The organism is Desulfovibrio litoralis DSM 11393 (assembly GCF_900143255.1).
In the GTDB taxonomy this organism is placed as follows: domain Bacteria; phylum Desulfobacterota; class Desulfovibrionia; order Desulfovibrionales; family Desulfovibrionaceae; genus Frigididesulfovibrio_A; species Frigididesulfovibrio_A litoralis.
Genome location: NZ_FRDI01000009.1, coordinates 1 through 57,671, shown reverse-complemented (window position 1 = coordinate 57,671; position 57,671 = coordinate 1). Strand labels below are relative to the sequence as shown.

Genomic DNA, 57,671 nt, shown 5'->3' with positions numbered 1-57,671 from the left:
TCGGCGATAAAAGAAAGATGAAGTTGTGTTTTTTGAGTTTCAAGAATCTGATTTATGAGTTCGGCTCTATTGTCTGTACTTGTTTCGTTTGAATTAGTTGCTTCTGTGGTTGTAAGAGGTAGTTGAACATCTATAAGCTGAGCTGATTTTTCCAGACGCTCGTCAAGTTTTTGAAAGATAATTTGCCCTACTTCAAGGGCTGAGTTAATCGATTGTTCCACCTGTTCCTGAAACCAAAAATCAACGGAAATTTGTACAAACTTTGTACTGATTAAAAACATTAAGGCACAAGGAATAATCGTCAGCCCCATAAAGGTTCCGACAAGCTTTGTCTTTAGATTACTGCCTAAAACTTTATTGCGTTTTTCCAACAACAGTTTAATTCCGTTTCGTATAACAACAAAAAGGATTAATAAAACAATAACCAGATTTACGTTAAACAAAGCAAGAAAAATAAAAGAGTCTATTCCAAAATATTGGACTTGAAGCATAGCAACAACGGGAATCATCAAAAAAATCAAGAGCGATGCCGCTATAGTTCGCATGATCCGTTTCTTTTTTAAAGCTTCTTCGCTCTGTTTATTAAGCTCTTGTGTCATAAGTAATTCCTTTAAGGCTTAATAAACGAAGTCTATACTTTGTTTGTCTGTTGAGGTAATTATATCCGGAACAAACAATAAAGTTTTTGAAAGCCAAGGCGGTTGTTCTTTATGTCGCAAGGTTAAAGTCAAATCAAGCTTATAGGTTTCGTTTTCCGTGCTTTGATTTAAAACCGAAGTATTAAAGTTTATGCTTATTTGTTTCCAATTTTCCTCAATCAGACGATTAAGTTTTTTGTCTCTTTTTGGGGTTTCGTTGTTTGGAAGATAGATTAAAAACTCTCGGCTGAGTTGATCGTAAAGCAGGGTGCTTGCATAAACATATTTTGTTAATTGTTCGTTAAACCAAAGTGTGCGTTTTTTATTTAAGCTATAATCAAGCTCAAGGCTTAAAACCGCCCCATCTTTTAACATGGCTCTTATTTGTGCAAGCCCCTCAAGTTTAAGGTCTGTACTAATTTTTAATTGATCGCCGATGATGTTGACCTGTGTATTTGTGCTTACTAATTCGATATTTTCCGCTTTGCTTTTTGGATAAGAGCTGAAAAAAAAGATAATAAGGGCAAAAATGCCAAAAATGATACGCGGTTTATACATCGGTTTTTACTTTTTAGAATACTCGAAAACAATATAGGTTATATATGTGATATGTTTCTTGTTGAAAAATATTTTAAGAGATAATTGTTAGCAAATTTTAGTATTTGGTCAACCAGAAAACACTCTTTTACTCTTTTGTCGATTACTATATAAAAAATCAGAAACGGAATAAAGAAATATTTTAAGCCAAAACTTTTCCGCTAAAATTATTCTATTTGAGCGGTTAACGTGTTTTGTTCCCTTAAACCCGCTAGTTCGATTTGTGTATACAAAAGGTCATACCATTTTAATCTTGCTTGAAGGTGTATGCGTAAAAGCGGCGAACTATCATAAGAAAACATCATTTCTTCGGTCGCTTTTTTTAGAGCTTGGTAATATTGTCTTTGACGATAAGGTCTTATCGGGCTACCTGTTTTTACCATATAAGCGTAATGAATAAGCCAACCCGCTAGTTCGCGGTTACAATACCAAATCGCTTGTTTTAGTGCCGGGCTTAAAATGCGTTGAATTCTTTCCGGCGGGTGGTGTTCGGCTATTGTATTAACAGAAATAAAAAGAGCCTCGAGTAAAAGCATATCTGCCCTTGAGCTTCCGGGTTTTCTTGAATGCATACTCCTTGGTTCTAAGGTTACAAAAGGCAAATAACCACGAATTGTATTCATATTACGCTCAAATCTTGATCTTAGTTCCGGCAAGGCTTTGTTGGTTTCGCTATATTCCTGTTTATTTTCCAATAAAAGCATTTTTCTTAAAATATCAAAGTTTTTGGCAATAGCAGTTCTCATGGGTTTTGTTGCCGAACTTGGAGTAAGCACAAAAAAGACTATACTCATAATAATGTTACCAATCATGATACCCGTTATACTGTCTCTAATCAGCAACAGGTTAAAGCTAGGGCCAAAAGATTGTAAGATACATAAGAAAAAGGCTAAAGACATTTGTAGCCCAAAGAACGAGATTCGCTCACTTCCCGTACTTGCCCATGCACAAAAAAATCCGCCATAAGCAAGCAGTAAAATTAATCCGACTATAGAATCAAGGTAAGGTATAATAAAAACAATCGCCAATACCCCAAAAAAACTTCCAACCATAGCACCAAGCAAACGCATGGTCAGGCGGTGAATAGTTTCGCCGTAACTGCTTCGGGCAACAATAATACAGGTAACAACACTGATGCGAAGTCCGTGCCAGTCTGTTCCCATATAAAAAAGATAAGCAAGCATAGCGGCTAAGGTCGTTTTCAAACTAAAATACAAATATTCCGGATTAGTAAAGGCATCAGGCACAAAGACACCGGTAAATTCTTGTATGGTCGAGCGAGTTTTTGTTTGCAAATTTGGATTTAAAAGCGGAATCGTTATTTCACGGCGTTGGCTAACCGCCAATAAAAGCGTATTTATACGTTCCAAAAGATTCAAAAAAAGCGGAACGCTTGAAGGCGGAAGGGCGGTTATTTCTTCATCGGAAAAAGTCGCTTTAATTAATGTTGATTTAAAATCTTTTTTCTTGCGTAAAGCATCTTTAATTTTTAAACACCAAATTCCGCATTTGTGCATTAATACTTGACTTTGTTCGTTTTGTTCCGGGGCATTTTCAAGGGCATAAATAGACGCCATCAACCTATCTATCATCGAAATAAGAGCTAAATCTTCGTTTCTTCTCTTTTTATATTTTTTTGAACTTAAACACGCCATGTGTTGTAGCTCTCTTAAATGGATCATACCTTTATGATAAAGCAAAGAAAATTCGTTAAATTCCTTTGACTTTGGTCCTTTATTTAAAGCAAGAGCCGAAGTCCTAATACGTGTTCTGAGCTCTTCTTCAAAAAGTCTTGCCGGATTTTTTGAAAAAATCAAATTGGTTATAACCAACAATAAAATAGGACCGGCATAAGCAAGCCAGATCCAAAGTAAGCTTCTGGTCAACTCTTCGGGCGTATTAACCGAGTCGACAACACCAAACATAATCGCCAACATACTAGCAATAGACAAGGCGAGTCTTCCCGCCTCCAAAATAGAGGTAGCATACATACCAATAAAGATAAAAATACTCATTAAAGGAATGCGTAATGCCGGTTCCGAAGCTGTCAAAGAAAGCATTAAAAGACAAAGGATCAAAGCGATACTACAACCCAAAAGCGTCGCCATTCCCGCCATTGCCGTAGACATTGCGTCTCTTCTCGAAGTAAGAAAAATTACATAAACCGAAAGCCAAATATCGGGAAGCTCCAAAGACATAGCAAAAATAACCCAAATAATTGACAAAACAAGAATTTGAGTAACAAGCTCGATTCTTCCGGGAAAAGGTTTTAATTCCTCAATTAAAAAATTTTTTAAATTAATTAAGTGAAACTTAAAACCATATTCCAAGCGTGGTGCGGCATTCAGTGAAATTTGATGTTGTTCGGTATTTGTAACAAATTTTTTTAAAGTATGTATATTCATGTCGTTTATTCGTGATGTATTGTGTATATTTTTTATATAATACTTTTAAACCCAAAAACACAACAATATTTATTGTTATGTTTTTTAGATATTGATAGAATAAGAAAAAAAGAATCGGCATATTTAATGCGAGAAAATAATTTATTGGAATTAAACCGTGATGTTATCCAAGCTGTTTTCTCTTTTTACAACGCCTTTAACTTTAGCCTTATCTCTTTAAATTTATGTTCTTTATTTCTACAAAAAAATTTACAACGGGTAACATTATCGAAAAAAGTATTTCAAGATATTTTTTGTTTCGTATTTTCGTTTTGTTTTGTCTTTTTTTTAACCTGTTGACACAAACATCTTTAGCACAAGAAAATATTTTTCCAAGTTGGGAAAACATAGAAAAAGGACTAGACCTCTCTTTCCTTCCTTTAAACGGCGAAACCACAAACGATTTAAACAGCGAAATTATCTTGTTGCGTATTAACCCTGAGTATAATGAGCTGGTTTTATTGATGGAAAGCCAAGACGGTGTAAAGCGTTCTCTTAGCCGTTGGCTCAAAGATTATCGACTTTTTGGCGTTATGAATGCCAGTATGTATCAGGCAGACGGAGTCAGCAGTATAGGTTTGATGCGAAATAAAGAGCATATCAACAATGCTAAAATTTCTCCTCGCTTAGGTGCTTTTTTTGTCAGCACGCCTAGAAACAGCTCAGATACTTTAAATAAAACTATTCCATTTGTGGATATTTTAGATAAAAACAACCCCAAGCTTGTTGAGTTATTGGAAAAATATGAAACTGTTTTCCAAAATTTCCGAATTTTAGATGCCAATGGCAATATTTTATGGAAAGATCGAGGAGTTGAACACAGCATGACTTTATTGGGTAAAGACAGACATGGAAATATCTATTTTATTTTTTGTCAAACCCCTTTAAACCCTGCAAAAATAGCTGAAATTCTTAAGTTACGCTTAACGGAATCAGACGGAGAAAAAACCAAAACTTTATTAACCGCCCTTATGTATGTGGAAGGCGGACAAGAAGCGGGCTTATTGTTAAAAACATCTGATGGAATAAAAAAATGGGTTGGTTTACCAAAAACAAAAATCTTTGGACAAGCCGCTTTAAGCCTCAGCCTTGGTTTTTTAGGAGACCGAAGTGTGCCTAATGTGCTTGGAATTAAACCTCGCTTAAAGTAAAAACAAGCTATAAAAAAAATTTGCGAATCAAGACACTTCATGTAAAATAATGCAAAGAATGAAACGCTAACCTTACAATGATCTTAATTTCTTTATTAATAGCTTTTTTATTTATAAATTTTATGCTAGCGTTCATTTTGTGCCGAAAATAATTTTTATCTTGCTAACCTGATCAACAGAGAATTATGTGTTAATGTTTGTAAATATACGAATTTTTTATTTATTGTGCGTGATTTCTTGCCTTACTTTTTTGCCTCTTGTTAGCGTGGCGGAAGAGACCATCGGCTTAAGCTTTAAAGACAGCGAACTTATTACAAGGCAAAAAGAAATATATTCCGAAGAAGACTTTCGCCTTCAGGCAAGTCTTAGTGTTTTGTCTGATGTACTCGGAAATTTAATACAAGGGCTTGATCCAAAAGAACAACAAGCACTCGTCAAAAAGTCGCTTGATGGGATTTTTATTCAAAAAGAAGCCGAAGCCGATATTTCTCTCTGGGAAGGCGGCGTTGTGATTTATTCTCCTTTAATTCCCGATAGTGTTGGAGTTAATTTCATTAATGTTTATGATTTAACCGGGTCTTATTTCGTGCAAGATATGTTAAAAAAAGCAAGCAAAGGCGGCGGTTTTGTAGAATATGCAATGCACAACCAAGGCTCAACGGAATGGACCTTGCGACGTGCTTATGTTGCTCCGCTAAAAAACAGTAATTATTGGATTATGTCTTGGCGAATTTTAACAAGCGGAAAATATGCACAACAACCCAAAGATGACTTTTTAGCCTTGTTGCAACAAAAATTGCCCGCACAATCAGTTTTGATTGAAAACAAGGTCGCCACAACAGCTTTGACAGAAATTTCTACAATAGATGTCAGGGTCAATACTTTACAAAAAACAGTCTTTAAATGGTTTTTATTTTTTTCATTGTTGTGCTTTTGTAGTCTGTTGATTTTTTTGGTATATTGCAAATTGTTTAAAGACTCTCCGCTAACCAAGAAAAAGCGTTAAGGAAACGCATTGATGGTGTTTTCTTATTATATTTTTTACATAGTGCATAAAATGAATTAGAAGAGAACAGCACTTATTTTGATATATCGAATATATTTTTTATAGCTTTACTTCCAAAGGCATAAGGGATTTCTTTTTATAATTTTACTCTCCTGAAATAAATTTTTTTGTTCGTCTCCGACTATTCCATATAAATAATTATACTTAATAATACTTAATTATTATAATTTGTTTAAAACCAACTCTCCCACGGAATCAACCTCTCTGGGGCGTCTCCGACTATTCATATAATAAATTCATTTTATTATTATATTATATTTAAACTTCATACTCCCACGAAAGCAACCTCTTTCGGTCGCCTCCAATACCTATAATAAAATTACATTTTTATTATAACTTTATTATTTAAACTCCATACTTCCACGAAATTCACTCCCTTAGGTCGCCTCATATACCCATAATAAAATTTATTTTTATTATAACTTTATTATTTAAACTTCATACTCCCACGAAATTAATTTTGTTGGTCGTCTCCGACGGGGGAAAGGGTTTTATGTGAAACCCTTTCCAAACCCCACAACAGGGCTGCCGCCCTGTACCCGCAAACGCACCACGCATTAGTTGATGCCTAACGGCATCAAAAGTTTGAACGCACCTTGGTTTCTTTCATTGGCAAATTAAAACTATGCTGTTGGAAAAAATTAATAATGTTTGAAGCATTTTGTAATAATTAAGTGTATTAAATAGAAATGAAGGCGACCAATAAAATTAATTTCGTGAGAGCATTGGTTTTTCAATGGATTGCAAATAAATTAAGCTTACTCATGTCATTTTTTGGGGCTGTAAAATACCCAAACGAAATCCTCGTTAGATAAGCTTACTCGGATCTTTTTTGGGGTGCTAAGATGTTAAAACGAAGTCGCCGTTAAAAGAGACCATGGTGCGTACCCACTTTTGATGCCGACAGGCATCAACTAATGCGTGATGCGTTTGCGGGTACAGGGCGGCAGCCCTGTTGTGGGGTTTGGAAAGGGTTTCACATAAAACCCTTTCCCCCGTCGGAGACGACCAATAAAATTTATTTCGTGAGTGCATAAGGTTTAAATAATAAAGTTATAATAAAAACAAGTTTATTATATGAAGGCATAATCATGAAAAAACTTAAGTATAATAATTAAATACGATCTATAATTCCATAATATTTCTTTTTTCAAAAAGGCTTTTTACTCTGGCTTTAAGCTCTTGCGATAAAAAAGTTTAAAGTGTATATTTATATTTTAAATCTAAATATTACTTTAAAACTAACATAATATCCGGGATATTCCATTAATATGAAATACAACACTCAAGTTATCGAAACAAAATGGCAGGCTCGTTGGGAACAAGAAGAACAATTTAAAGCCGTCGTTGATGAAACAAAACCAAAATATTATTGCCTCGAAATGTTTCCTTACCCTTCCGGAAATATTCATATGGGCCATGTGCGTAATTACTGTATCGGTGATGTTATTGCCCGTTTTAAACGCATGAAAGGCTTTAACGTATTTCACCCAATGGGTTGGGACGCTTTTGGTCTGCCTGCGGAAAACGCCGCTATTCAAAACGCAACCCACCCTGCTAAGTGGACTTTTTCCAATATTGAAACGATGAAGACTCAGCTCAAACGTCTTGGTTATTCTTATGATTGGAGCAAAGAACTCGCAACTTGTACCCCCGAATATTACCGTTGGGAACAACTCTTTTTCTTAAAATTTTGGGAAAAAGGTCTTTTATATCGCAAAAAAGCACCCCAAAACTGGTGTGAAAAATGTCATACGGTTTTAGCTAACGAACAAGTTATTGACGGCAAGTGTTGGCGTTGTGATGATATTGTTGTTCAAAAAGAATTAACGCAATGGTTTGTTCGTATTACCGATTATGCCGAAGAATTGTTGCAAGATTTGGATAAAATCGAAAAAGGTTGGCCCGATCGAGTTATTCATATGCAAAGGAACTGGCTCGGAAAGTCTATTGGAGCAGAGTTAGTCTTTGAACTTGAAACACCTGTTGAAGGGTTTAAAGATATTTCCGTATTTAGTACTCGTCCCGATACTATTTATGGGGCTACTTTTATGAGTATAGCCCCCGAACACCCTCTCGTTCAACTTTTAATAAAAGATAAACCCGAAGCCGCTGCCGTTAACGCCTTTATTGAAAAAAGCAAAAAAATATCCAGTGCTGACCGTAACTCACCGACTTTTGAAAAAGAAGGCGTGTTTAGCGGAGCTTATTGCATAAACCCAGTTAATGGCGCTAAAATGCCAATTTGGGTCGCTAATTTTGTACTTTATGGTTATGGAACCGGTGCGGTTATGGCTGTTCCTGCTCACGACCAAAGAGACTTTGAGTTTGCGAAAAAATTTAATTTACCGATTAAAGTGGTTGTAAATCCACAAGATAAAAGCTTAAAGTTAGAAGAAATGACCGAAGCTTATGCTGATACCGGCGTTCTTGTTAATTCCGCTGAATTTGACGGAGTAGACAACGAAGAGGCAAAACTTAAAATTATTGCTAAACTTGAAAAAGAAAATAAAGCTAAGAGCCAAGTACAGTGGCGGATCAGAGATTGGAACATTTCTCGCCAGCGTTACTGGGGTGCTCCTATCCCTGCTGTTTATTGTGATAAATGCGGTGTTGTCCCTGAAAAAGAAGAGAACTTACCGATAATTTTACCATTAGAAGTTAAAAATCGTGAAGACGGGCGTTCTCCCTTACCCGAAACACCGGCTTTTTATGAATGTCTCTGTCCTGTGTGTGGTCAAAAAGCCAGACGTGAAACAGATACACTTGATACCTTTGTTGAATCTTCATGGTATTTTGCTCGTTATACAAGCAGTCAACTTACCACAGAACCTTTTGATCAAAAAGCCGCTTCTTATTGGTTGCCCGTTGATCAATATATTGGCGGAGTCGAACACGCTATTTTGCACCTTTTATACTCTCGCTTTTTTACTAAAGCCTTAAGAGATACGGGTTATTTAAAGGGAATTGATGAACCGTTTACCAACTTGCTTACTCAAGGCATGGTTTTGATGAACGGTTTAAAGATGTCAAAATCAAAGGGTAACGTTGTTTCTCCTGTTGAAATGATTGAACAATATGGGGCAGATACCGTACGTTTATTTTGTCTTTTTGCCGCACCGCCCGAAAGAGATTTTGACTGGACAGATAGCGGAATAGAAGGGGCGTTTCGTTTTGTACAAAGAGTTTGGCGTTTGGTCGAAGAACTCTTGCCAGAGTTAACTACTTGCGTGGCGTGTGCTTCAACCGAGGCTGATGTTACAAGCCCCGAAGCCAAAGAAGTACGTTATAAAGAACACTTTACCGTGCAAAAGGTTGAACAAGACATTAATACAAAGTTTCAGTTTAATACGGCGATTGCTGCGGTTATGGAACTTGTCAACGTTGTTTACCAAAATAAAGACAGTTTAAAACAAAGCGAACAAGGGCGTAAAGTTTTGTCTTCAGCCATTGCGACAATATTAACTTTATTACAACCGATTGTTCCGCATTTTACCGAAGAACTTTGGGAAAATTTAGGACACAAAGAGCCTTTGGCTACTCAAACGTATCCGACTTATGATCCAAAAGCTTTGGAAAAAGACCTGATGACTATTGTTATTCAGATCAACGGTAAATTGCGTAGCAAGATAGAAGTCGCAAGCTCAATGCCGGAAACTGAGGTTAAAGCCCTTGCCCTTGCCGAACCTAATATTGTTAAACATATTGAAGGTAAAAGCATTAAAAAAGAGCTTTATGTTCCGGGTAAACTTATAAATATCGTGGTTGCTTAAATGAAAATAACGTCGCTCACAACCCCTTTTCGCCACAATGGCTTTTTACGCTTTTTTTGGTGTTTGTGTTTTGCTTTTATATTGATTTTAAGCGGTTGCGGTTATCAAAGGGCAACTAAGTTTCCTAGCGTAATTGGCGACGGAACAAAAACAGTCAGAATAAAAAGCGTTGATAACCCCACAATGAATACAACTATCGGATATTTGCTTCGTTCTCAATTAAGAGAAGAAATAAGTGCAAGACATATGGCAAAATGGGTTGATTCCGGCGTTTCCGATTATACCTTGGAACTTAAAATAAAACAATTTACCGACCGAGGCGAAACCTTTGACGATACTTTCAACACTCAACTTTATAATATAAATTTAACTTTAAATTTAATTGTTTATGACGGAGTAAGTAATAAAAAAGTCTGGGAAAGCGGTTATATTTCGGAAACGGATTTTTCTGAAAGATTAATAGACCGAGACAACAGCGAAGAGCTTGCTACCTTGCTTATGAGACGTATTGTTGACCAAATGAAAAATAATTTTTAACGTTTTATTGTATTTAATTAAATAAAACATTTTTAACCTCTAAAAAAATAAAGCAACGACTTATTTTTTCAGGTAAAACATGCAAAGACCGGGTTTTAACTTTTTAGTGTGTCCTGACAACAAACTGGCACAGCTCGAATTAGAGCGTCTCACAACACAGTTTCCGCCACAAGGAACGCCTGTTGAAGCTGTTGAATCCGATAATCTGAATAATTGGGAAAAGCGAGTTTATTGGGGCGACGAAGAACTTCCGCAAGTCTTTTGGGAAGACCTTACGCTTAAAGGGCTATTTAATACGCCAAAACTTATAATTGTCAGACAAGCACAAATGTTAACGGCTGAGAGTTGGAAAAAAGTTTCTTTGGCATTAAGTGGCTTTAACAGTGATACTTGGGTAATTTTTATGCTTGAAGTCGCCTTTGATAAAGGGCGTCCAAAAATTCCTATGTTTTTGCAAAAAATAAAGTGTTGGAGTTTTGCGGAAAGCAAAAAATGGATTTGGACTTTTGCTGGTTTGGAAGCCAAAAATCTCGTTCCTTTTGTGCGTTCCGAAGCTCAAAAAAGAAATTTGGTCTTTGCTCCCGGTGCGTTCGAAGCTATCTTGCCGAGGCTTTCTTATGACGTTGGTTCTATTTTGCTTGAACTTGATAAACTTTGTTTAGTCGCTCGGTTAAATGAAAAGGGACAAAGCGTTATTTTAAAAGAATATGCCTCTTTATTGGTGCATGAACCGGAAATGGATATTTTTGCCTTTATTCGTAGCCTTGAGGATCATAAAAAAACGCTTGAGGTTTGGAATAAACTGGGTAAAGATGAACTTAACGATAACGCTTCGGTTTTTTCTTTTATTTCTTTGTTATTAAGAGAACTTAGAATAATGTGGCAACTACTCTGTAACGAAACCCCGGCGATTGCCCCCTTTCTTATTCCTGTAAAAAAAAATATGGCACACAAACTTGGATTTAATTTCTTGGGAAAAATGTTTGCTTTATGTCTCGATGCAGAATCAGGAATAAAAAAAGGTGAACGTAGCCCGGAACAAGCCTATGAAATATTACTGGCATCTTTAATGAAAATTTTTCATCACATAAGGCAAATACCAAATAACCCCTTGCCAAAATCTTAAAGCTGATTAATTCAATATGTATAATACAGGTCATCGGGCGAGACTAAGAGAAAAACTCAAGGACGACCCCACTAAACTCCCGGATTATGAAGTTTTGGAACTGCTCTTGGCTCAGGTTATTCCGAGACAAGACACCAAACCTTTAGCCAAAGAACTGCTTTTACGCTTTCAAACGATCAAAGGTGTTTTAGAAGCAAGACCCGCAGAACTACGTTTAGTTAAGGGTTTTGGGCCCGCTCTTGAGGTTTACTGGATTTTATTGCGTGAACTTATGTCAAGACGAGAAGAAGCACCAATTAGACGAAGAGAGGTTTTGGCGACGCCTGACCTTGTCGCTAAAATGGCAAAAACAAGACTCGCCGGAAACGAAAAAGAAGAACTTTGGTTGGCTTTTTTGGATACTCAAAACCGCCTGATCTCTTGGGAAAGAGGATTGATGGGAACTGTTGCGGGAATAATTTGTTATCCTCGTGATATTCTTGAAAGAGCCTTATTGTTAAAAGCTAGTGCTATTATTTTGGTTCATAACCACCCGGGCGGTGCTTTTATGCCTTCGTCTCAAGATATAGAATTAACTCAACAGCTTGCGTCTTCGGCGGAAAAAATCGGCGTACAGGTGCTTGATCATATAATAGTAACCGACGAAAATGCTTACAGTTTATATCAGGAAAAACTTTTAATCTTCGATAAATAATCCGAAAATCAAAACTCAAACTTGTTGGAGGTGTAATAAATGAAAACTGAAAATAAATTATACCTCGTAAAGCAATATATTGTTTCGGGAAGAGTTCAAAAAGTCTGGTATCGTTCTTATGTTAAAAAACACGCCGAACGTCTTAATTTAAAAGGCTTTGTAAAAAATCTTAAAGACGGTAGTGTTGAGATTGTTGCTTGTGCTGATGAAAATAACTTAAAAATATTTAAAAATTGTTTGTATAAAGGTTCTTTGTTTTCCAAAGTCAACGAAATAAAAGAAAACGAGATAAAACAAGCCGATAATTTTAATAATAGCTTTTTAATAATTGATTAATTTAACGCTTTGACTTTTTGGCGATAAAAAAAGCAAACTTACAGTTGGAGTTTTGTTATGATAAAGAATAACCCTGATGAATTACAAGATAATATGAATTTTAGTGCCACACCTGAAAATATACAAGATTTAATTAATGCGGAAGAAGATATTATTTCAAATAATGATATTCCTTCCGTCTTACCTGTTTTACCCGTAAGAGACGTTGTTGTTTTTAACTATATGGTAATCTCTCTTTATGTCGGGCGTGAAAAATCAGTAAACGCAATCGAAGCGGCTCTAAACGGCTCTAAACATCTTTTGGTCTTAACTCAAAAAAATGAACAACTCGAAGACCCAAACCCGAGCGACTTACATAATGTCGGTACTATCGTAAATATTATGCGAATGCTTAAAATGCCCGATGGGCGTATTAAAGTCTTGGTGCAAGGTATTTCTAGGGCAAAAGTTGTCAATTTTGTTGAAACCGATGAAGAAAAAAAATATCTTAGCGTAGAAGCCGAGCCAATTCCCGAAGATGAGACTTTAGCAACTGATTTGCGTGCAGAAGCCTTAATGCGTAATGCTAGAGAAGGAAGCGAAAAGCTTTTAAGCCTTCGCAACATTAATTCACCTGATGTAAACGCCGTTTTATCCGGAATAGATCACCCGGGGCGTTTGGCCGATTTAATCGCCGCCAATTTGCGTATTAAAACCGAAGAAGCTCAAAATATCCTCGAGGTCTCAAACCCCCTTGATCGTCTTGAATTAGTCAACCAATTTTTATCAAAAGAAATAGAAGTCAGCAACTTACAAGTTAAAATTCAAGAAAAAGCTCGTGAGGGAATGGAAAAAGCCCATAAAGATTACTTTTTGCGTGAACAGCTTAAAGCCATACGCAGTGAGCTTGGTGATGCGTCTGTTGAAGATGCCGATGATGATATGTCGGAGCTGATTGAGGCGTTAAACAAAGCTGATTTACCAAAAGAAGCCAGAAAAGAAGCGGATAAACAGCTAAAACGTTTATCTTCGATGCATTCTGATTCATCAGAAGCGTCTGTGGTGAGAACCTATCTTGAGTGGTTGGCTGACCTGCCTTGGAAAAAGATTTCTAAAGACCGCTTAGATATTAAAAAAGCCCAACAAACCTTAGACGAAGACCATTTTGGACTGGAAAAAGTCAAAGATCGTATTCTTGAATATTTATCTGTGCGTAAGCTTAACCCTAATTCAAAAGGACCTATCCTTTGTCTTGTCGGACCTCCGGGAGTTGGTAAAACCTCGTTGGGGCGTTCTGTTGCCAGGGCGTTGGGGCGTAAGTTTCAACGTATGTCTCTCGGCGGAATTAGAGATGAAGCGGAAATTAGAGGACACCGCCGTACTTATATCGGCTCTATGCCCGGGCGTGTGATTCAGTCTTTAAAACAGGCCGGAACTCGCAACCCCGTTATTATGCTTGATGAAATTGATAAGCTTGGTGCCGATTATCGAGGCGACCCGTCTTCTGCTTTGTTAGAAGTTTTAGACCCGGAACAAAACAACACTTTTAGCGACCATTATCTCGGTTTGCCTTTTGACTTGTCAAAGGTAATGTTTATTTGTACCGCCAACCACCTTGAAACAATACCTTCCGCTTTGCTTGACAGAATGGAAGTAATTAGAATTCCCGGCTATACCCTTCAAGAAAAAACAGCAATCGCAAAACGCTATCTTGTTTCACGCCAAAGCAAAGAAAATGGCTTAAAACAAGGCGATATTACCATCGCTGATGAAATTATTCAGTCCGTTATCGAAAGCTATACACGTGAAGCCGGTTTAAGAAACTTAGAAAGAGAGCTTGGGGCTGTTTGTCGTAAAACCGCAAGACGTAAAGCAGAAGGCGAAAAAGGACCTTTTGTAATTACTAAAAAAGAGCTACCTAAACTTTTGGGTACTCCTCGCTACCTGCAAGATGAACAAGAAAAAACTTTAAGTCCGGGAACCGCCTATGGTTTAGCGTGGACTCCGTACGGAGGCGAAGTTTTATCCGTAGAAGTTGCCACAATGAAAGGACGAGGCGGGGTTTCTTTAACCGGTCAGTTAGGCGATGTGATGAAAGAAAGTGCACAAGCGGCAGTAAGCTTTGCTCGCAGTCATGCCTCAGAACTTGGAATTGACCCTGATTTCACCAAAAAATTGGATATTCACTTCCACCTACCTGCCGGAGCAACGCCTAAAGACGGGCCTTCCGCCGGGGTTACCTTGTTAACCGCTTTGGTGTCTGCGTTAAGCGGAAAATCTGTTAATGCCAAACTTTGCATGACCGGAGAAATTACGCTTAGAGGAAAAGTTCTGCCGGTCGGTGGAATTAAAGAAAAGATTTTGGCGGCGGTAACCAAAGGTTTAACCGATGTTTGTATTCCAAAAAATAATATCAAAGACCTTGATGACATTCCCGAAGAATTGCGTAAAAAAATCAAGATTCACCCGGTTGAAGAAGTTAAGGAAGTTTTAGCCTTGGCTTTTAAGTAAAAAATCTCCTATCGGTTTATTTAAACCACCTGTTATTTTAGAATATTTTAAAATAGCAGGTGGTTTTTATTTATATTAGAGACTAGCAGTTTTGAGCTTGGTTTTGTAATGGGATTATTTGATATTTACTGTCATATATAACCTATAAATTAATTCTTAAAATTCTCAAATTTTTATTATAACTTTATTATTTAATCCTATGCTCCCACGAAATTAATTTTATTGGTCGTCTTATATACCTATAATAAAATTCATTTTATTATAATCTATTAAAAAACTTACGCTCCCACGAAATCAACCTTTTTAGGTCGCCTCCGACTATTCATATAATAAAATTACATTTTTATTATTATATTTAAACTTCATACTTCCACGAAATCAACCTCTCTGGGTCGTCTCGTATACCTATAATAAAACTTATTTTTATTATAACTTTATTATTTAAACCCCATGCTCTCACGAAATAAACCTTTTTGGGACGTCTCCGACTATTCAAATAATAAAATTACATTTTTATTATTATATTTAAACTTCATACTCCCACGAAATTAATTTTATTGGTCGTCTCCGACGGGCACGGGGAAAATGTTTTCCCCTTTGCATTCCCGCCATAAGGGGCGGGTTGCCCCTTAACCCCACTGCCGCAAATACATTAGTTGATGCCTGTCGGCATCAAAAGTGGGTACGCACCATGGTCTCTTTTAACGGCGACTTCGTTTTAACATCTTAGCATCCCCAAAAAGATGCGAGTAAGCTTATCTAACGAGGATTTCGTTTGGGTATTTTACAGCCCCAAAAAATAACATGAGTAAGCTTAATTTTTTTTGTAATCCATTAAAAAACCAATGCTTTTACGAAATAAATATCTTTTGGTCGTCTTCATTTCTATTTAATACACTTAATTATTACAAGATGTTTCAAACACCATTAATTTTTTCCAACAGCATACTTTTAATTTGCCAATGAAAGAGACCATGGTGCGTTCAAACTTTTGATGCCGTTAGGCATCAACTAATGCGTGATGCGTTTGCGGGTACAGGGCGGCAGCCCTGTTGTGGGGTTTGGAAAGGGTTTCACATAAAACCCTTTCCCCCGCCGGAGGCGACCAATAAAATTAATTTCGTGAGAGCATGGGGTTTAAATAATAAGGTTATAATAAAAACAAGTTTTATTATAAATATATGAGGCGACCGAAAGAGGTTGCTTTCGTGGGAGTATGAAGTTTAAATATAATATAATAATAAAATGAATTTATTATATGAATAGCCGGAGACAACCGAAAGAGGTTTATTTCTGAAATTATGGGGTTTAAAATATAATATAATAAAAATGTAATTTTATTATAGGTATTGGAGACGACCGAAAGAGGTTGCTTTCGTGGGAGCGTTAGTATTAAAATAAAATATAATATAATAAAAACAAGTTTTATTATAAATATATAAGGCGACCGAAGTAAGGTTTATTCCGTGGGAGTGTTGGTTTTAAATATAATATAATAATAAAATGAATTTATTATATGAATAGCCGGAGACAACCGAAAAAGGTTTATTCCGAGGGAGTGTGAAGTTATAATAATAAAGTTATAACAAAAATGTAATTTTATTATATGAATAGAATGAGCTAAGCGAAATAATTTTTTTGAGATGAATTAATTATACTTCACTTTTTCTTTTTGCTAGTGTAGATTTTATAAACTTATTTTGGCAAAATATAATAACATAAACAACTTTCTGTTTTATCTTATTAAATTTAATACCTTTTAGTTTTATAAAGAGGTTCTATGGAACTTTTGTGGGCACCTTGGCGTTTAGAATATATTTTGGCTCCTAAGCCTGATGAATGTGTGTTTTGTGTGCCGCCTGACGATTTAAGTCAAGACGACGAACGCCTTATTCTTTATCGGGGAAAACACAGCTTTGTCGTTATGAACAAATATCCTTATTCAAGCGGACACTTGCTTATCGTTCCCTATAAACATGTGATGGATATTAACGGGCTAAGCGATGAAGAAAGCAATGAATTAATGGCGTTAACACGTAAGTCGATAGCTGTTTTACAAAAAAGTATAAAACCACAAGGCGTTAATGTGGGTTTAAATTTAGGCGAAGCCGCCGGAGCGGGAATTAGAGAACATTTACATTTTCATATAGTTCCACGTTGGAACGGAGACTCGTCATTTATGGCAATTTGTGATGAAATAAGGGTAATACCGGAACATCTTTCGGCTACCTACGCAAAACTCAAACCATATTTTAATAATTAATCCAAGGGGGATCCATGCGTTTTTTGACTACACTTTTTATTACTGTCCTTTTTTTCTTTTGTGCTTTGTTTTTGTTACAAAACAAAGAGGTTTTAGCTATTCCCATGACTTTGGGGATTGATCTTTTTTTTATAGACCGAGTGGAATCTATTGAATTACCATATTATTTTTTAGTGTTGTGTGCTTTTGTCGTGGGAGCTTTCAGCACGTTTATTTATCTGCTTTTGGGGCGTTTGAGCTTAGGAAGCTCTTTGCGTCAAGCTCGCAAACAGGTTAAAGTTTTAACAAAAGAGTTAGAAGTGGTAAAAGCTAACTTCACAAAAGAGTTAGAAGGCGTAAGAGCCGACTTGGTAAAAGCCGAAGAGCTTAATGCCGCATATGAACAAAAAACCTTGGAAGCTAAACCGGAAGAAGCTATTAGTGCCTAATCACAATCAAGTTTTTGCCTAAATACAGTTACAAATTGACACCTATTTAAACCAACAAGAAGCTTATCATATGCTTACCGATAAGATTCTTTTGCGTTGAAAAAACATAATGATTCCTTAAGGTTCAGCCAAAATATTAAAATCAAATGAATAAAAAAACACAAGCCGACTTACTCTCTGATGATCTTAACGCCGACCCTTCATTGAATAATGATTCCGTAAGCTTGTCTGACCCTGCTGTGTCAAATTCCCCTTTATTGGCTCAAGCCTCAGAACCTAAACCGACTTTTCGCTTAACTCCGATGTTTGAACAATTTTTGGCAATTAAAGAAAAACACCCAAACGACTTATTGTTTTATCGCATGGGTGATTTTTACGAATTATTTTTCGAAGACGCCGAAATAGCCGCCAGAGAGCTACAAATTACTTTAACTTCTCGCAGTGGGAATACAGACAATAAAATTCCCATGTGCGGAGTTCCGCATCACTCAGCAAATTTATATTTAGCCGAGCTTTTAAATAAAGGTTATCGAGTTGCGATTTGTGAACAGGTCGAAGACCCAAAAACCGCAAAAGGTTTGGTTAAGCGTGAAGTTGTTAATGTTTTAACCCCGGGGACTATCCTTGAAAATCTAAATATCGAACCGAAAGGAAATAACTTTTTGGGGGCTTTGTTTTGGGACGTTGAAAATTCTGATAAAACAAACCCCAAAGGGGCTTTTGCTTGGCTTGATTGTAGTACGGGCTATTGGACGGGCTTAAGCTCAAAAAATATTTCCGAATTATGGCAATGGGTGATCAAAATGCAACCACGAGAGTTGGTGATTCCCGACTTTCAGTTAAGTGCATTTAAAATTCCCGAACCCATAAAAAACAGTAAGATACAGTTAGTCAGAGTCCCCCTGCGTTCTTATTTCAACTTTAAAAGTGCCGAAAAAAAACTTTTGGAAGTGCAAGGGGTGGCGGAACTTGCGGCTTTGGGACTAGAAGAAAAACCCGAACTCGCAAGGGCTTGCGTCGCTTTATTAACTTATCTGCAACAAACTCGCAAAAACACTCAAATTCCGCTTCAGGCTTTTAAACCACTTGATCAAAATAAATATTTGGTCATTGATGAAGTAACCGAACGCAATTTGGAATTATTTAAACGCATGGACGGTAGCAAAGGTTCAGGCACCTTATTGCATGTACTTGATAATTGCTTAACGCCGATGGGAAGCCGTTTATTGCAAGAGCGTCTACATTATCCTTTTAAAGACCTTGAACAGATTACTGAAATACAAAATGCCGTAAAATATTTACTTGAAAACCAAGGTTTACGTCTGCGTCTTCAAAAAATATTAAGTCAAGTTCAAGACTTAGAGCGTCTTAGCACTCGTATTCACGTTAATCGCACCAACCCTCGAGATGTTTTGGCGTTAGGTACGAGCTTGGCTTGTTTGACAAATTTACGTCGCTTATTGGAAAACCCGCTCAATACAAGTATAATTAGTGATAATTCCGAAACAACGCCGAAAAATGAACCTCTTGCTTATCCGACTGCAACTGATGTTGGCGGAATGAATTTACCTAAAGCACTACAAACCCTTTTGAAAAAATGGGACGATTTAAGCGATATTACAAGCCTGATCAAACAAGCCTTGGTTAACGAACCGCCCATACAAATTACCGAAGGCGGTATTTTTCAAACAGGTTTTAACAAAGAACTCGATGAATTAATTGACCTAACCGAACACGGAACTCAAAAATTAAACGAACTTTTGCTTAAAGAACAGGAAGAAACGGGAATAACAAAACTCAAACTTGGACAAAACCGTATCTTCGGTTACTTTTTTGAAGTTCCAAGAGCGTTGGTTGGTCAGCTACCCGAACGCTTTACTCGCCGCCAAACCGTCGCTAACGCCGAGCGTTTGACTACTCCCGAATTAAAAGCCTTGGAAGAAAAGCTCAACCTTGCAACAGATAGACGTAACAGCTTGGAATATCAAATGTTTCAAGATTTAAGAGAGCGTGTTGCTTCGGTTTGGACAAGAATTATTTTTATGGCGAGTGTGGTTTCTGCCTTAGATTATTGGCAAAGTTTGGCAGAGGTTGGACATAAAAACAAATGGGTTTTACCCAGTTTACATTCGGGTTTTGAGCTTGAAATAGTTGCGGGTCGCCACCCCGTTGTTGAAGCTATTCAGGGACGTTCCAATTTTATCCCCAACGATATTTATCTAAATGAAAACAAAAGGTTGATTATTATTACCGGACCAAATATGGCGGGAAAATCAACCGTCTTGCGTCAAACCGCTTTAATCACTATTTTGGCTCAAATGGGTTCTTATGTTCCGGCAAACAACGCTAAAATCGGTATCGCCGACCGGATTTTTTCACGAGTTGGAGCGTCTGATAACCTTGCCGAAGGGCAAAGTACTTTCATGACCGAAATGATGGAAAGTGCCAGAATTTTACGTCAGGCGGGTCGCAACAGTCTGGTTATCTTAGACGAAGTCGGACGAGGCACCAGCACTTTTGATGGATTATCTCTTGCTTGGGCAATTGCGGAAGATTTGGTACAAAGGGCAAACGGACAAGTTCGCACTCTTTTTGCTACTCATTATCATGAACTGACTGCTCTTGAAGGAAAAATAAGCGGAATTGCCAATATGAATATTGCAATTAAAGAATCGGGCGGTGAAATTATCTTTTTAAGACGGCTGATTCCCGGACCTTCCGATCGCAGTTATGGAATCGAGGTGGCAAAACTAGCCGGAGTTCCGGCACAGGTTATTCAAAGAGCAAAAGCGATTTTAGCAGAACTTGAAAAAAATAATGCTTTTAATACGAAAATAACTTTACGCAATGAAACTCAACTTTTACTCGGCTTAAACTCAAAAACAAAAATATTACCAGACGAACAGCTTGTAAAAACCCAAGAAACTGTGCTAATAGATAAAAAACAAGAACAAGCCCTTAACTTATTTCAAGAGCTAAAAGAGCTTGACTGTGATAACTTAAGCCCGATAAATGCGTTAACTCTATTAATTGATTGGAAAAAACGTTGGAAATAAAAATGAAAAACATATTGCAAAAACTTTTTGTCTTGTTTGTACTTTTAATATTTATATTCGCTCTTTCCGCTTGCGGAAAATCTTCTATGCCCAAACCGCCTAAATCAAACCAAGAACTAAGCTTCGAAGCTGTTGGCGGTAAACTCGTTAATAATAATTGTATTGCTATCCAAGGAACTTTAAGCGGAGCGGTAGATAATTTAAACGACATAGTTTTTGAATTTGAACCGATAGATGATAACTCTTGTACTACTTGCCCTTTTACCTCAAGAGAAAGACAAGTTTTTTCCGCTTGGAACCTAGGTATAAAAGCTGAAAACCCCAACTTTAGCAAACTTTATTGTCCGCAGCTTAAAGGGAAAGGCGTTTTAAAAGGTTTTCGTTGGCGTTTAGTCGCAACTAATGTATATCTTAATTTACCTAATGTTATTTCAACAGAAGTTTTAACTTATTTAAAATAAGTTAAGTTGCGTTTATTATTTCAGTTTTCAACAACACTCTGTAATAGCCTGTCTTTATTATATAATCAAACAAATTAAAGACAAGAAAGAAGAGCAGTATTGTGTACTTAAAATTTTTACACATAAGCGATTGGTTTGTGCGAACCTTTGGTTTTTTGTTTAGAAAACATGCACGTTTGGCAAAAGACTTTGACGAAAGGCTGGTTGCTTCCGAAACTTGGGGCGAAGAATTAAAGAACAGCACCCACAGAGTTTGGATTCAAGCCGCTTCTCTCGGTGAATCTCTTTTAACCCAAGAGCTTGTCCTTGCTTTAGTTCAAAAAATAAAACAAGACTCTAAAGACAATACAGCACAAAAACTTGGTTTATTACTAACTTCGGGAACTCAAGAAGGCAAAAACGAGTTATTAAAAATCAAAGGTTTGGTTAATAATAACGAGCTAAATATTTGCGTTAAACTTTTCCCTTTATTCACACAAGCCTATATGCGTCTTGCTTTGGAAAAAACCCGCCCTTCTTTAGTTGTTTTATTGGAAACAGAGATTTGGCCGGGCTTGTTGCTTGCTTGTGTTGAACATAAAGTTCCGTTAATTATTTTAAATGCCCGCATGAGCGAAAAAAGTTTTAAACGCTATAGTTTAATGCAAAAACTTTGGAATCATTTTGACGATAATAATGTTCCCCAAGAAGTGCTTGCAATTTCAGAGCTTGACGCAAAACGTTATGCCTCTTTGTTTAAACACGCCGCCGTTAAAGAAATGCCGAATATTAAATTTAGCCGTGCAACCAGACCGCTTAACCCTGAACGTATTGAAACTTTGCGTTTACTGTTTTCAGCCGATTTGTCTTGTCCCATACTGTTGTTTGCTTCGGTAAGAGCAGAGGAAGAAGAACAACTATTGCTTGTTATTCAACAAGTAAAAAAACAAATGCCCGAACTTGTGGTTGTTATTGTTCCAAAACATTTGGAGCGTGCTGCTGGTTGGGAAGACAAAATAAAAGAACTTAACCCTGAGTTTAATCTTCGCTTGCGTAGCACAGTCAACAAAGATGCACCGATTACTTGTAATGAAATTATAATTTGGAATACAACGGGTGAGTTGGTCGCTCTTTATAATTTAGCTCATAGCGTTTTTGTCGGCGGAACTTTATTATCTGAACTTGGCGGACAAAATTTTATTGAGCCTCTGATTTATGGAATCAGACCCTTTATAGGTCCATATTGGAAAAATTTTGAATGGGTGGGTGATGCCCCATTTAAACTAGGTTTAGTACGAGTTGTTCCGAATATTAAAGAGCTGGCTCAAGCTCTGATTGACGATTTAAAAACCAAACAAGACAGAGAAGCAAGCAAAGCCAAAGCCTACGAATGGCTCGAAACAGAACAAGGCGGAGCGGAACAAGCCGCAGAAGCTATTTTAAAATATTTAAAAATTGGTTATGATTAAAACAGCTTTTTTTGAGAGTTTTAATAATTAATTGATAGGCGTTTTATTTTCTATAATGCAACCTAAATTCACATTCTTTCAATTTGAGTTGCCGTTAAATCAATACAAAAGGGTTTTATTATTTGGCGTAAGTAATTTTTCCTATGAAATCTTTGAACGAATATATTTGCCATGACGGCATTTTGCATACTGCTCCGGTCATGTCCCTTAAAAATTAACGCCCACCCAAAGAACACAATAATTCATAAGCTATAGTCTCGCCCCATTTTGCCAATTGTTCGGCTTTAACCATATTTTCTTTTTCTCCGCCCAAGATAAAAGCCTGGTCGCCTATTTTAACTTGACCCTCTGGAATATCGCTTATATCTACAACACACATTTGCATGCAAATACGCCCAAGTAGGCGTACTTTTCGGCCATGTAAAATAAAATGAGCATAATCAGTGGCGTTTGCTTGGTGATTAAGTTGATTAAACTTTGCAACGCTTCGCAATAAACCGTCGGCATAACCTATTCCCAAAACAGCTACTCGCATATTTGAGGGGGCAACAAAGGTTCCGCCATAGCTGACTTCATCGCCTTTTTTTAGAGTTCTAACTGTTAAAACCGGGGCTAATACCTGCATAACCGGTTCTAAAGCCGTAGCGTTTTTTTCAAGTTCTGTTCCATAAAAAGGGTTAATCCCATACAATGCAATTCCGGGTCGAAAAAGCTGTGGGGTTTTTATTTTAAGATGAGGGCTGATTTGTGCATGATTTAATAAACCCGCCGAGTTACAAAGCGAAGCAGTAATATCTTGCCAAGAGGCATGAAAAGTATTGACTATTTCGCTAAAAATTTGAGCTTGTTGAATAGTTTTTTCCAAAGAGTTTTGTTCTATTTCGTCCGCACAAGCAAGATGTGAGGCAAGCAAAACAGGTTTCAAACAAGTATTCTGTTTGAGATATTCTCGCAAAGCATTGGCATCATCAAAGTTAAAACCCAAACGAGACATACCCGTATTAAACTTTAAGGCAACAGGAAAAGGCGTTTTCAATCCACTCTCTTGGTTAAGACAACTCAATAAAAGTTCAAGCTCTTCTTTCGTTCCTATTAATGGAAGAATCTTGTGTTTTACACATAAATAGGCTTCATCTTTGCCTTTTACGCCTAAGAGGCTAATTATTTTTAACTGTTCATCAAATTCAGAGTTTTGAGCCAACGTTGATTTGAGTTTAACAGCTTCCAAGCTTGTTCCAACACCAAAACAGCGAACGTTATGTTGAAACAAAGACCTTCCGATTGTTTCGAGTCCGTGTCCGTAAGCGTTGGCTTTAATGATTGGTAAAACAGAATTTTGGAAAAAACCGTGATTGAAGTTTTTGTTAAATTTTTTCGCTTCTTGTTCCAAAAAAATAAAATTGTTTTTTAAAGCCACCAAAGAATTTTTTGTTGTTTGACTTGATTGATGATTAAAATCAATGTGTTGCATTAATGTTCTCCTTTACTGTTTTTAGCGAAGCGGCGTTATAAATACTTTTATTTTTTTTTAGCTTATGTTAGAGTTAGTAAATTAAAATCATTACTATAAATGATACACTTCAACCTTTATTATCTTAGAGTGTCTTGAGTTGTAAATTTGTATTAAATTACCCTTTATTGCAATTGTTTTTTTATTCCTGATTGCAGTATTTTTTGGATACATAAAAAATGCCAATAAAATCTCTTTTTAAATATAGTCCGTCTTTCTCTTCTTTTTTTCTGCGTTTTTTTAAACAAAGCGGTTTACTGCTTTTAACTTTTTTGGTTTTGCCTGTTTCTCTTGCTTTTGCCAAGGGGCGTTTAATCAAATCTTATACGGAACCAAAACCGATAGTTTCTCAAACCATGACAACTTTAAAAATGTTGGACGATGAAGACGGAGAAGTCGTTTGGAACTTGAGTGCTGATAAAGTTAATAGCTTAAATGAAGCCAATATCTACGAAGCCGAAGGGCATGTCGTCATTTCTCGAGGCAACGACCGCCTTGAAGCTGATTTTGCACGCTATTTTATGGATACAAAATGGATTTATTTGCGTGGAAATGTTGCCGTTAAAATGGGGCGAGACGACCTTAAGGCTCAAGAAGCCGAGTTTGATCTGGCAAACCGCACGGGTTGGCTAAAAGACGGTACTGTTTTTATGGCAGACCAACACCTTATTTTTAAAGGCGAACAGGTTCAAAAACATACAGGCGACGTTTACAGTTTTTACAACGCTCGCTTAACGGCTTGCGAGGGCGACGTTCCGGCTTGGTCTTTGAGTGCCGAAGAGGCGGTTGTTGAAGTTGACGGTTACGCAAGACTTTGGGACGCAAGTTTTAATATAAAAGATACTTCGATTGTTAAAACCCCGGTTATGATTTTACCTGCCAAAAAAACAAGACAATCTGGTTTTTTGATGCCTCATTTAAGCTATAGTACACGTAACGGAGCAACCTATAGCCAGCCATATTTCTGGGCTATTGACGACAGTCATGATGTAACCGTAAATACAAGCTTTATGCTTGAACGTGGAGTAATGGGCGGTTTTGACTACCGTGCCGCTCCCAGCACTCATGATAACGTCTGGTTTGCCGCAGACTTTTTACAAGATGCAAAAAATGTTACCAGTCCTGCCTCGACCCTTTATAGGGGTGATAATTTAATGCGTACAAATTATGACCGTTGGTGGATCAGGGGTATGGGCGACTTTCTTTTGGAAGACCCACGCTGGAGACTTAAAACTGATTTAGATTTAGTTTCTGATCAAGAATATCTGCAAGAATTTAAACGTGGTCGTCAGGGTTTTGACCGCAACCAAAATGACGCATTCGGCATGTTTAGCCGAGACTTAGCGGAAAAAGACGATAAAAGAGTTAGCGGTGCTATGATTGAAAGAGACTGGGAGCGTTTTGGCTTTAATGCCGGTCTTACTTATACCCAAAACCAATATTTGGGAAATGGGAATATGGCTCGTAGCCAAGATACAACTGTCCAAGAGTTACCCGAAATGAATGCCTTTTTATACCGTGGCGAAGTTATAGACGGCTTTCCTTTGCTTGAAGCTGAAGCACACGGTCAAATATCTTATTTTACCAGAACCAAAGGACCAAAGGGAAGCCGGGCATTATTACACCCGCGTGTAATTGTTCCGCTCACCTCGGAATATGGTTCCATTATCGGTTCTTTTGGAATTCAACAGGCAAACTATGGAACGGAAGGTAACGATTATTCATGGATCGAAGGCATTGACGGAACTTTAACCAAAGGGGATAAAGCCACTCGCTATAACCGCACAATTCCCGAATTTGATATTGCCTCAAGCACAGAGTTTATGCGTGTTTTCTCTCTTGACTATACCCCCTTGGAACTAAACGAAAAGAACGCCGGCGAAAGCGTTTGGACAGGGCTTAGACACTCCGTTCAACCCAGAGTCGGCTATAAAAACGTTGCCAACGAAAATCAAAACCGCCTGCCTTATTATGATGATTACGACAGGCTTGAACCAAGAAACGATATTTATTATTCCGTTACCAACGTCTTAACTCGCAAACGTGAACGTGTTTCCGTTAAAACCGACAAAAAAGGCGAATTAATACCTGAGTTGGAAACAGATTATCTTGATGTGCTTCGCTTTAGAGTTGAACAATCTTACGACATCAGAGAAGCAGACAGAGATTATGACAAAGAATATCCACGCCGTCCGTTTTCTGATTTACTAACCGATTTAACAGTAAGCCCGACGGAATATTTTTCGGTCTACAGTAAGCTTTGGTGGTCTACCGAAGACGGTAAATTAACTCGTTCAGATCAAGGCGTTAGAATCAGCTATGCCGATTGGGGAAGTTTAAGTAGTGGTTATTTTTATCGTTCTGACCTTGATGAATATAAAAGACAAAGACCAGATGAAGTAAATTATATTTATGCAAGCGGCGACTTAAACGTTGGTGGTCCTTGGTGGCTTGGCTTTAGCTACGCCAGAGATATCGAAGGAAGCGCCGATATAGAAAAAGCCGTTGCCATTGGCTATCGCCATCAATGCTTTTTCATTAGCTCTGAATTTGCTATCGAACCTGATGAAAAAAGCTTTGGATTGTTTATTGAATTGGCAGGGCTTGGAGAATAGTTTGCACTTATTGTCAAGCGTTAAGAAGTATATTATAATTTTTTGAAACACTAAACCCCGTTTAAACATTAACAGAGTAAGCTATGTTTTTTGGAAAAAAAGATAAAAAAGAGTCGAAAGACAACATAATAAAAGACAGATACAAACGTGAATTTGTTGAATTTTATTGTCCACGCTGTCAGGTCAGCAAGATTATTTGCGTACCGGAAGAAGACAGTCCGCAATGTGATATTTGTCGTCAAGCAATGATTATGAAAGAAATTTTAACGGAAGGAAAATATTGATTTTTTTTCTGTTGCCTTAGGTTTTATAAAAAAATAATATTGGAGTGTGTTATGAAACTAACTAAATTTTTTGGTGTCATAATTGTGATGGCTTGTTTTGTTATGACAAGTACCGTTTTTGCATTGGCAGCCGACACTGAGTTGGCAAAAAAATCTACAATAAATAAAATTCTTTCACGCGGTGAAATCCGTGTAGGAATTGACGCCGGTTATATGCCTTTTGAAATGGTCAACAAAAAAGGTGATTTTATCGGCTTTGATATTGATTTAGGAAAAGAATTGGCAAAAGCCATGGGCGTTAAATTTGTGCCTGTTAATACTGATTTTGATGGTCAGATCCCTGCCCTACTCACAGGTAAATTTGATATTGCAATAAGCGGAATGACCATTACCCCTGAGCGTAATTTAAAAATAGCTTTTTCAGACCCTTATATTGTTATAGGTCAAACCATTTTGTTAAACAAAAAACATGAAGGAAAAATCACTTCATGGGAACAACTTAACGACCCACAATATACCGTTGCCGCACGTCAAGGCACAACCAGCGAATTTGTAACCAAACGCTTATTAAGCAAAGCAAACTATAAATCTTTTGAAAAAGAAGTTGATGGTGCTTTAGATGTTGTAAACGACCGTGCTGACGCTTGGGTTTACGATATGCCGTTTAACGTTGTGTTTATGGCTGAACAAGGAAAAGGTAAAGTAATTCACCTTGATAAGCCTTTTACTTATGAACCGCTCGGAATTGCCCTTCAACAAGGCGACCCTGATTTTGTAAACTTCTTAAATAACTTTTTAAGACAGATTAAAAATGACGGACGTTATGACCGTATGTATAAAAAATGGATTGACTCAACCGAATGGTTTAACGAGACTCAAAACGCTAAATAGTTTTTTCTGATATTTATTATAATGTTATTTTGCCGGTTACAAACTTTTGTCGCCGGCAAAATATACTTTAACATCAGGACATAAAGCCGAAATGAGGCTATTGAACAATCGGCTCAAAGTGGCTTGATCCGGAAAGACACTCCAAAAAGCACGAATAAAGACGACAAAATAACGCAAAACCAGTTTTGCAATTGTCTTGAAATAGACAACGGCTGTTGCTATTCTCGGCTGATATTAAAAAAAATAAGTACATAAACTTTTATTAAGTTATGTTTAAATTTTATTGTATAAAAAGCTAAGTTGATTAAAGGATTCTTATATGAAGAATTATCGGGGGCTTGATGCCCCTAAGGGACCTTGGTATTATAGAGTATGGGGGGCTGTATTTGCCCTGCTTGTTTGTGTTACAATCTTTTTTATTTGGAAAGCTTCAACTAAAATTGATTATGTTTGGCACTGGGAGCGAGTTCCGGCTTATTTTTGGACAAACACAACTCAAGAAGTTCGTTCCGACTTTACGGGAAACATCTCTGAAATTCGTAAAGAAGGAAACTCAAACATCATTGTTTTAAAAAACGACAACAATGAGGTTAAAGATTCTGTTGCCGTGCCTGCTGATGCGACTTTACACTATTCAAGCGGAGATAGCATATATCAAGGTGATGTCTTAGCATCTTTTCCGATAAGTAAACCCGGGGTCTTGCTCCAAGCTTTGTGGCTTACTCTTTGGCTTAGCGTATTGGCTATTTTAATCGGTATGGTGCTAGGTTTATTGACGGGGTTAGCGAGGGTTTCGGAAAACCCTGCTTTACGTTGGGGGGCTATTACTTATATAGAACTAGTGCGTGGTTCTCCGCTTTTGGTTCAAATGTACCTACTTTATTTTGTTGCCGGTCCTTTTATCAATTATGCTTTAGCATGGGTGACTATTACTTATAGCGAACTCGTTCTAGGTTCAGCTGTAGGCGTTGAGGCTCCAGTTTTAAATGAACTTTGGTTCGGGGTTTTGGCGTTGGCTGTTTTTGCCGGTGCCTATGTTGCCGAAATTGTTAGAGCCGGCATTCAAAGCGTTAGCCGAGGACAAATGGAAGCGGCTCGCTCTTTGGGCATGAGCTATGGTAAAGCCATGCACAAAATTATTTTACCTCAGGCATTTAGACGTATTTTACCACCTTTGGCGGGTCAATTTATCAGCTTAATTAAAGACTCTTCATTGCTTGGCGTTATTACTGTCCGAGAGCTAACAAAAGCAACTCGTGATATTGTTTCAAGCACGGCACAACCTTTTGAATTTTGGCTAACTTGTGCATTTTTATACCTTATTTTAACTTTTACGCTGTCTTTGTTTGTACAATATCTAGAACGGAAGGCTGTACGATGATTAAAGTCAATAAAATCAACAAATATTTTTATATTCCCAATGAATTACACGCACTTAAAGACATAACTTTACACGTTTCAAAAGGTGAAGTTTTAGTTATTATCGGACCATCAGGTTCGGGAAAAAGTACGTTATTACGTTGTTTAAACAGGCTTGAATACGCAAGTTCCGGCGAAATTAATATTGATGGCGAAAATATTTTGAGTGCAACCTGCAATATTAATCAAATCAGAGCGGAAGTCGGAATGGTCTTTCAATCGTTTAATCTCTTTCCACACTTAACGGTTTTAGAGAATGTTAGTCTTGCCCCTATTTCCGTAAGAGGAAAATCTAAAGCAGCCGCTGATCAACGCAGTTTGGAGCTTTTAACAAAAGTTGGCTTGGCGGATAAAGTAGCTTATTATCCCGGAAGACTCTCGGGCGGTCAACAACAGAGGGTTGCGATTGCTCGTTCTTTGGCGATGAACCCCAAGGCTTTACTGTTTGATGAGCCAACCAGTGCGTTAGACCCGGAAATGGTCGGCGAAGTCCTTGAAGTTATGAAAGATTTGGCAAAAGAAGGCATGACCATGGTGGTTGTAACCCACGAAATGGGTTTTGCTCGTGAAGTTGCCGATCGGGTAATTTTTATGGATCAAGGCATGATCATCGAAGAGGGCAACCCGGAAGAGCTGTTTTCCAACCCAAAAAATGAACGTACCAAGCTGTTTTTAAGTCAGATTTTATAGTCATTATTTGTTTAAAGCTTGATTAATATTCAAACAATACTGCTTGGGTTAATATTTGAAACAATATTGAGGCTTTACAAGATAGCTTTATAATTGGCTTTATTAAAACTATCTGCTAAAATTCGTTTATTAGTAAAAACAGAGTGTAACACTTTGTTTGACAAGGGGCTTTGTCTTGCTTGTCAAGTTAATCAATCGGAATTCCATTACTGCGATATTCATTGAGTTTGTTTCTCAGCGTCCTCACAGAAATGCCAAGAATATCGGCGGCTTGAGTTCTATTGCCTTGGGTTTGAGCCAGCCCTTTCATAATCATAATTCTTTCCATTTCATGTAGGGGAATAACGCCTGCGGCTGTGTTGTTGGCGTTATCTATACCTGCGTTTGCCGAATAATTTACGCTGTTTTCAGGTTCTTGAACCTTATCGTTTTCTTCATAGTCCAAACTTGCAAAAGCGTTGTCATCAAAAGTTTCATTATCTTCGCTAAAGATAGGCCAAGTATCAGAATCAAGCAAGAAATGGGCTGGGGTAATTGCCTGCCCACCGGACAACAAAGCGGAGCGTTCCATCAGGTTTTGCAGTTCCCTGACGTTACCCGGCCAGTCGTGATTTTTGATCCATTTAAGGGCTTCGGGGCTTAATTCAACACGTTTTAGCTTATATTCTCTGGTGTAAAGGTCAAGGAAAAATCTGGCAAGGTTCAACATATCGTCGCCTCGCTCTTTTAAAGAGGGAAGACGCAAAGGAATTACGTTAAGACGAAAATATAAGTCTTGTCTAAATTTCCCTTCTTTTACCCAATCTTCAAGTTGGCGGTTAGTTGTTGCCAAAACCCTAACATCAATTTTAATGGTTTCCGTTCCGCCGACTCTGTCGAGTTCGCTCTCTTGTAAAACACGCAAAAGTTTTGCTTGTAACCCAAGCTCCATTTCTGAAATTTCATCGAGTAAAATAGTGCCTGTATTCGCCATTTCAAATTTTCCGAGTTTACGGGCTATAGCGCCGGTAAAAGAACCCTTTTCATGTCCAAAAAGCTCGCTTTCCAACAAATGTTCAGGCAAAGCGGCACAGTTTACGGCGACAAAGGGTTTATCGGCTCTATCGCTGTTGGAATGTAGAAAACGAGCAAACATCTCTTTACCCGTTCCGGATTCGCCAGAAATTAAAACGGTCGCTTTTGATGAGGCAACTTGTTTGGCTAACGCTAAAACTCGGCCAATACTGCTATGACTTCCCACAATACGCGGACTTGGAGCGGGAGTATTTCCGCCTAAAGTAGAATGAGGCGGAACAGGAATTTCTTTTTTTTCTCTCGGTAGGGCGGCTAAAATCTTTGCACTTTCCAAGGGTTCAACCCAATAGTCTCTTGCCCCAAGTTCAAGACAGCGTTCTGCGTCTTCCGGGGTTGGGCGTTCGCTAAAAACAATAATAGGCGGAAACTCTTCTTCGGCTGCCAGATTTAACAATTCGGCGACTCTATAACCGGGTAAATTGGCACGGCTTAAAATAAGAGTAGGCGGAGACTTGCGAATAAAGCTTATTGCTCCTTTAAGCGTATCAGCTATACCAACATCAACGCCAGCATCTCGCAATTCGGGAAACACACGAGTGGCTGACTGAGCAGGAGCTATAAAAAGTACACGCTGATTAGACATTTATCTTACCTTATGTTTAATTCTCAAATAATATATAGATCATTACAAAACTATGTTTTTTTCTATCATTTTCTACCCTGCTGATGCAGCATATAAAATGTCTTAAGCCTCAAAAACCACTAATTTTACAAGAAAAGTAAATTAGATTTATATTTTCAGGGCTACGCCGCCGAAGCCCCCTAGTCCACTCTTCGGAAAAGCCGTAATAATATCTTTCATTTGTGCTTTTTAAAGTTTATTCTTCATAAAAGCAACTTTGAGACTATTGCATAATAGACTCTATATTAAAAATACTTGCTACAAATATATAAAAATGACAATATTTTTTTAATAAAATGTGTTACAAAAACTTTATATAACATATTCTTGAAAAGAAAACTAGTAGTTAACCAGAGGAATTTTATATGAGTGTGAAAAAAGAATATAGCTCTAATGATAATATTGACGCTGTGTTGTTAAGTTTTTTACACAACGAAATCAGTCTTGATGCCGTAAAAACAAAACTTAATCTAAAACCCTATCAAGAGCTTTTTGAAGGCTTAAACCTAGACCACCACAGGAAAAAAAGAACTGGCTTTGGAGAAACCGTTTTAGCGGAAGGTAAAAGCTTTGAACGACTTTTTGCCGCAATCAAAGGGCTTAGCCTTAATCACACAGGCAATATAAGCCCAGTTTTAGCAACCAGAGTTTCAATAGAACAAGGCGAGGCATTGTTAGAGGCTTTTAACAATGAACAAAGCGAAACCCCCGAACAAACTTTTGAGTTTTGGGCGGACGCAAAATTATTTTCTTATGCCAAACCTTTAAATTTAACTCCGCCTTGGACCTTAGAAAGCCAAAAAGACAAAAACCCCGAGCTAATTATTGTTACTGCCGGTGCAGCTGATATGTCCGTAGCTCTTGAAGCTTTGGGAACAGCCCGTTTTTATGGGCTTGACCCTATTTTAGCCCCCGACCTTGGAGTTGCGGGTTTACACCGTTTAGCACCTTGGTTACCTTTATTGCAACAAGCTAAACTAATTATCGCAATCGCCGGAATGGACGGAGCCTTGCCTAGTGTGTTGGCCGGGTTGTCTCGTTGCCCCGTGCTTGGTGTTGCGACTAGTGTTGGTTATGGCGTAGCGAAAGGTGGCTATTCCGCTCTTTTTAATATGCTTTCGGCTTGTGCACCGGGGCTTGCGACCATGAATATTGATAATGGCTATGGGGCGGCTATGTTTGCGGCTAAGATGTTGAAGAGGTAACGTTTGATGATTCTTCTTCTTTTAGTAAAATTTCTTCATCTTCTTTTTTTTCTGAGAATCTGTTAGTCAAAAACATCTGCGACAAGCTAATATCATTAGTTGACATAACATCACCTTGGAAATCACCCTTTCCAGCTAAATATGCAGATGTGCCTGGAATGTCATTTTCCCACCTATCCATTGAAGAATGAAGAGCATTAACCGCAACTTTCATATCAGCATCAGAAAGCACTTTTTGACCACCTATAGCATCAAGAGCCATAAGTTCATGTATTTTTCCGATCCATTTCCTACTTGTGTCTGTGAAAGATGTATTTGAACAATATTGAGCCAAGGCATCACGCTCCGCAATCAACTTTTCGCGCCTAGCTAAATTTTCTGGAGACCATGTAGAATAATCTGGTTCATCTACCATTCCCATATTCTTACGGAAATTATCATACCAAGTATTCACCTGAGAACCAACGTCTGTATTTTTCTCTGATTTGGCAGCCTGTTCCATGGCAATATACTTATCCCTTGCCGCACTAGATATATTAACTGTATCCATAGACGACGGTGAAGAAGCTTGCAACTTTTTGATAGAGTGTGATTTTTCATTGAGTGAATTGATACTTGACAATCTTGAAATATAATTTGATGAATTAATATCAAATGCATCCATGTTTATTATCCTTTAAGTTTTAACATTTAAGCTTTAACACTTAAGTTTTAACACTGTTGCGAAAATTTTTCCCATTCAGTTCCTAATTGCAGTTAAAAAGCAACTATTATGCCATTATAAAAACATACCAATCCAACAGTTTTTAGGACTAGTAGCATTTGACAATGGATACGGGGCGGCTATGTTTGCGGCTAAGATGTTGAAGAGGTAAAGTAACGATGATAAAAGCACGCAAAATGGAGTTTGACAATGGTCTTAAATAATGAGTTAACCAGACTTGAAAGAATATAAATTTCAGTTTAATGATAAGCACACAAACAGATCATAAGGTATATTATGTTAAAAAAATTTTGGCGTATTACTATTCATTCCGAATTTTCCGCCGCACACGCCCTGCGAAATTATAACGGAAAATGCGAACATCTTCACGGACACAACTTTGGGGTTTCTATTACTATCCAAGGCGAAAAACTGAGCGAAGACACAGAACTTTTATTAGATTTTACTGTTTTAAAACAAGAGCTTAAAAGCGTTTTGGAACTTTTGGATCATAAAGACTTAAACGCCGTTTCGCCCTTTGATAAAATCAACCCCTCGTCTGAAAATATCGCACGTTTTGTCTTTCAAGCCCTCGCCCCTCGCTTAACCAAGTATGCTGTTACGCTATATGAAGTAAATATTTCTGAAAGAGGTCCGCAATCGGCGAGTTATTTTGAAGTATTTGAGTAAAACATGAATGATTCAGTAAAATAAGGCTAGACTTACTAAATAAGGTAAAAACTATGGTAATGTTTCACGATTCAATAATGAATGTCTGGCTTGAGCACTTTAAAAGTTCTGAAATTGATAGCGTTGATTTTAACAGTTTATTGACTGATACAGTTTCAGCGATGACCCCTGGCTTTCTGCGGTCATTATTTAAAGAGTGGAAAGAAGTGGCTCCGACAAAAAGAGAAGAGTCGAAAAAATTTTATAAACTGAATTGTGCACGTTGGGAAAAAGGTTTTGAGGCTCTGGAGTTTCATATCGAATTATGTTGTAGTGTGGGAGAAGATTTTATTTCTTTTATTAAAGAAAGCCCTGATGACAACAAGAAGTTTCGGTATGAAGCGATCATTTGCAATCATGCTAAAGCGTGTTTGATATCTCGTGAAATATATTGCCTGCTTACAAATGGATATCCTGATGGTGCCGAAGCAAGATGGCGAGCTTTACATGAAGTGGCAGTTATTAGTCGATTTATTCTCGAGCATGGAGAAGATTGTGCAGAACGATACTTACTCCATAGAACTGTCGAACATCTTAAAATTATGGAACAATTTAGAGAACACGCTAAGATGCTTAATCAAACTCCGCTCTCAGATGAAGAGCTTGTGAATTTAAAGCCTGAAGTCGATATCTTGATTAAGAAATATGGTAAAACTTTTAAAAAGCCATATGGTTGGGCATATTCTGCTCTTCCACCAACTAAAGGTAGTATTCAGTTTAAAGACATTGAAAAATGTGTTTTACTCAACCATTGGAGACCATATTTTACTCAAGCATGTAATCATATCCACGCAGGCTCGCTTGGGCTAACTCCATCAAGAGCCTTATCTGAAAGCCAAACTCCAACGCTATTAGCAGGACAAAGCAATTCAGGAATGGGACAACCAGGACATATGACAGCTATAAGCCTTATGCATGCAACTTTCCCTATTCTCCAATTAGTACCGCTAATAGATTCTAATATTTATATGAAAATACTGATGGAGACTACAAACAACGTGGCAGAGGCTTTTATTGCAGGAAAAACTAAGTATGTCGATTGGAACTCATAGGTTTTAAATAAGTCAGGCAATAGATTTTGGTTATTTCATGGTCTTTTTTAACCTACCACAACTCAATCACCTGACGTTAACTTTATCCTTAATCTTCTGGATATCGACAGTATCAATATATTCTATGATATTTTTCCAGATAGAGTGAAAGCCAAAACCGCCTTCGAGCATTTCTTTTTTTGCCTCTTCCCTTGTCCAGCCTTGGCGAATAATACGATACATGGCGATAGTTAAGCCCGTCCGATCGGCACCATGTTTACAGTGAACCAAAACAGAACCCTTTGTTTTCGCCGCATCAATCGCTTTTAAAGCCTCAACAACTTCCTCGTCGCCAATCGCCCAAGTATTTACGGGCAGATGAATAAAAGTTATTCCCGAATTACGCAATATTTTTTCGTCTTTGTTTGACTGACGCAAAGAAATTACTGTATAAATTCCCAAGCTCTTCAAACCCTCCAAGGCATTTTTTTTGATTTGTGCAGAGCGGTAAAGATTGTCATCTACTTTATGTAGGTTAGGCAAACCTTGGATTTGAATGGGTTTTGCCCATATTTTGGCGGTGCTTTGTGCTGTTTGTTCCGCTTGTTGCGAGTTTGCATTTACCAAATTTATCTGAGTAAAAACGCCTGATATAACTAGCGACAACGCTATAACACAAAGATATCTCAAAGATTTGTTTAATGACAACATCTACTGCTTCCTGTTTAAAAAGTTATTCAAAATAAAACTAAAAAACACACGTTATAAATAATACGCTGATTATATTCTATTTTGCACAAACAAACACCGACTTAGCACAATCGCAAACTTATCAACAACTTATTTTAAGGTGCAATAATCCCCATAAACTCATAAATCAATCTGGCTGTCGCAAAATCAGGGGCATTGACGCCTTCTTTAGGTGCAAGCTCCACAAAGTCAGCACCGATAACTTTACGATTTTTACAAGCCGCTTCCAATAAATTTAGGGTTTGATACCAAGTTAAACCGCCGGGTTCCGGCGTTCCTGTACTGGGAATAATGCTTGGGTCAAGGGCATCAACATCAAAAGAAATAAAAATATTTTCGGGAAAGTCATCAGGCAAAAAACCTTTTTGAGGGTCGCCTGACCATCTTTCACCTAAATCAAACAACGCACGAGCATCAAGATGCCCAATATTCATAACTTTGCGATAAGTTACCTCTTCCGGTGAAAGACTGCGTACTCCAAGTTGAAAAAGTTTAAGATCCATTTCGCAAGCCCTACGCATTGGACAAGCATGGCTGTAAATCGAATCATGATAAGAATAGCGTAAGTCGGCGTGTGCATCAAAATGGACTATTCCAAAAGTTCCGAAATGTTTTTTCAAAACGCTTAAAATTCCCGGCGTAATACTATGTTCTCCGCCTAAAATAATTGGAACAACTTCACCTTTTGGGCGAGAACTTAAAGAGCTTTCAACAGCTTGCCCGATACGCTCCAAGATGGTTTTAGGTTCGCCCTTGCAATTAACGGCTTCTGCTGTATAAATTCCACAGACGGAAGGGTCTTTTTGTCCAGTCCAAACCTCAAGTTGCTCTGACGCTTCGATAATGGCGTTTGGACCGCCCGCTGTTCCGCCTCCGTAAGAAACGCTCGCCTCATAAGGCACGGGAATTATATGAAATAAACACTCACTTGCCCGTTGTTCAGGCAATTCAGATGCTAAAAAACGAAGACTCTTTGACATTATAAACCTCTTGCTAATTATTATACATATGAAAATAAAAAAAATCAAAACAAGCAACAATCAAGTTATCTATTTTAATTACTTGAAGTTTTTCAATTATTTTTTCTAAACTCTAAAGATACTACTTATTGTTTTATTTGTTTTTTTAATTTATACTAATCAAATATATTTTTTTTAATAATGAAAGGATTCAAATAAAGGTCGAGTTAAAGTTAGATGAAAACATTTACTTTTATCCATGCTGCTGATTTACATTTAGATTCTATTTTGCCTCTCGCAAAATTTTCTTTAAATGACCCTGACAGCGATCTTGAAATTGACAATAAATTTAATAAGCTTTGTAAAAAATATAAAAAATTATCCGAAGATGCCGTCTTTATTGCTTTTAAAAACTTAATCGAGCTTTGTCTAGTCGAAAAAGTCGACTTTTTAGTTTTATCCGGAGATTTATATCATCAGGCAGACGGTAGCCTAAAAGCATATTATGCCCTGAAAAACGCTTTTGTTGCTTTAAATAATGCAGGGATAGCCGTATTTATCGCACACGGTAATCATGACCACTTAAAAATAAATTCCTCAGACCTTCAAGAAAATTCCGAAATAAAAAATATCTTGCAATGGGAATCAAACGTTAAAGTTTTCGGAAACAAACTTCAGCGTTTGGAATTTTGCAAAGATAACGAATGTCTAGCTTTATTACATGGCATCAGTCATGCGAAAAACGCAGAAACTCAAAACCTTGGTAAAGATTTTAACAGGCAAGAACCCACCTTGCTTAAACCTGATTGTTTCCAAATCGGCGTTTTACATTGCACTATAGGCAAGTCTGATGAACACGAAAGATACGCCCCTTGCAACCTAAGCGATTTAATCGGTTCTCGTTTGGATTATTGGGCATTGGGGCATATTCATAAAAGACAAGTTCTCTGTGAACAACCCGCAATTCATTACCCCGGATCTCTTCAGGGTTTACATATAAATGAAACGGGGCAACACGGTTGTTTATTGGTCAAAGTTAACGAGCTTGGTCAAAGCTTGGTTACTTTTAAAGCCTTGGCTCCCGTGCAATGGGAATTAATCAATATAGATTTTAATAAGTTACAACGCAATGAACAGCCTGATGAAATCAAAACGCAAGAAAACACGCCAGAGAATGATTACGACCTAGAATCAGCTCAAAATCTTACAATTCAAAGCCTTGACGAACTGGAAGAATATTTGCTTGAAACTTGTATAAACGTTGCTACGCAAACACAGAGTCCGCTCTGTCAGCTTATAATCTTTCGTATAGTGTTGGAAGGCTGTTGCGAGCTTGATTCGGTTTTAAAAAAATCAGACGCAGAAACCGAATTGGTCAATAAGCTGAACCAAAGTTTACAAAAAATTATTGCCACAAAACGCAACGCTTTGTCTTCTCAGTCTGAAAAAGTTATTGATTTAATTATTAAAGATATTCATATCAAAACCAAACCTGTTCGAGATCTTAATTCTTTACGTTCAAACAGTGGCTTCGTCGGCGAGTTGTTGCGCTATTCCGATGAATTGTTAAACCAACTTGAGCCAAGCCAAGCGGAAAATAATATGGAAGATAAATTAGCGTTACATCAAACCTATATTGAACAAGAAACCGAATTAAAACATATTGTTGACGAGTTATATTTGTCAAAACGCAACAATAAATTTTTACCGCCAAAACCAAGCCATAGTTCCCTACAAGCCCTGATAAAAGAGGCGGAAGAACTTTGCCTTGAAAAATTAAAAATAGAATAATAATTTAATCAGCTTAATTATATAAGTTTCAGGAGTCGTGATGAACAAAACACCCACACCAAAAGGTTTTAAATTTGCTGTACATAAAGCTTATTTTCGTAAAGGCGAACGCAACGATTTAGCCTTGGTTGTAAGCGAATATCCCGCTCAAGTGAGTGCGTTGTTTACCGCAAACCTTTTTCCGGCGGCTCCCGTACTTGTCGCTAAAGAATATCTTGCATTAAATCAAAGTGTCAGAGCGGTAATAGTTAATACGGGTTCTGCCAACGCCTGCACGGGACAAGAGGGAATAGACAACTGTAAAAAAAGTACCCAATTAATCGCAGAAAATTTGGGCATAAAAGCAAGCGAAGTTTTACCCGCCTCAACCGGAGTTATCGGGTTACAAATGGATATGCCGGGTTGGGAAAAGGCGGCTCCGCTGATTTGTCAAAAACTCGGAACTGCCGAGCTAGAAGACTTTGCCGAAGCCACCATGACTACCGATGCCTTTCCTAAATTTGCGGGTATGAATTTAAAATTAAAAAACGGAACGGTTTGTCTTGCCGGTGTGGCGAAAGGTGCGGGCATGATCTGCCCAAATATGGCAACAATGTTGTCTACTGTTTTATGTGATGCTCAAATAGACAAAAAAGATTGGGACTTAATTTTTAAACAAGCTGTTGATCAAAGTTTTAATCGAGTTTCCGTTGACGGAGACACCAGCACAAACGATACAATATATAGCTTGGTCAACGGAGCTTCCGGCGTAAAACCTGAAAAAGACGAGCTTGAACTTTTACAAAACGCACTCACAAAAATATTAAAAGAACTCGCTTATTTATTAGTAAAAGACGGAGAGGGTGCCACCAAAGTTTTATTTATTAAAGTCAGCGGAACAAAAGATAATGCCGAGGCTGAAAAAGTCGCCAGAACCGTCGGACACTCTCAGCTTGTCAAAACGGCAATGTATGGCAAAGATGCCAACTGGGGTCGTATTGTAGCAGCAGCAGGACGTAGCGGAGTAAACTTTGATCCAAATGCCTTACGCTTGGTCTTTTGCGGGGTTGAATTATTTAAAAACTCACAACCCACAAAACTCGATTTTGATAGCCTCTTAAAAAAACCTTTGGAAGAAACCGATCTTATGATAGAACTCTTTTTAGGCGACGGAGACGGACATTACGAACTTCTCGCCTCTGACCTGACCCATCGTTATATTGACATAAACGCCGATTACAGAAGTTAAACATTTTCATTCTGTAAAATATATCAAAATAAACATAATAAAATATTAAGCTTTAAGCATATTAAGGAGCAACAAATGCCATATCACAAGGAACTTGCAAATGCGATCAGAGCATTGGCAATAGACGCTATCGAACAATCTAAATCAGGACACCCCGGGGCTCCCTTGGGCATGGCGGATATGGCAACGGTTCTTTGGCATGACGTTCTTGTGCATAACCCCAAAAATCCACATTGGATTAACCGTGATCGTTTTGTATTGTCTAACGGACATGCTTCCATGCTGATTTATGCTTTATTATATCTTTCCGGTTATGATTTAACAATTGATGATATTAAAAACTTTCGCCAATTTGGCTCAAAAACTCCCGGCCACCCGGAATTTGGTTTAACGCCCGGCGTTGAAACCACCACTGGCCCACTCGGGCAAGGGCTTGCTACCGCCGTAGGCATGGCACTGGCAGAAAAACTACTTGCCAAAGAATTTAATCGCCCGGGTTTTGATTTGTTTAATCACAATACTTATGTATTTTTAGGCGATGGCTGTTTGATGGAAGGCATTTCTCACGAAGCCGCCTCTCTCGCCGGAACTTGGGGTTTAAACAAACTTATTGCCCTTTGGGACGATAACGGAATTTCTATCGAAGGTAACGTAAAAGACTGGTTTACCGACAATACTCCCGAGCGTTTTCGTGCTTATGGTTGGAATGTAATTGAAAATGTTGACGGTCATGATTCAACAGACATTCGCAAAGCCATCAGCCAAGCCACAAAAAACACCAATAAACCAACGCTAATTTGTTGTAAAACTACAATAGGTTATGGATCTCCCAACAAAGCGGGAACAGCCGCAACCCACGGTTCTCCGCTGGGCAAAGATGAAGCTCTCGCCACTAAAAAACAACTGGGAATTGAATATCCGCCTTTTGAAATTCCCGCAAAAATTCTGGAAAAATGGAACGCTGCTGAAAAAGGCGCAACAGCCGAACACGATTGGAACGCAAGATTTAAAGCGTATACACAGGAATTTCCCGAATTAGCCAAAGAGCTTACTCGTAGGCTTAAAGCCCAATTACCTGATGATTTCTCAAATATGATGCAAAACTTAATCGAACAAAATGCCAAAAGTTCGGACAAACCGGCTACTCGAGTCGCATCATTAAACGTTTTGAACGCAATAGCACCAAAATTACCCGAATTATTGGGCGGTTCTGCCGATCTTTCCGGCTCTGTCGGAACTTGTTGGAAGGGCTCCGTTACTATTAAACCCGAAACCATGAGCGGTAATTATCTTGCTTATGGGGTGCGTGAATTTGCCATGGGTGCAATCATGAACGGTTTGGCGTTATATGGCGGTTTTATTCCTTACGCCGGAACTTTCTTGATCTTTTCCGATTATGCCAAAAACGCTATTCGTTTATCCGCTTTAATGAAACAAAGAGTTATTTGGGTATTAACCCACGATTCTATCGGCGTTGGCGAAGACGGCCCGACCCATCAGCCTATTGAACAAGTTGCAAGCTTACGTTTAATTCCCAATATGCAGGTTTGGCGACCTTGTGATGCGGTTGAAACCGTGGTTGCTTGGAAAAAGAGCTTGGAACGCTTAAACGGTCCTAGCTGTTTAGCGTTAACTCGCCAAGGGCTTGAACCCATGCCTCGTAATTCCGAACAAACAAAAAATATTGAAAAAGGTGCATACATACTACTTGATTGTTCTGATCCCGAACTTATAATAATAGCCAGTGGCTCTGAAGTTAACCTTGCAGTGCAGGCGGCTCAAAACTTAAACGCCGAAGGACGTAAAGTTAGAGTGGTCTCAATGCCTTGTGCCGAACTTTTTGAAGCCCAACCCCAAAATTATAAAGAAAGTGTCTTACCTTTAAAAACTCGTAAACGTCTTGCGATTGAAGCCGCCAGTGCTGACTGGTGGACAAAATATACGGGTCTTGACGGGAAAGTAATCGGCATGCACAGTTTCGGAGAATCTGCTCCCGCAGATAAATTATTTAAGCATTTTGGCTTCACGGTTGAAAATGTTTTAAAAGAAGCAAAAGCATTACTCAATAAATAATTATTGTTTTTCTATTAATACAAAAGGGGGTTTTGTCTTATCTAAGGCTTTATCCCCTTTTTGTTGTTTTTATTAACTTAATCACAAAATTTTTACATATACTTTAACTATTAAGTATCTATAATATATCATGAAAAAAAACGTTATCCATATAGAGGGTGCTAAACAGCATAACCTCAAAAACATTACTCTCGATATTCCTCGAGATGAACTTGTTGTTGTCTGTGGTCCTTCCGGTTCGGGAAAATCAACACTCGCCTTTGATATAGTTTATGCAGAAGGTCAAAGACGCTATGTTGAATCTTTATCAGCTTATGCACGCCAATTTTTACCTCAAATGGATAAGCCGGACGTAGAAAAAATAGAAGGTTTATCACCGGCTATCTCGCTTGAACAACAAACCGCCACCAGAAACCCACGCTCAACAGTCGGAACAGTTACGGAAATTTATGATTTTTTGCGTGTCTTTTTTGCACGTTTAGGAAAAATGCATTGTCCAAAATGTGGTGATGCGATTGAAAGCAGAGCCTTAGATGAAATTATTGCGGATATTTTAAACCTAAAAGACGGAACTCGCTGTATTCTTCTTGCTCCCTTAGTTGAATATCAAAAAGGAACTCAACAAGATAAGCTAAAAAAACTTAAAGCCGAAGGTTTCGCCAGAGTTAGAATAAACGGAAAAATCGTTGAAATCGACGAGTTTCCCGAGCTTGACAAAAACAAAAAACATAACCTTGACCTTGTGGTTGATCGCTTGGTTTTACGAGAAAATATCCGAGGGCGTATTTCTGATTCCGTCGAACTCGCCTTACGTTACGGAGATGGGCGTATAAGCCTTTTAATTCCCGAACACAAAACAGAAACAGGCGAAAATATCTCGGAACAAGAATTAAAATTTAGCACTCTCTCTTCTTGTACTCGCTGTAAAATCAGCATGCCCGCTTTAACCCCGCAACTTTTTTCTTTTAACAGCCCTCAAGGTGCTTGCCCACAGTGTTTAGGTCTAGGAACGGTAGAATATTTTGAACCGGCTCTGATTGCCCCAAATAAAGGTTTATCTTTGAATACGGGCGGTGTTTTACCTTGGAAAAATCCAAAAATCTTTGAAAAATACGAAAAAACTTTGTTGGAACTTGGGAAAGACTTTGCCTTTACTCTTTCAACCCCCTTGAAAGATTTCTCGGAAGACGCTTTTAATGCCTTATTTTTTGGACTTGATAACGAAGGAAAACCATACCAGTCTGCTCAATACAACCTACAACGCAACTGGCTGGGTGGAACAAAAGCTCCGAAAAAAGACAATAAAATAAAGGATACTTGGAAGGGAATAATTGCTATTTTAGAACAAGGTATGCAATACGGAGAAGCATGGCGAGATGAACTTTCACGCTATCGCCAAACAAGAGCCTGCCCGGCTTGTAAAGGTGCAAGGTTAAAACCCGAGGCTCTTGCCGTTAAAGTAAACGGAATCAATATCTATGAATTTTGTTCTTTATCTGTTACCAAAGCGTTCAATTGGATTGAAGCTTTAGACTTTAGCGGTCGCCATTCCATAATTGCCGAACCATTACAAAAAGAATTAAGTCATCGCTTGTCTTTTATGAGTAGCGTCGGGCTTGAATATCTTACTTTAAGCCGTAGTATGGCAACCTTATCAGGCGGCGAAGCTCAAAGAATACGCCTTGCCTCTCAACTTGGCTCGGGTTTAGTCGGTGTAACTTATGTTTTGGACGAACCCTCAATCGGCTTACACCCAAAAGATAACTTAAGACTTTTAAATACCTTACGCAGTTTACAGCAAAGAGGAAACACCGTTTTGGTGGTTGAACACGACGAAGCGACAATCAGAGAGGCCGATACGGTTATCGAGCTTGGACCGGGGTCGGGCATACTTGGCGGAGAACTGATTTTTAACGGAAGCGTGCCTGAGCTTTTAAAAGCAAAAAATTCTCTGACCGCCGGATATTTAAGAGGCGACTTACGCATTCCTCGCCCGACTAAAAGGCGTAAAGCGAGTGGAGAACTTGTTTTGAAAGGTGTCAGCACTCATAATTTAAAAAATATTGACTGTTCTTTTCCTTTAGGTGTTTTCACCTCAGTAACCGGCGTTTCAGGATCGGGAAAAAGTTCGCTTGTGATTGATACTTTATATAAACATCTCGCACTCAGCCAAGGTTTAAAGGTCGAAAATCCGGGAACTTTAAACGCAATAGAAGGCGTTGAACAAATCGAACGCATTATCGCAATCGATCAAACTCCGATAGGGCGAACCCCTCGTTCAAACCCCGCCACTTATACCAAGATTTTTGATGAAATTCGCAATATCTTTGCAATGACACCCGATGCAAAAAAACGCGGTTATAAACCGGGGCGTTTTAGCTTTAACGTTCCGGGTGGACGTTGTGAAGCCTGTAGCGGAGACGGACAAATCAAAGTAGAAATGCACTTTTTACCGGATATTCATGTAACTTGTGATTTATGTAAAGGAAAACGCTATAATTACGAAACCTTAGAAGTAAAATATAAAGGGCTTAATATTTCAGAGGTTTTAGACCTAACCGTTAGCCAAGCGAAAACTTTTTTTGAAAGTTACCCCGTTTTACAACGTCGTTTAAACGTTTTGGAAGAAGTTGGTCTTGAATATTTAAAGCTCGGACAACCGGCAACAACCCTCTCGGGCGGTGAAGCTCAACGCATTAAAATTTCAAAAGAACTCGGAAAGAAAAGCCTTCCAAACACACTTTATATTTTAGACGAACCCACAACCGGCTTACACATGCATGAAGTTGGCAAACTGATTACCGTTTTAAACCAACTTGTGGATAAGGGGGCAAGCGTCTTGGTTATTGAACATAATACCGATTTAATTATGTCAACCGATTATGTAATAGAGCTTGGACCGGGCGGCGGAGACAACGGTGGAACAATTATCGCCAAGGGTACTCCTGAAAAAGTCTTAAAAGAATAAAAAATATTATATACAAAAATAGCATTTTTTGTTATGAAAGAAAATATATTAAAATTTTATCTGAGAATATAACGGAGCATCACAATGACCGATGAGGCGATTATTAATTTAATCAACAAAGCTTTAAGCGAAAAATTTCATCTTGATCCCGAAACCCTTACACCAGACGCTTTATTACGTGAAGATTTAGGAATTGACAGCTTAGATGCCGTTGATATGGTAATTCTTTTGGAAGAAACCTTTAAAAACAGCTATAATAAAGAAATACCACAAGAGATAAAACATCTTAACGATCTACATTCATACATTATAAAACTATATAATGAAGAAAAAGCCCAGAGAAATATTACCAAAATATTTGAACAAATTACTGAAGATCCAAATACTCAATAAAGCTATCTAGAGCCTAAAACAATACAGACTTAAATAAAAAAACCACCAAAATAAATCGGTGGTTTTTTATTTTACTTTTATATTTTCTCTAAAACTAGACTACAGAAATTAAAACTATAACAAACATACGCAAAACAGAGTCTTGCAACGGTCTTGATTTAGTAAGACCATTTTCCCTTATTATATTTAATAAGTTCGGTTAAAGGAACACGAGAGGTTTCTTTAAAAGGTCCTGCCAAGGCTTCTGCTTTGGTTTTCCCTGTTGCCTGATAGCTTACTTCTTGATATTTTAAATAACCAACATAAGTAATGGCGGTTGACTTGCTTGGCGGTGCATAAGAAGTGTGTAAAGAGTTTTTATCAATCACACAATAACTTGCAACATATTGCCCGTTAACTTGTTTTACTTCTTTATGGTTTTCGCCATTAAGCATATTTTTGTTTAAATCAACAACAAGCTTTTGAGCAAAACTATCAAGTTTTTGCTGTACCACTTCAGGGGTATCAGTGCTCGTTTTTGCTTTAGTTGTTTTTTTGGCTGTGACTTTTGGCTTTGCTTTTGTTTGCTCTGCGGCAACAACACTCGTTGCAAAACACAACATTATTCCCATAGTAATCGCAATTATAATTTTTTTCATACTTTCCTCCAACAAAAAAGTTAAAATATTTTGATCATTTTTTAAATTAATAATTCTAGAAAAACTCTAGACAATTATCTAATCGTATCTTTTCTATAAAAGATTAGGTCTTTAATACAATAAAAATAATATTTTTGTTTATATCTTAAAAGACAAGTAAACACAAAAGAACAACAGGCAAGAGTAAAACCCAACCTAAAGCACTTCTTATCTTTATGCTACTTTTTTTAAATAAAGTCTAGAAAAAATAAAAATCTCAAGTTCAGATTTATCTCTTTACAATCATCTGTTATATCAAGAGAAAACTTTTGTGTTTTATATAATATAAAAAAAGTTACGATTTTCTGGCTTGTTCTCTTTCTTCGATTAAACGCATGGCGTGTTTGGCAAGAGCAGTAACTTCAGGTTTAGAAATTTGAGCATCAGCCCCAACGCTATCGCCTTTATGACGTAAACGATCAGTAATCAAGGAAGAAAATAACAAAACGGGCAATTCATGCAACACACGATCGTCTTTTATTCGTTTACAGAGGTTATGACCGTCCATACTTGGCATTTCAATATCAGAAATAACAACCTGAACATAGTCGGTAATAGGGCGCCCTTCTGCTTCGCTTCGATCTCTCAAGCGTTCGAGAAGGTCCCAAGCCTCTTTACCGTTATTTAAAGCTTGAACTTCAAAATTAGCCTTTTCAAGCAGGTCTTTTAACATTTCACGCACAAGCATTGAGTCATCTGCTAATATAGCACGGCGACGCGTATCGGAAGTAAAATCAAAGTCAGAGTCAAAACGTAAGTTAAGTTGTGGGTTAAGGTTGGTTACTATTCTTTCCAAATCTAATAAAAAGATAATACGCCCTTCAAGTTTAACCACACCAGTTATTGTATTATGACTTAAGGCAGAAACATAAGTATTGGGTGGCTCAACCTCTTGCCAGCTAATGCGGTGAATACGGTTTACGCCCGAAACCAAAAAAGCCGTGGTCATTCCGTTAAATTCGGTTACGATAACTTTTGGCGGTTCGGTGTTTGCTCTTTTCTTTCCGAGCCAAACACTTAAATCAACCAAAGGGATAATTTTAGAACGTAAATTAAACGCACCCAAAACAGAAGGATGCCTTGCCTCCGGCATTTCAGTAATCTTAGGCAGGCGTATAATCTCTAAAACCTTGGCAACGTTAACGCCATAATAACCTTTGTAAACGCCCTGTCCGTTGTTTTCTTCTTCATCAAGGTGAAAAGCAACGATTTCAAGTTCATTTGTACCGGCTTCAAGTAAGATATTTGTTTGAGACATACAAAGCTCCGCCCTCTGAGGAATAAATATTGTAACTATTGATTATTAAAGAATTATACACTTTGTTCTATACGTTTTTGCAGTTCATCAACCAAATTGATAGGAGTAGATGCACCGGCAGTCAGCCCGATAATAGCAGTTTTTTTTAATTTTGCCAGTAATTTCTCTTGTGAAAATAATTCATCTGCTGTTTCAATATGATAGGCTTCTGTTCCTACTGATTCAGAGACATTAACCAAGCGTCTTGTATTGGCACTATTCTTTCCTCCAAGCACCAACATTAGCTCAACTTTTTCGGCTATTTCCAAAGTTTCCGACTGTCTGGTGCGAGTAGCATCACAAATAGTTTGCAACACAGGAATATTGTGATTTAAGTGAGTTTTCAAGATATTTTCCATAACCACAAACTCTTCTTTATCTTGAGTGGTTTGGGCTGCTAAAAAATAGCTTACGTTTATATCAAACAAAGAAGAATTGAGAAAACTTTTTAAATCGTCTTGAGTTGAAAAAACTTTAGCCTCAGGTGAAGCATAACTTAAAAGCCCTAAAACTTCCGGGTGGCTCGCCTCTCCAAACAACAACAAAACTCCACCTTTTTGAGTTGCTTCTAAAATAGAAAGTTGAGCTTTTTTCACTTTAGGACAAGTTGCATCAACCAAAGTTATCCCTTTTTTCAAAAGTTCCGTTTCAATTGCAAGCGGAATACCGTGAGCCCTAATTAAAACGGCGTCGCCGCTTTTTACTTCCTCAACATTATGTACAATAACAACACCTTTATCGGCATAATCTTGCAACACTTGAGGATTATGAATAATAGGACCAAAAGTTTTTATATGGTTAAACTTTGTTTTAGACTTTTCCAACAAGTCGTCAAGCTTACGCAAGGCAAGACTTACCCCCATACAAAAACCCGCATTTTTCGCTCGAATTACTTTCATTTTTATATCTTTGTTCTTTTACTCGTTTTGAATATAAAGCTTAATTTATTTTTGCAGTATTTTCAAGCTCTGCATACCCTTTATGACTATTTTTATCAAGCCTGTTTCGTAAACAAACCTTTAGGTTATAAACAAAAGACAAGTTTGAGAGAAACTAATTCTTACACAATATAAAAATATCATAATAAATCAATGAGATAAATATATCTTGCAATATTTTTTTTATTCTTTAAAAACTTTAATATATACTATGATTATTATGCAATGGTCTTACTTTATTTTTGATAGTTTCTTAAAACCCGAGAGAATCATGCCCAAAAAACTTTTATCAAAAAGCCTGCGACTCGTTTCTATAATTGCTTTTATGCTTCTGTTATCAGCTTGCTTTGTCGAGTCTGACCAGCATGTTTTACAAGAACAAACAGTAATTTTTGATACTGCTGATGAAAAAATCCCTTATATCTCAGGCGTATATTTTTCAGAAGCCCAAGTAAAAAAAGCTCCGAGAGAAACTGTTGTCCTTGAACGTAAAGAAGGTTCACATAATGCCTTTTTTCTAAGCTTGAAAATAGGAGAAACAGAACAACAACGCTCTTTAACCTTAATCAAACCCTTAAAGCAAGAAAACACTTTTTTATTGGAAGTCGTTGATTGTGAAAAAAGCACTCTTGTCCCTGTAATGCTTACAAAAAAAGGTTTAACGCTCTACCCTGTCCAAGAGCCTGATCAATTTCCTTACAAAGTCGCTTGGGTTATGCCGGTTTTTACGAAGCTTCTTACCCTACACAAAATATCACACAGCGAAAACGGTTTAAAACTGAAAAAAGGTGATATGAGTCAAGAAGCCTATCAAGAAGCTGTTGTTAATTTGTTTAATGATATGTTTTCCTTAGCTGCTTTTGGCGAGGGGATTGCTTTAACAAAAGAATAAAAACTAAGATGCCTAACAATCTAACTTGCAATATTTTTCAGACTAATTAAAATATCTTTTATATAAAATAACATTTAAACTTTTAGCAATATTTGAGGTGAAGCATGAATAACACTTTTTTATTAAAAAAATTACAACTTATTTTAATAATGGCTTTTATGTTGCTGTTGACGGCTTGTTTTATTGAATCTGAGCAACCTGTTTTAAAAGAACAAGAAAAAGCCAGTGCTTTAAACATTTTTGCAGAAAAAGTACCTGATATTTCAGGAACATATGCTCTGGTCTTCGATAAAAACAAAAAAGAAAAATATGTTTTCTCTCGTAAAGAAGATAGTGCCAATGTTTTTTTTGTTACTGACGACAAGGGAGAAAGGCAAAACGTCTTAGTTAAAGCCCTAAAAAAAGAAAATACTTTGCTTATTGAAATGTCTGAACAGGCAGATGGTCGAACAAAAAACTATCTTATCCCTGCACTTATTACCAAAGATGGCTTAAGAGTTTTTCTACCTGCTCCAATAGATAAAAAAGAAACTCAACCTTGGAGCTCAAAACTTTACCTTGAATTGCTCGATAAATATCAAATCCAATACACCAACACACAAGGAACTAAACTCTTAAAAGGTGCTATGAGCAACAAAGCTTATTCCGAAGCCATAATTAATCTTTTTAACGATATGTTTGCGGCTGACGCAGTAGGAAACGGGCTTCTTTTGATTAAAGAGTAATCAAATTCAAGCTGTGTCAAAATCTAACTTGCAATATTTTTTTACAATAAAGTTTTCAAAACTTCAATTAAGCGTTCATATTCTATAGGCTTTGCAAGGTGTGCGTTCATACCGCTTTTTAAGGCGGTTTCAACATCTTCTTAGCTGCTTTTGGCGATGGGCTTGCTTTAACAAAAGAATAAAGAGCTTACAAAACTTTGCGTTGCGTTCTTTATCATCGCTTTGTTGTCTGTTTACACAAACCATAAAGCGTCTAAAGCACAAAAAACTTATTTCACAGAAAAAATAAAAATTCGTGTTTTAAATAGCTTGTCTCTCATAATACAAGTATAGATATAAATAGCCGATTTTTATAATTATCTGCAATTATGCTCAATATTTTTTTACAATAAAGTTTTCAAAACTTCAATTAAGCGTTCATATTCTATAGGCTTTGCAAGGTGTGCGTTCATACCGCTTTTTAAGGCGGTTTCAACATCTTCTTTAAATGCATTTGCTGTGAGTGCGACTATAGGAATAGTGGCGGCATCGGGTCTGGACATCTTACGAATCATTTTTGCCGCACTGTAACCGTCCATTTCCGGCATTTGTACGTCCATCAAAATAATATCATAATAACCAAGAGAAGAAGCTTCAAAAGCTTCAATCGCTTCTAGCCCGTTTGAGGCTTCATCAATCACCAATCCTGCTTCACCAAGAAGTTCCATAACAATCAAACGGTTTACATCAACATCATCAACCAATAAAATTCTTTTTCCCTCTAAGGCTTCGTTATGTAAGTCTTGCGTTGTTTCAACAAGTTCGTCTGGGGCAGTTGGCAACTGAATGGTAAATGAAAAAGTGCTGCCCCTGCCTTCTTCGCTTTCTACCTGAAGTTGTCCGCCGAGTAAGTCGACGATACGTTTACTGATAGAAAGTCCTAGTCCTGTTCCGCCATATTTTCTGGTAATTTGTCCATGCCCTTGTTCAAACGGGTCAAACAAGCTTGCCAAGTTTTCTTTCTTAATTCCTATCCCCGTATCGGAAACAGCAAAAGTAATAGGCGCCATTCCGTCTTGTTGTTCTCCTGCTTTTATCGAAAAGCTTACTTTTCCACATTCATCGGTAAACTTAACGGCATTACCCAACAGATTAATCAAAACCTGACGCAGACGCAATGAATCGCTGATATAAGTTGAGCAAGGCAATGTGGCAACGTCTATACAAAAATCAATATTTTTTTCCACACAACGAGGGCGAATAATATCCGCCACCGCCTCAATAAGCTTTGGCAAGTCAAAACTGTCTTCATCAAGTACAATCTTGCCTGCCTCTATCTTGGAAAGGTCAAGAATATCATTAATCAAACCTAAAAGGTGTTGAGAAGAGACTTCTATCTGTGCGATATGACTATCGATTGCCTCAATATTTGATAAAGGGTCGTCAAGTTTACGTTTTGTGATACTGGTCATTCCAATAATAGCATTCATCGGAGTACGAATCTCGTGGCTCATTCGAGCTAAAAATTCACTCTTGGATTCATTAGCTTTATTGGCAACAAGCACGGCATCTTTTAATTCAAGCTGGGCGTCTCGCAAGGCATGTTCGACATGAACACGCTTGGAAACATCACGAGATACACCAAGAAGACCGACCAAAGTTCCCGTTGAGTCAAACATCGGCGTTCTGACCGTATCGACGGTTTCATAGTGTCCGTCAGCAAACTCTATTTTTTCTTCTGTATATAAGGGGTTACCATTTTTTATCGCCAGTTGATCATTTTCTTTAAAACTTTGAGCCAAATCAAAAGGGAAAACGTCTTCTGCTTTAAGCCCGATAAGTTTTGCCACATTTTTTCCGGTTAATGAGGCAAAACGAGGGTTAACCGCCAAATAACGCCCTTGATGATCTTGATACCAAATAATATCAGGGGTCGCCGTAAAAACGGTATCCAACAAAGCACGTTGTTCTTCAATCTGTTTTTGTTCCAAGGCTATTTCGGTAATATCGTTAATACTAATGATAAATCCCGCATTTTTTCCGTTTTTGTCTTTAAGATAACTTGCCACACCTTTATAAAACCTGCCGGAAGCACTATGATAAAACATTTCGGTATCAGAACCGTTTAAAAGAGCCGAAACAGGGCAGTATTTTGAATTTAACGGTAAAATACTAAATTTTTCATAAGGTTGACCAACGACTTCATTCAAGGTGGCATTCATAATTAATAAGCTTTCTTGGTTGGCATAGCGAATAAGCTTATCAATATCCGTAATAATCAAAGCTCCACGTTCACTGTCAACAATGCTGTCTGCCATATCATCAAAAGAATCTGCCAAAGCACCAAGTTCATCTTTAACCGGTGCGTTAAAACGAAAGTTACGCTCACCCGAACGAAATTTTGAAACCCCTCTGATTATTTTGGTGATACTGCGAGTAAAGGCTGATGCCATAAAAATCGCCACTAAAACAACCAAAACAGACATAATTAAGGTGGATACGCTCAGACTGCTTGCTGTTTCAAACAAGTTGGAAGCAATTGTGGTCTCTGCCTCATCTGCGATTGTTTTAAGTTCCTTATCGCTTTTATCGATAAGCCCGTCAATAATGGCTTTTGTCTTAACGGCAGGTTTATGAAAATCATCTACGCCGGCACCAATAGCAACAAAACCAAAGCCTCTTTTAGATTCGGCGTAACGCCCGGTATAATAAGGAATAGTCGCAGCAGTATTGATTTTCCACAAACCGCTCCAAAGAATAAGAAAAGATCCGGAACCGCCGTCTTGAGTTAAGTCAAACCACCCCGTACACTGTGGGGCAAAATTCAAATAACGACAATCAAGCCCGACTAAACCCTCTTTAGCTAATTCTTTTGAGGGTTTTTTATTGTTAGATTGTTCATCAAAAGTTTTCACCGAAGGAATAAAATCGGCATAAGAAAGCCCGCTTGATTTCCATTGATCATATATTTTATCTTCAAGCCAAGGAATTTCGGGGTCGCCTGTTTCGGCGTTATATCCGGCAATGGAAAAATGCCGAGGGTGAACAATATTGCGTCCTTTATAATCCCAAATAAAGGCATAGTTTCCGCCGGACGCATCGGATATTTCGGTATAACGCTCATCAGTCGGCATTAAATGGGCGGTAAATTCCATTAAATGATCATGATCTAACGCCAAGGTAACGTAACCAATGATTTTATCATCTTTTACAACCGGCGTTGCCCAACGAATTAACCCCTTAAAGCGTTTACCAAGCGGATTTTCTTTTCCCGCATAAGCCGACGCTTCGGGTTTAAAACTTTCGCCGACTTTAGTGGCATTATCAGGCGTATACATACCGATAACACGAGAACGTACATATTCTCCGATTACTTCGGAAACATAAATTTCACCCGGCTTAAGTTTTTTTAAATCATTAAAATAAGTTTCAGCCCGCACATAAGTATTTAAACGGTTGGAAATATCTTTTAATTCACCGTCCATTTGCGACGAGCTAACCGCCTTAACCTTTTCTTGTCCCTTAAGGTCAACAAAGCTCATTTCAAGATATAAAGGTTTGGGATCATAGCGATAAGTTTCGGGTTTTCTGTAATTAAAACTAACGGAATTTTCTTTGATAGATGAATTTACTTCTAAAAACTCAACATTTTCTTTAAACGGAATCCAAGTTTTTTGATCTTCTGAAAGTTGCCATTCACCTTGGGCAACAACAGGGCTTTTTTGAGCATTTATATAATTTTGATATGTGTTTAAATTAGGGGCTAAAGTTGCCACAAATAAAATATCGCTGTCTCGTGCATATAAAAAATCTGCAACACGTATGGCGGTATCGGTTGACATACGCTCAATGTCTTCTCTTGCCCGGTTATCTAAGGCCTTAACAGCATCAGTTATCGCAACTTCGCCGGTTTTTGATAAAGCATCATTGGCTTTGGTCGTTAATTCCGTAGTGCTTTGTCTTAGTTGATCGCCGAGTTTCCAAGCCTGAGACCACGCCACAAGAGCAAGTAAAACCAAAGGGACTACTTTAATCACAACAAAAAGAAAAATAAGCTTTGCACGTATACCAAGACCATAGCGAGCAAAAAACAAATCTAACGCCAAAAGCCAGCGGTCTAACATTTTTCTCATAATATAATCCCAACAACTACCTGCTAAGCATTAGAAAACACAGTGTTCCCTTATCATTTTTGACGCAAAACCCAATAACAGTATTTCTAAGTTAAAAATATAAACTGTTTTATCAAGGTGCAAACGGCTTGTCAACACAGTCAAACACAATATTAATACGTCTTTTAGTTTCGCCGTCGTTTTGCTCTGATTGAAATTTATTACAACTGCTTTTTTTGTAAAAGTTCGTGTATTTGCCTTAATAAGCGTCAAGCAACGTTGCTGATAAGACTGTTGCGGTTTTAAAACAGAAGATTGCCATGGTGTTTACCTATAAGACGCAGAAGATTGAGACACAAAGACTTCTGAATGCTTATTGTCGCACAAAAAATCTTCAACTCGATACCTTTTTGAAGTGTTCTTGGGTCCAATTACAACTTCCTTAATAAAGTTCTCATCAAATAAAAATTTATGAAATGGAGAAATGGCGTTGTTTGTTGCTCTGTAGTCACGCTCTGTAATCAAGTAGTTGTTTATTGCCATGGGATAGCAGGTATCTTGGTATTCGCGTTGCACGAGTCGCCATTCTTGCTCCTCTAAAAAGGCATGATTCTTAAATATAATAGACAGATATCTTAAAATTAAGGCGATTTGATCTTGAATGCCTTTTATATTTTTTATTCCAAATTTTTTACCATAATCACATACCTTGGCGTAAATTTCTTCAATCGTCTTCTTTTGTAGTTCCTGATCATATACAACAGGAGCAAACTCAATAATACCTTCATCTAAACAATCAATGCGAGATCGTCCGAGCTGCTTAAGAGCAGAGGTGTCGACGCCAATCGCAAAACCTTTTCCATCATCAGCATATGCACGCCACTGGCTTAAAAGATCACGTCCCGCAGAAAAGCAACAAAGAAAACATTCAGAGGAAATGTAGCGTGAAAAATATGTGGATACTTTTTGGTAATCAGCAGAGTGAGCAAAATCCTTATGGAATTGTTCTAATATGCCTTTAATCCACTGAGAATCAAGAGAATCATTCATATCTACCGTGGATGTTAACCACAATTCGCGTTTCTTCACGATATTAATAAAAGTTGATGTGGAACAATAGTAATACACAACCTCTGGCTCTTCGCCACTGTGTGCTTGTAGCTTTTGGAGAGGCTCTCGTAGTTTGAATAGTTCTCGTTCCATTTTCAACTCCTTTCGTATGCCCCAAGCAAAGCATAATCAGCCCCAAAAGTCAAATCGGCGAACCTTCCGTTATTGGAAAATATGTGCAAAAATCTTTGGATACTTTTTATATCCACAAGCATATTTTGAGGAATGGCAGGAGGAGTTAGAAGAGGGAAACAATTGACCGAAATACCCCAAGCTATTATAATAGAATAAAGACCATTGCAAAACTCCGTTCATTTTACAGGCAAAGTAAATTTCCTTTATTTTGGTTTTTGGGAGTGTCTTCACAAAGAAATTCATCTAGATACTATCACGCAATACACTAAAATAATTGTTAAAACTAAGAGGTTCGCATGACCAAACAGAATATATACAATCCTCCATTCACAATCACCTCTGCAATACTACATTTAATTGCAGATATAAGCGAAGCTGTGGGGCGTATTTCAGTACAGACAAATGATGTTTTGGATCTTCGCTTGCGTCGACTAAACCGCATTCGGACAATTCAAGGTTCGCTTGCTATCGAAGGTAATACACTTAGTGAAGAACAAATTACTGCGATTCTTGATGGTCAACATGTTATTGCACCACCTCGTGAAATTCAAGAAGCTCGCAACGCTATTCTGGCATACGACCACCTCGAACAATGGAACCCTAAGCAAGAGAAAGATTTACTACAAGCACACAATATTTTAATGGCTGGACTGCTAGATGATCATGGTAAACACCGTCAAGGCGGTGTTGGTGTAATGAGCGGAAGTAAAGTGTTGCATATGGCACCACCTCCAGCCCGTGTGCCTTTTCTTATGGGAGATTTGTTTCAATGGTTACAAACCACTGAACATCACCCACTGATTTCTAGTTCTGTTTTTCATTATGAATTTGAATTTATCCATCCTTTTGCTGATGGGAATGGACGTATAGGGAGACTCTGGCAAACTTTGATTTTATTTCATTGGAACCCAATTTTTTTACGCATTCCAGTAGAAAGCCTTGTTTATGCACACCAACAAGATTACTACAAGGCTTTACAACAAAGCACTAATCAGGGTGAAGTAACACCATTTCTTGAATTCATGCTTTCCATGATTCGTGATGCTGTTTTGAGCATTACCCCTCAAGTCAACCCCCAAGTCACCCCACAAGTCGCACAGATTTTACAAATTCTCTCTAATGCACACCCCAAAAACTTATCTCGTAAAGAGCTACAAGATATAGCTGGACTGCGTGATCGTAAATCTTTTTCAGAAAATTGGATTAAGCCAGCCCTAAACGCCAAGCTTATTGAAATGACCCTGCCTGATAAACCAAATAGCCGTTTGCAGTGCTATAGGCTAACGAACAAGGGGAATTTTTTTGTAGAACGTATAAAGGAATAAGAGGCAATGCTATAAAGAAAAGATTTACAGGTTTTAGAATAGCTTAGCTTACAGAAGGGTTGCCATGATTTACTCCGAGTTCACTAGACAACGGGAATTGTATATCCCGAAAGTGAATTAAACTTTTAAGCATTTGTTCTGCTCTTTCTATTTCGTCATTGACTTCAAGACGTCCACCAATCCAAAGCGTATTTCCTGCCGCTATTGTGCCCGTTGCGTCCGAAATCCCATTGCCTGGTGATTCCCCTGTGTCATAGTAAGCTTCAATAACATAATTGTCTGTTGCAGATGTTGAACGGCCTTTGCCGTTCTTTACAAATGCAGCATTGTGTTCACGTGAATTTCTTAAATCCCTAAAAGCCCTATTTGAACTGAATCGTTCTATGGATGATGCTAGTTCAGGATATAGCTCTTTTACATAATTACACCATTCAATAGCCTAAATGAAGTCGCTTTAAAAGGTAGCGACCTTGGCAAAAATTACACATGGAACGCATTACAAAAAAGAGGATTAACGCATGAGCAAGTTAGAAATGACAAGAGGATTGACGGATGCACGCTTGGAGAAAACATGCCCAACGCACAATCAGGTGGGCAATCAGGCTGGCAACCAGACAAACAATCAAGCGAAGAATACAGAAATGAGCGAGGAGGAACTTTTGGCAATGAGAGTCAACCTCTTGAGCCAACAAGAGATGCAAAAGCTGAAGAGCAACACAGAATTGATCAAGCTTTTGAAAGACTTGCAAGAATCCATCAGGATAGCGAGTCAAGAAACACGCCAAGCCACTCAAGAGGTCAAGAACTATCCCGCTGAAGCTATCAATAGAGTATCCAAGTTAATTAAAAATGTTAGCAGATAAATATTACTGTTATATTATTAGATTAACTTGGTTTAGTTTTTAAAAAGGTTAGGATAAAATATAAATAAAGCTGATTTCAATCCACGCTCCCGCACGGGGAGCGACATTCCAACCGCCAACCTCGATGCACTCAAACTCGGGGTTTCAATCCACGCTCCCGCACGGGGAGCGACTG

43 protein-coding genes (1 of these 43 running past the window's edge) are annotated in these 57,671 nt (G+C 37.8%); 30 read left to right on the top strand and 13 right to left on the bottom strand.

The annotated features are described in order from the left end of the window. The 3 genes from BT999_RS09130 to BT999_RS09120 all read right to left on the bottom strand — a co-directional run. Positions 1 to 599 carry the 5' end (the start) of a sensor histidine kinase gene (locus BT999_RS09130; protein WP_072697484.1) on the bottom strand. 1,591 nt of this gene lie to the left of the window's left edge, so 599 of the gene's 2,190 nt are visible here — the first part of the coding sequence; its start codon is at positions 597 to 599; its stop codon lies beyond the left edge, outside the window. A gap of 18 nt (positions 600 to 617) precedes the next feature. Continuing rightward, complete coding sequence (locus tag BT999_RS09125; protein ID WP_072697483.1) at positions 618 to 1,196, bottom strand: DUF4390 domain-containing protein; 579 nt, start codon at positions 1,194 to 1,196, stop codon at positions 618 to 620. A gap of 206 nt (positions 1,197 to 1,402) precedes the next feature. Continuing rightward, positions 1,403 to 3,640 carry an FUSC family protein gene (locus BT999_RS09120; protein ID WP_072697482.1) on the bottom strand — a complete coding sequence of 746 codons (2,238 nt, stop codon included), beginning with the start codon at positions 3,638 to 3,640 and terminating at the stop codon, positions 1,403 to 1,405. A 293-nt stretch (positions 3,641 to 3,933) separates the two neighbouring features. On the opposite strand from BT999_RS09120, the gene BT999_RS09110 reads away from it, so the two are divergent. The 13 genes from BT999_RS09110 (at position 3,934) to BT999_RS09050 (ending at position 22,508) form a co-directional block, all read left to right on the top strand. Continuing rightward, positions 3,934 to 4,830: a hypothetical protein gene (locus tag BT999_RS09110; RefSeq protein ID WP_072697480.1), complete on the top strand. Its 897-nt coding sequence runs from the start codon at positions 3,934 to 3,936 to the stop codon at positions 4,828 to 4,830. Between the two features lie 193 nt (positions 4,831 to 5,023). Then, a complete protein-coding gene (locus BT999_RS09105) occupies positions 5,024 to 5,836 on the top strand; it encodes a cache domain-containing protein (protein ID WP_143145534.1) in 813 nt (270 codons plus the stop codon). 1,331 nt (positions 5,837 to 7,167) lie between these two features. Further along, the gene (leuS, locus tag BT999_RS09100; RefSeq protein WP_072697478.1) at positions 7,168 to 9,669 is read left to right on the top strand and encodes a leucine--tRNA ligase; all 2,502 of its coding nucleotides are present in this window, start codon (positions 7,168 to 7,170) and stop codon (positions 9,667 to 9,669) included. After that, complete coding sequence (gene lptE / locus BT999_RS09095; RefSeq protein WP_084650671.1) at positions 9,670 to 10,206, top strand: LPS assembly lipoprotein LptE; 537 nt, start codon at positions 9,670 to 9,672, stop codon at positions 10,204 to 10,206. 79 nt (positions 10,207 to 10,285) lie between these two features. After that, a complete protein-coding gene (locus tag BT999_RS09090; RefSeq protein WP_072697477.1) occupies positions 10,286 to 11,332 on the top strand; it encodes a DNA polymerase III subunit delta in 1,047 nt (348 codons plus the stop codon). 16 nt (positions 11,333 to 11,348) lie between these two features. Beyond that, positions 11,349 to 12,026: a RadC family protein gene (radC, locus tag BT999_RS09085; protein ID WP_072697476.1), complete on the top strand. Its 678-nt coding sequence runs from the start codon at positions 11,349 to 11,351 to the stop codon at positions 12,024 to 12,026. Positions 12,027 to 12,065: 39 nt separating this feature from the next. Further along, entirely contained in the window at positions 12,066 to 12,362 is a 297-nt protein-coding gene (locus BT999_RS09080; protein ID WP_072697475.1) for an acylphosphatase, read from the top strand. Between the two features lie 57 nt (positions 12,363 to 12,419). After that, positions 12,420 to 14,852, top strand: a complete 2,433-nt coding sequence (gene lon, locus BT999_RS09075; RefSeq protein ID WP_143145533.1) for an endopeptidase La — start codon at positions 12,420 to 12,422, stop codon at positions 14,850 to 14,852. A 1,780-nt stretch (positions 14,853 to 16,632) separates the two neighbouring features. Further along, positions 16,633 to 17,115, top strand: coding sequence for an HIT family protein (locus tag BT999_RS09070; RefSeq protein ID WP_072697474.1), 483 nt, complete (start codon positions 16,633 to 16,635; stop codon positions 17,113 to 17,115). 14 nt (positions 17,116 to 17,129) lie between these two features. Further along, a complete protein-coding gene (locus BT999_RS09065; protein ID WP_072697473.1) occupies positions 17,130 to 17,543 on the top strand; it encodes a lipopolysaccharide assembly protein LapA domain-containing protein in 414 nt (137 codons plus the stop codon). Between the two features lie 302 nt (positions 17,544 to 17,845). After that, on the top strand, positions 17,846 to 20,599 hold the full coding sequence (gene mutS / locus BT999_RS09060; RefSeq protein WP_072697513.1) for a DNA mismatch repair protein MutS: 2,754 nt from the start codon (positions 17,846 to 17,848) through the stop codon (positions 20,597 to 20,599). A gap of 2 nt (positions 20,600 to 20,601) precedes the next feature. Beyond that, entirely contained in the window at positions 20,602 to 21,060 is a 459-nt protein-coding gene (locus BT999_RS09055) for a hypothetical protein (RefSeq protein WP_072697472.1), read from the top strand. 101 nt (positions 21,061 to 21,161) lie between these two features. After that, entirely contained in the window at positions 21,162 to 22,508 is a 1,347-nt protein-coding gene (locus tag BT999_RS09050; protein ID WP_072697471.1) for a 3-deoxy-D-manno-octulosonic acid transferase, read from the top strand. Between the two features lie 214 nt (positions 22,509 to 22,722). Here the strand turns inward: BT999_RS09050 and alr are convergent, their stop codons facing one another. Next, on the bottom strand, positions 22,723 to 23,979 hold the full coding sequence (gene alr, locus BT999_RS09045) for an alanine racemase (RefSeq protein ID WP_072697470.1): 1,257 nt from the start codon (positions 23,977 to 23,979) through the stop codon (positions 22,723 to 22,725). Positions 23,980 to 24,197: 218 nt separating this feature from the next. Between alr and BT999_RS09040 the strand changes: the two genes are divergently transcribed. The 5 genes from BT999_RS09040 to BT999_RS09020 all read left to right on the top strand — a co-directional run bounded on the left by BT999_RS09040 (position 24,198) and on the right by BT999_RS09020 (position 29,917). After that, entirely contained in the window at positions 24,198 to 26,633 is a 2,436-nt protein-coding gene (locus BT999_RS09040) for an LPS-assembly protein LptD (protein ID WP_084650669.1), read from the top strand. An 83-nt stretch (positions 26,634 to 26,716) separates the two neighbouring features. Continuing rightward, a complete protein-coding gene (locus tag BT999_RS09035) occupies positions 26,717 to 26,917 on the top strand; it encodes a hypothetical protein (protein ID WP_072697469.1) in 201 nt (66 codons plus the stop codon). A gap of 87 nt (positions 26,918 to 27,004) precedes the next feature. Continuing rightward, complete coding sequence (locus tag BT999_RS09030) at positions 27,005 to 27,808, top strand: transporter substrate-binding domain-containing protein (protein ID WP_143145537.1); 804 nt, start codon at positions 27,005 to 27,007, stop codon at positions 27,806 to 27,808. Positions 27,809 to 28,127: 319 nt separating this feature from the next. After that, positions 28,128 to 29,189 carry an amino acid ABC transporter permease gene (locus BT999_RS09025; RefSeq protein WP_072697467.1) on the top strand — a complete coding sequence of 354 codons (1,062 nt, stop codon included), beginning with the start codon at positions 28,128 to 28,130 and terminating at the stop codon, positions 29,187 to 29,189. After that, positions 29,186 to 29,917, top strand: coding sequence for an amino acid ABC transporter ATP-binding protein (locus BT999_RS09020; protein WP_072697466.1), 732 nt, complete (start codon positions 29,186 to 29,188; stop codon positions 29,915 to 29,917). The genes BT999_RS09025 and BT999_RS09020 overlap by 4 nt, the downstream gene beginning before the upstream one ends. 187 nt (positions 29,918 to 30,104) lie before the next feature. Here the strand turns inward: BT999_RS09020 and BT999_RS09015 are convergent, their stop codons facing one another. Beyond that, positions 30,105 to 31,574 carry a sigma-54-dependent transcriptional regulator gene (locus BT999_RS09015; protein WP_072697465.1) on the bottom strand — a complete coding sequence of 490 codons (1,470 nt, stop codon included), beginning with the start codon at positions 31,572 to 31,574 and terminating at the stop codon, positions 30,105 to 30,107. Positions 31,575 to 31,978: 404 nt separating this feature from the next. On the opposite strand from BT999_RS09015, the gene larB reads away from it, so the two are divergent. Continuing rightward, a complete protein-coding gene (gene larB / locus BT999_RS09010) occupies positions 31,979 to 32,818 on the top strand; it encodes a nickel pincer cofactor biosynthesis protein LarB (RefSeq protein ID WP_072697464.1) in 840 nt (279 codons plus the stop codon). Here larB and BT999_RS09005 read toward each other — a convergent pair. After that, positions 32,799 to 33,482 (bottom strand): hypothetical protein, encoded by a 684-nt coding sequence (locus BT999_RS09005; RefSeq protein WP_072697463.1) that lies wholly within the window; start codon positions 33,480 to 33,482, stop codon positions 32,799 to 32,801. The genes larB and BT999_RS09005 overlap by 20 nt on opposite strands. A 336-nt stretch (positions 33,483 to 33,818) precedes the next feature. On the opposite strand from BT999_RS09005, the gene queD reads away from it, so the two are divergent. Next, a complete protein-coding gene (queD, locus tag BT999_RS09000; protein WP_072697462.1) occupies positions 33,819 to 34,211 on the top strand; it encodes a 6-carboxytetrahydropterin synthase QueD in 393 nt (130 codons plus the stop codon). A gap of 53 nt (positions 34,212 to 34,264) precedes the next feature. After that, the gene (locus tag BT999_RS08995; RefSeq protein ID WP_072697461.1) at positions 34,265 to 35,302 is read left to right on the top strand and encodes a DUF5677 domain-containing protein; all 1,038 of its coding nucleotides are present in this window, start codon (positions 34,265 to 34,267) and stop codon (positions 35,300 to 35,302) included. A gap of 66 nt (positions 35,303 to 35,368) precedes the next feature. Here the strand turns inward: BT999_RS08995 and BT999_RS08990 are convergent, their stop codons facing one another. Together BT999_RS08990 and speB are read right to left on the bottom strand one after the other, a co-directional pair. Next, on the bottom strand, positions 35,369 to 35,992 hold the full coding sequence (locus BT999_RS08990) for a fused DSP-PTPase phosphatase/NAD kinase-like protein (protein ID WP_084650668.1): 624 nt from the start codon (positions 35,990 to 35,992) through the stop codon (positions 35,369 to 35,371). 134 nt (positions 35,993 to 36,126) lie between these two features. Continuing rightward, a complete protein-coding gene (gene speB / locus BT999_RS08985; protein WP_072697460.1) occupies positions 36,127 to 37,011 on the bottom strand; it encodes an agmatinase in 885 nt (294 codons plus the stop codon). A 216-nt stretch (positions 37,012 to 37,227) separates the two neighbouring features. Between speB and BT999_RS08980 the strand changes: the two genes are divergently transcribed. From BT999_RS08980 to BT999_RS08960, 5 genes are all read left to right on the top strand, one after another. Then, positions 37,228 to 38,781 carry a metallophosphoesterase family protein gene (locus tag BT999_RS08980; RefSeq protein ID WP_072697459.1) on the top strand — a complete coding sequence of 518 codons (1,554 nt, stop codon included), beginning with the start codon at positions 37,228 to 37,230 and terminating at the stop codon, positions 38,779 to 38,781. Positions 38,782 to 38,821: 40 nt separating this feature from the next. Then, the gene (argJ, locus tag BT999_RS08975) at positions 38,822 to 40,009 is read left to right on the top strand and encodes a bifunctional glutamate N-acetyltransferase/amino-acid acetyltransferase ArgJ (RefSeq protein ID WP_072697458.1); all 1,188 of its coding nucleotides are present in this window, start codon (positions 38,822 to 38,824) and stop codon (positions 40,007 to 40,009) included. A gap of 42 nt (positions 40,010 to 40,051) precedes the next feature. After that, complete coding sequence (tkt, locus tag BT999_RS08970; RefSeq protein WP_281246538.1) at positions 40,052 to 42,082, top strand: transketolase; 2,031 nt, start codon at positions 40,052 to 40,054, stop codon at positions 42,080 to 42,082. A gap of 130 nt (positions 42,083 to 42,212) precedes the next feature. After that, a complete protein-coding gene (gene uvrA / locus BT999_RS08965) occupies positions 42,213 to 45,050 on the top strand; it encodes an excinuclease ABC subunit UvrA (RefSeq protein ID WP_072697456.1) in 2,838 nt (945 codons plus the stop codon). Positions 45,051 to 45,134: 84 nt separating this feature from the next. Continuing rightward, on the top strand, positions 45,135 to 45,443 hold the full coding sequence (locus tag BT999_RS08960; protein WP_072697455.1) for a phosphopantetheine-binding protein: 309 nt from the start codon (positions 45,135 to 45,137) through the stop codon (positions 45,441 to 45,443). A gap of 158 nt (positions 45,444 to 45,601) precedes the next feature. Here BT999_RS08960 and BT999_RS08955 read toward each other — a convergent pair whose 3' ends face one another. The 3 genes from BT999_RS08955 to ispH all read right to left on the bottom strand — a co-directional run bounded on the left by BT999_RS08955 (position 45,602) and on the right by ispH (position 48,316). Further along, positions 45,602 to 46,081, bottom strand: a complete 480-nt coding sequence (locus tag BT999_RS08955) for a hypothetical protein (protein WP_072697454.1) — start codon at positions 46,079 to 46,081, stop codon at positions 45,602 to 45,604. A 334-nt stretch (positions 46,082 to 46,415) separates the two neighbouring features. Continuing rightward, entirely contained in the window at positions 46,416 to 47,378 is a 963-nt protein-coding gene (locus tag BT999_RS08950; protein WP_072697453.1) for a chemotaxis protein, read from the bottom strand. Between the two features lie 53 nt (positions 47,379 to 47,431). Continuing rightward, positions 47,432 to 48,316 carry a 4-hydroxy-3-methylbut-2-enyl diphosphate reductase gene (ispH, locus tag BT999_RS08945; protein WP_072697452.1) on the bottom strand — a complete coding sequence of 295 codons (885 nt, stop codon included), beginning with the start codon at positions 48,314 to 48,316 and terminating at the stop codon, positions 47,432 to 47,434. Positions 48,317 to 48,626: 310 nt separating this feature from the next. On the opposite strand from ispH, the gene BT999_RS08940 reads away from it, so the two are divergent. Then, positions 48,627 to 49,247: a hypothetical protein gene (locus tag BT999_RS08940; RefSeq protein WP_143145531.1), complete on the top strand. Its 621-nt coding sequence runs from the start codon at positions 48,627 to 48,629 to the stop codon at positions 49,245 to 49,247. Between the two features lie 104 nt (positions 49,248 to 49,351). Next, the gene (locus BT999_RS08935; protein WP_072697450.1) at positions 49,352 to 49,972 is read left to right on the top strand and encodes a hypothetical protein; all 621 of its coding nucleotides are present in this window, start codon (positions 49,352 to 49,354) and stop codon (positions 49,970 to 49,972) included. A 383-nt stretch (positions 49,973 to 50,355) separates the two neighbouring features. Here the strand turns inward: BT999_RS08935 and BT999_RS08930 are convergent, their stop codons facing one another. Further along, on the bottom strand, positions 50,356 to 54,084 hold the full coding sequence (locus tag BT999_RS08930; protein WP_072697449.1) for an ATP-binding protein: 3,729 nt from the start codon (positions 54,082 to 54,084) through the stop codon (positions 50,356 to 50,358). Between the two features lie 306 nt (positions 54,085 to 54,390). Beyond that, positions 54,391 to 55,266, bottom strand: a complete 876-nt coding sequence (locus BT999_RS08925) for a DUF2971 domain-containing protein (RefSeq protein WP_072697448.1) — start codon at positions 55,264 to 55,266, stop codon at positions 54,391 to 54,393. 338 nt (positions 55,267 to 55,604) lie between these two features. Between BT999_RS08925 and BT999_RS08920 the strand changes: the two genes are divergently transcribed. Then, the gene (locus tag BT999_RS08920; protein ID WP_072697447.1) at positions 55,605 to 56,633 is read left to right on the top strand and encodes a Fic family protein; all 1,029 of its coding nucleotides are present in this window, start codon (positions 55,605 to 55,607) and stop codon (positions 56,631 to 56,633) included. Between the two features lie 571 nt (positions 56,634 to 57,204). Next, the gene (locus BT999_RS08915) at positions 57,205 to 57,450 is read left to right on the top strand and encodes a hypothetical protein (RefSeq protein WP_143145530.1); all 246 of its coding nucleotides are present in this window, start codon (positions 57,205 to 57,207) and stop codon (positions 57,448 to 57,450) included. Positions 57,451 to 57,671 lie beyond the last annotated feature (221 nt).

What these genes read in the sequence shown, in the direction of transcription:
- BT999_RS09125 (WP_072697483.1), bottom strand. Translation starts at nt 1,196, where the DNA reads ATGTATAAACCGCGTATCATTTTTGGCATTTTTGCCCTTATTATCTTT.
- BT999_RS09120 (WP_072697482.1), bottom strand. Translation starts at nt 3,640, where the DNA reads ATGAATATACATACTTTAAAAAAATTTGTTACAAATACCGAACAACAT.
- BT999_RS09105 (WP_143145534.1), top strand. Translation starts at nt 5,024, where the DNA reads ATGTTTGTAAATATACGAATTTTTTATTTATTGTGCGTGATTTCTTGC.
- leuS (WP_072697478.1), top strand. Translation starts at nt 7,168, where the DNA reads ATGAAATACAACACTCAAGTTATCGAAACAAAATGGCAGGCTCGTTGG.
- lptE (WP_084650671.1), top strand. Translation starts at nt 9,670, where the DNA reads ATGAAAATAACGTCGCTCACAACCCCTTTTCGCCACAATGGCTTTTTA.
- BT999_RS09090 (WP_072697477.1), top strand. Translation starts at nt 10,286, where the DNA reads ATGCAAAGACCGGGTTTTAACTTTTTAGTGTGTCCTGACAACAAACTG.
- radC (WP_072697476.1), top strand. Translation starts at nt 11,349, where the DNA reads ATGTATAATACAGGTCATCGGGCGAGACTAAGAGAAAAACTCAAGGAC.
- BT999_RS09080 (WP_072697475.1), top strand. Translation starts at nt 12,066, where the DNA reads ATGAAAACTGAAAATAAATTATACCTCGTAAAGCAATATATTGTTTCG.
- lon (WP_143145533.1), top strand. Translation starts at nt 12,420, where the DNA reads ATGATAAAGAATAACCCTGATGAATTACAAGATAATATGAATTTTAGT.
- BT999_RS09070 (WP_072697474.1), top strand. Translation starts at nt 16,633, where the DNA reads ATGGAACTTTTGTGGGCACCTTGGCGTTTAGAATATATTTTGGCTCCT.
- BT999_RS09065 (WP_072697473.1), top strand. Translation starts at nt 17,130, where the DNA reads ATGCGTTTTTTGACTACACTTTTTATTACTGTCCTTTTTTTCTTTTGT.
- mutS (WP_072697513.1), top strand. Translation starts at nt 17,846, where the DNA reads ATGTTTGAACAATTTTTGGCAATTAAAGAAAAACACCCAAACGACTTA.
- BT999_RS09055 (WP_072697472.1), top strand. Translation starts at nt 20,602, where the DNA reads ATGAAAAACATATTGCAAAAACTTTTTGTCTTGTTTGTACTTTTAATA.
- alr (WP_072697470.1), bottom strand. Translation starts at nt 23,979, where the DNA reads ATGCAACACATTGATTTTAATCATCAATCAAGTCAAACAACAAAAAAT.
- BT999_RS09040 (WP_084650669.1), top strand. Translation starts at nt 24,198, where the DNA reads ATGCCAATAAAATCTCTTTTTAAATATAGTCCGTCTTTCTCTTCTTTT.
- BT999_RS09035 (WP_072697469.1), top strand. Translation starts at nt 26,717, where the DNA reads ATGTTTTTTGGAAAAAAAGATAAAAAAGAGTCGAAAGACAACATAATA.
- BT999_RS09030 (WP_143145537.1), top strand. Translation starts at nt 27,005, where the DNA reads ATGGCTTGTTTTGTTATGACAAGTACCGTTTTTGCATTGGCAGCCGAC.
- BT999_RS09025 (WP_072697467.1), top strand. Translation starts at nt 28,128, where the DNA reads ATGAAGAATTATCGGGGGCTTGATGCCCCTAAGGGACCTTGGTATTAT.
- BT999_RS09020 (WP_072697466.1), top strand. Translation starts at nt 29,186, where the DNA reads ATGATTAAAGTCAATAAAATCAACAAATATTTTTATATTCCCAATGAA.
- BT999_RS09015 (WP_072697465.1), bottom strand. Translation starts at nt 31,574, where the DNA reads ATGTCTAATCAGCGTGTACTTTTTATAGCTCCTGCTCAGTCAGCCACT.
- larB (WP_072697464.1), top strand. Translation starts at nt 31,979, where the DNA reads ATGAGTGTGAAAAAAGAATATAGCTCTAATGATAATATTGACGCTGTG.
- BT999_RS09005 (WP_072697463.1), bottom strand. Translation starts at nt 33,482, where the DNA reads ATGGATGCATTTGATATTAATTCATCAAATTATATTTCAAGATTGTCA.
- queD (WP_072697462.1), top strand. Translation starts at nt 33,819, where the DNA reads ATGTTAAAAAAATTTTGGCGTATTACTATTCATTCCGAATTTTCCGCC.
- BT999_RS08995 (WP_072697461.1), top strand. Translation starts at nt 34,265, where the DNA reads ATGGTAATGTTTCACGATTCAATAATGAATGTCTGGCTTGAGCACTTT.
- BT999_RS08990 (WP_084650668.1), bottom strand. Translation starts at nt 35,992, where the DNA reads ATGTTGTCATTAAACAAATCTTTGAGATATCTTTGTGTTATAGCGTTG.
- speB (WP_072697460.1), bottom strand. Translation starts at nt 37,011, where the DNA reads ATGTCAAAGAGTCTTCGTTTTTTAGCATCTGAATTGCCTGAACAACGG.
- BT999_RS08980 (WP_072697459.1), top strand. Translation starts at nt 37,228, where the DNA reads ATGAAAACATTTACTTTTATCCATGCTGCTGATTTACATTTAGATTCT.
- argJ (WP_072697458.1), top strand. Translation starts at nt 38,822, where the DNA reads ATGAACAAAACACCCACACCAAAAGGTTTTAAATTTGCTGTACATAAA.
- uvrA (WP_072697456.1), top strand. Translation starts at nt 42,213, where the DNA reads ATGAAAAAAAACGTTATCCATATAGAGGGTGCTAAACAGCATAACCTC.
- BT999_RS08960 (WP_072697455.1), top strand. Translation starts at nt 45,135, where the DNA reads ATGACCGATGAGGCGATTATTAATTTAATCAACAAAGCTTTAAGCGAA.
- BT999_RS08955 (WP_072697454.1), bottom strand. Translation starts at nt 46,081, where the DNA reads ATGAAAAAAATTATAATTGCGATTACTATGGGAATAATGTTGTGTTTT.
- BT999_RS08950 (WP_072697453.1), bottom strand. Translation starts at nt 47,378, where the DNA reads ATGTCTCAAACAAATATCTTACTTGAAGCCGGTACAAATGAACTTGAA.
- ispH (WP_072697452.1), bottom strand. Translation starts at nt 48,316, where the DNA reads ATGAAAGTAATTCGAGCGAAAAATGCGGGTTTTTGTATGGGGGTAAGT.
- BT999_RS08940 (WP_143145531.1), top strand. Translation starts at nt 48,627, where the DNA reads ATGCCCAAAAAACTTTTATCAAAAAGCCTGCGACTCGTTTCTATAATT.
- BT999_RS08935 (WP_072697450.1), top strand. Translation starts at nt 49,352, where the DNA reads ATGAATAACACTTTTTTATTAAAAAAATTACAACTTATTTTAATAATG.
- BT999_RS08930 (WP_072697449.1), bottom strand. Translation starts at nt 54,084, where the DNA reads ATGAGAAAAATGTTAGACCGCTGGCTTTTGGCGTTAGATTTGTTTTTT.
- BT999_RS08925 (WP_072697448.1), bottom strand. Translation starts at nt 55,266, where the DNA reads ATGGAACGAGAACTATTCAAACTACGAGAGCCTCTCCAAAAGCTACAA.
- BT999_RS08920 (WP_072697447.1), top strand. Translation starts at nt 55,605, where the DNA reads ATGACCAAACAGAATATATACAATCCTCCATTCACAATCACCTCTGCA.
- BT999_RS08915 (WP_143145530.1), top strand. Translation starts at nt 57,205, where the DNA reads ATGCCCAACGCACAATCAGGTGGGCAATCAGGCTGGCAACCAGACAAA.